Origin of the sequence: Micromonospora sp. NPDC047738, from assembly GCF_040642675.1 — a bacterium.
Classification (GTDB): domain Bacteria; phylum Actinomycetota; class Actinomycetes; order Mycobacteriales; family Micromonosporaceae; genus Micromonospora.
This window is the reverse complement of the sequence record NZ_JBEYSO010000039.1, coordinates 1-53500: the sequence shown is the minus strand read 5'-3', so window position 1 is coordinate 53500 and position 53500 is coordinate 1. Positions and strand designations below refer to the sequence as shown.

The following is a 53500-nucleotide window of genomic DNA, read 5'->3' as shown; positions in this document are numbered from 1 at the left end:
TCGCCGTCGTACTTCGCCGGGTCGTGCGGCGGTGCACCGCTGGCGGTGGTCAAGGAGTACATCGAAAACCAGAAACGTCCCGGCCCGTGACAGCGCTCCTCCCGGCCGTGAACGGCCGGGGTTCCCGCCTTACATACGGCTGAACCGGGCCGGACCTGCTGCGGCGTGATCCGGGACGCACAGCATGCGGGAACCAATCGGGCTGCGGCGGCGACTACCGATACATGGGGTGTGAGCAGTGGCGTGAGGTCCTGTCGGCACAGCTGGACGGTGAGGCGACCACCGCCGAGCAGGCCGGGGCTGAGGCGCACCTTGACGAGTGCGCCGGCTGCCGCGCCTGGCTGGACCAGGCCGCGGCGGTGACGCGGCGGTCCCGGCTGACTGTCACCGTCCCTGGGCCGGACCTGGTCGACACGATCCTCGCCGCGCTGCCCGCGCCCTCCCACCGCGGTCTCCGGAAGCGGGTCGTGCTCACCCTGCGTGGCCTGTTGGGCCTCCTCGGCGCACTGCAACTGGTGCTCGGGCTAGCACAGGTCGGGCGGGGACCGGCCGGCGGTCACGACCACACGGGTGTGCTCGGGTCGGGGCATCTGTGGCACGAGTCGGCGGCGTGGAATGTGGCGGTCGGGGCCGGGTTCCTGTTCGTGGCGGCGCGGCGTACGCGGCCGACCGGGCTGGTGCCGATGTTGAGCGCGTTCGTGGGGACGCTGGTGCTTCTGTCGGTCAACGACCTGCTGGCCGGGCGGGTCGACACCACCCGCCTGGTCAGCCACGGCTTCCTCCTCGCCGGGTACGCGATCGTGGTGGCGTTGTCTCGGCCGCGCCTGCAGCCCGAAGGGCCGAAGGCGCGGGGGCGGGGCGACCGCCCGGGCTGGCGCCTGAACGTCGACGAGGCGCCCCCACCCGCCCCAGCGCAACTCCGGCTGGTCCCGCCATACCCCGGTTCCGCGCGGGCCCAGGGCCGCCGGGCGGCCTGAACCGGCCCCGCCGCACATGGCTGGTGACATCAATCACTTTTGTCCTGGAACTTTCTATTTGTCGCGGTCGACCAACCAGCCGACAGATCAAACAGCGAAGGGACCATCCATGCCCCGCACCACTGTCGCCGGCCCGCGCCGACGCCCAGCCATCCTGCTCGCCGCCGCCGCGGCCTCCCTCGCGGTCGGCGTCGCCGGCTGCGGCTCGTCGGATTCGTCTTCGTCGGCGCAGCCGGGCCCGTCGGCGTCGGTGTCGGCGAGCTCCACGCCTGGGGTGCTCGGCATCCAGGACCCGTGGGTGAAGGCCGCCGACAAGGGCATGACCGCCGCGTTCGGCACGCTCGTCAATGACGGCGACACCGACGTGACCATCACCGCTGCGGCGACCGACGTGTCGCCCATGGAGCTGCACGAGATGACCATGAAGGACGGAAAGATGGTCATGCAGCCCAAGCAGGGCGGCATTGTGGTGAAGGCACACAGCAGAACCGTGCTGCAGCCCGGTGGCGAGCACCTGATGCTGATGGACCTGAAGCAGCCGGTGAAGGCCGGCGACGAGCTGACCTTCACGCTCACGTTCGCCGATGGGAAGACCCAGACGTTCACGGCGGTGGCCAAGCCGTTCACCGGCGCCCAGGAGAGCTACGCCCCCGACCACGGCCAGCCAGCGGCATGACCGAGCGCCCCGCTGTCCGCCCGGTGAGCAGGCGTGGCCTGCTCACCGGCGGCGCCCTGACCGCAGGTGCGCTCGCCAGCGCCGCCGCCGTAACCCTCGTCCGCGCCGACAAGCCGGAAGGTCGGCCCGCCGACGCGGTGCCGGTCGCCGCCGTCGGCACCGCGGTCGAGCCGTTCCACGGCGCGCGGCAGGCCGGCGTCGCCACCGACCCGCAGTCGTACGCGGCGTTCGTCGCATTCACCCTCAAGCCCGGCACCGACCGGGCCGTGCTGGGTCGGATGCTGCGCCTGCTGTCCGACGACGCCGCCCGGCTCACCCAGGGCCGCCCGGCGCTGGCCGACACCGAACCCGAACTCGGCCTGCTGCCGGCGCGGCTGACCGTCACGTTCGGCTTCGGCCCCGGCCTCTACACCGCCGCCCGGCTCGACGACCGGCGACCGCCGTCGGTGGCAGAACTGCCGCCGTTCCGGATCGATCGCCTGCAGGCCCGCTGGTCCGGTGGGGACCTGCTGCTGCAGATCTGCGCCGACGATCCGGTCACCGTCGCCCACGCCCAGCGGGTGCTGGTCAAGGACAGCCGCCCGTTCGCCACCGTCCGTTGGGTGCAGCAGGGCTTCCGCCGCGCCGCCGGCACCGAACCCGGCCGTACCCAACGGAACCTGTTCGGCCAACTGGACGGCACCGCCAACCCCAAGCCGGGCGGGCCGCTGGAGGCCGCCGTGTGGGTGCCCGACGGGCCGGCCTGGGCGCGGGACAGTACCACCCTGGTCGTCCGCCGGATCAGCATGAACCTGGAGACCTGGGACCTGCTCGGCCGCGCCGACCGGGAACTCGCCGTCGGCCGGCGCCTGGGCACCGGTGCCCCGCTCACTGGCACCGCCGAGCACGACGAGCCCGACTTCGCCGCCACCGGCCCCGACGGGCTCACCGTCATCCCCGACTTCTCGCACCTCACCCGCGCGCACGTCACCGACGACCGGCTGAAGATCCTGCGCCGCCCCTACAACTACGACGGCGTCCCCACTCCTGACGGCCATGCCGACAGCGGGCTGATCTTCGCCTCGTACCAGGCGGACATCACCCGCCAGTTCCTGCCGATTCAGCAACGCTTGGCCGAACGGGACCTGCTCAACGAGTGGACCACCCCGACCGGCTCCGCTGTCTTCGCCATCCCACCCGGCTGCCCCGAGGGCGGCTGGATCGGCCAGCAACTACTCGGCTGACCACCATCAACCAAGGGAAAGAAACACCAGTCATGCCCACTCGAATCGGCCGCCTAAGCTCCGGCGGCCTCGTCGCCGCCGTGCTGGCCGCCCTTGCGGTGCTGCTGGCGCCAGCCTCACCCGCCGCCGCCCACAACTCGCTACAAGCGGCCAGTCCCGCCCAGGACGCTCGTCTCTCCGCCCCGCCGACGGAGATCACCCTGAAGTTCCTGCAGAAGCTGGACCCGGCCTTCACCACCATCGTGCTCAGCGATGCCAGCCAGCGGAAGGTCCCCACCAGCGAACCTGCCGTTACCGGAGCCACGGGCAGGGTGACGATCAGCCAGCCGTTGGCCAACAGCACCTACACCGTCGCCTACCGCGTCGTCTCCGCTGACGGGCACCCCGTGCAGGGCTCGTACTCCTTCACGGTGGCCGTCCCCGCCGCCAGCACCGCCGCCCCGACCGCCAGCGCCGCCCCGGGCGTGGCCGCCTCCGCTGCCGCCGCCTCCCCCGCATCGGCCAGCCCGGCGGCCTCGTCCCGCCGCTCCGACGGCTCCGGCCCGATCCTGCTGGTGGCCGGCGGAATCGCCGTCGCGGTCGTCGTCGCCGGGGTCGTGGTGCTGCGGCGTCGACGCCGCGCCACCTTCTGACCAAGACCGCGCGGGCAGGGTGTACGCCTCCCGCCCGCCCTCAACCTGCCAGGGGCATTGACATGCCAGAAACCCGTTCGCGCCAGGCTCACCCACACCATGTCCCGGACGGCTCTCGCGCCATTCGGACGCCGGCCGGACAGGGCCCCGAGACGCCAGGAACAGGGATCCCCTCCACCGGCCGGAAGAGCTCGGTCGTGGTTCCGATCGCGGCCGCGGTCTCGGCGGGAGCGGCACTCCTGATTGCCCTGCGAGCTGGCGGCGCGCTCGCGGTCGCGATCCCCGGCCTGCCGGACCCCGGACCGCTCACGACCTGGGCGTTGCCCCTGGTCCGGCTGCTCAGTGACGCGCTCGCCACGCTGACCGTCGGGATGCTGGTCACAGCGGCGTTCCTGCTGCCCGGGAACGGGCCGAGCGTGTCCCCGCACGGCTGGCTGCTGCTACGTCGCGCCGGCGCCCTGTCCCTCGGGTGGGCGGCCGCCGCCCTGACGCTGATCGTACTGACGGTCTCGGACCTGCTCGGCCTCCCACCGCAGCGGCTCAGTACCGCCGTGGTGGTCAGCTTCGCGTCCTCGATCTCGCAGGGGCGGGCTCTGCTGCTGCAGGCCGGGCTGGCCCTGACCGTAGCGATACTCGCCCGGGTGGGCGTGTCGCGTGGGCTCGCCGCCGCGGCGGCGGTGCTCGCACTGATCGCGGTGACACCACCAGCATTCACCGGGCACGCCGCCGGAGCGGGCAATCACCAGATCGCTGTCAGCAGTCTCGTCCTGCACGTCCTGGCCGCCGCGCTATGGATCGGCGGCCTCGCCGCGCTGCTGGCCGTCCGCCGCAGCCGGCACCTCGCCGACACCGCCGGCCGATACAGCCGCCTCGCCCTGGGCTGCTTCACCGCCGTCGCAATCAGCGGACTCGCCAACGCCGCCGTACGCCTCGGCACGGTCGACCAGCTGTGGCAGTCGAGGTACGGATGGCTGGTGGCCGGCAAGCTCGTCGCGCTGGTGATCCTCGGTGTCGCCGGCGCGGCGCACCGGTCCCGGACCCTGCCGGCCCTGCACGCAGGCAAGCCGGGCGCGTTCCGGCGGCTGGCCGCCGGGGAACTGATCGTGTTCGCCGCCACCCTGGGGCTGGCTGTGGCGCTGTCGCGCAGCCCCACCCCGGTGGCGACCAACCCCGCCGACGCCGAGCCGCTGACCGAACTGCTCGGTTTCTCGATGCCCGCGGCCCCCACCCCGGGCAACCTGCTCGGCCAGCCCCTGCCGGACCTGTTCTTCCTCACCGTCACCGCCGGTGCGGCCGCCGCCTACCTCGCCGGGGTACGGCGGTTGCGCCGGGCCGGACACCGCTGGCCAATCGCTCGCACGGCTAGCTGGCTCGCCGGCCTGCTGGTCCTCGCCGCGTTCACCGGCCTCGGTGTGGCGCGCTACGCGTACGTGCTGTTCAGCGCCCACATGGCGCAACACATGGTGCTGTCCATGCTGGTGCCGATCCTGCTCGTCGGCGGCGCCCCGGTCACCCTCGCGCTGCGCGCCCTGCGCCGCCCGGCCGACCCGCAGGTCCGCGGCGCCCGGGAGTGGCTAATGCTCGCCCTGCACAGCCGGCCCACCAAACTGCTCACCCACCCGCTGGTCGCGCTCGGCATCTACACCGGCAGCCTCTTCGGGCTCTATTTCAACGACCTGCTCGGCGCGCTGATGCGCTCCCACCTCGGCCACCTCGCCATGCTGGTCCACTTCGTGGCCTCCGGCTACCTGCTGTTCTGGGTGCTCATCGGCGTCGACCCCGGCCGGCGACGGATCCCCCACCCCATCCTCGTGCTCATCCACCTGGCCGCGATGATGGCGCACGGCTTCTTCGGCCTGGTGCTCATGCAGACCACCACCGTCATCGCCCCGGACTGGTACATCTCCGTCCACCCCGCCTGGGCCTCTTCCCTACTGGTGGACCAGAAGCTGGGCGCGGGCATCGCCTGGGCGTTCGGCGAGATCCCCGCCGCCGCCGTCATGATCCTCCTCGTGCGCCAGTGGATCCGCGCCGACCAGCGGGAACAGGCCCGCCTCGACCGCGCCGCCGACCGCGCCGAGGCCACCGGCGAAGAGGACGAGCTGACCCACTACAACGCCTTTCTCGCCGCCGCCCGGCAGGCCGGCCAGGACCAGGACCGAGGACAGCGGCCGTAACCGGGCGGAGCCATGTGCGACGTCCAGTCGCGGACGTCCCACGCGGGTTGTTCGGCTACGCGTGGCGGCGCCGATGCTGGCCTTGCACCGCGAGATCGGTTCTCCGCCTGCCGGCGGGTCACCTGGCCCGGATGGCACGCCGCAAGTAGGCGGCCAGGACGAGGTCGACGAGCAGGAATGCCAGCAGGCTGATTCCCAGCAGGGGCAGGAAGACCCCGAAGATGACGGCAACCAAGGCCACGGCCACCAGCCCGGGCCACGGCAGCGCCCGCAGGCCACCACGCCGAATGGCCGGGCCGGGACGCCACCGTGCGGCGGTGGTGGGGCGCCGCTGCCACCACATCCGGTAGCCGAGCACCACCATTACGACCTGCCCCATGGCGAGGCCGGCGAGGGCAATCTGGTTCGCCAGTCCGAACAGGACACCCATGTGGATGTCGACGCCCCAGCGTGCGAGCTTGGCCATGAACGGGTAGTCGGCAAAGCGCACGCTGTCGGTGACGGCCAGGGTGGCGGGGTCGACGGCTGCGGCGTCCACAGCGGTCGGGAAGGCGCGGTGGACCTCTGTGACAGTCCAGGTGGTCCCCGCCCCGGCGGGTAACCCGATCTCGACCTGGTCGGAGGTGATGTCGGCCGCCCGCGCGGCGGCGAGCACCTTGTCGATGTCGCCGGCGTCCACCCCATGCGTCCCGCCGGTTGAGGCACCGTGGTCGGCGTGGCCGCCCGTGGCGCCGGCAGCCGGGGCCGAAGCCGTCGTGGTGACCAGGGCCGGGGTGGACCAGCCCAGGCGAGACCGCAGTTCGGTGACGTTCTCCCCGGCAAGGCGCGACCAGGTCAGGCCGGTGGCCGACAAGGCCAGCAAGCCGAGCACCAGCCACACCCCCAGCGCGCCGTGCCAGGAACGGGTCCGGACCCGGCCCCGTGCGCCCGACTCTGGAACCAGAAGGGCGCGTGCCGACCGGCGAGCACGGGCCCGGGCCACCCACAGCGTGAGCCCGCCCAGCGCCACCACCCACAGCCAGGACGCGGCGAGCTCGCTGTAGAGCCGGCCCACCTCTCCCAGGTGCAACGACCGGTGCAACTGGTCGATCCAGGAGCGCACCGGCAGGGAGCCGCTGGTGCCGTACACCTTTTCCTGACCCAACACGGCGCCGGTCGTGGGGTCGACGAAGACCGCATGCCGGTAGGACTCCGCCATGGTGCCGTCGTCGAACAGCACCCGTGTGGTGCCGCCCTCGGGGGCCGGCCGGACCGCGACCAGGCCCCGCACCGTGCTCACCTTCGTCGCGGCGGCGACCTGCTCGGCCAGCGGCACCCGCGCCGACGAGGCAACCGACGGCGCTTCGAGCAGGTCGGCGTAGACCACCCGCTCCACCTGCGGGCTCAGCGCGTAGAGCCCACCGCTGACCGCTGCTACCAGCAGGAAGGGGGCAACGAGGACACCCGCGTAGAAGTGAAGACGCAGGACCAGGGGGCGCAGCAGCGACCACACCCCCCGCCGCGCAGGCCGCGCCGCAGTATCGGAAGTCTGGTCGATCGTGGTGTCGCTGTCCACGGTCACGGCAGAACTCCTCGTTCAGGGTGCGAGGGCACCGGCCTTACCGGCGCTGCCGAGGGGGGTCACGCACCGGTTGGATCAGTCATAGAGTCGTCCGCCGGTCCTCGCTGGTTCCCGGAACGCCGAAATATATTGACGTCGGTTGAGGATTCCTCGCGCAACGCGCACTGCTGACCGACGCCGGGTGACAACCGGCACCGGCTGCTCGCAGGTCAGTGGCACCGGCCCACCGCATGCCGCCGCAGGCATCAGTCCGCTCAGGCCAGGTTGATCGTGTACTGCGCGGTGTGCACCTTCCCGTCGACCTGGAAGTCGAAGAACGCCCGATACCGGCCCATGCTCGGTGCCGTCAGCCAAACCTTGACCGCCCCGTCGACCAGTTCCTGCTCGGGGTGGACATGCAGGTAGCCCAGATCGCCCTCGCGGACCACCACCAGGTGCCCGTACGCGCCCAGATTGCGCTGCAGCTGGACCGGCCCAGGGGTGCCGGTGCGGCTGACCCGGAAGACCATCGGCGCTGCCACCCCCACTGTGGGGGTGCCGTCCATCGACACCGTGAACGGCCCGGCCGTGGCCTGCGGCTGCGCCGGCGGCAACGCGGCCGGGGTGTACGCGCCCGGCACGTCGTGGTCGACGCCCAGGACCAGCGGCAAGGGGCTGCCGTCGGTCCCGGTCAGGGAGAAGTCGGCGTAGATGCGGTAGCCGCCGGTCCGGGCCAGCTTCAACGGGACGCTCCAGGTGCCGTCGGGCGCCATGGTGGGGTGCAGGTGCTGGTATCCGCTCAGGTCGCGACCCACCACGATCAAGTGCAACGGCTTGTCGTGTACGACCGTGAAGCGCGTCGCCGCCTGCCGGTCAGCTCCGACGATCCGGAACCGGTAGTCCACGCTCACCCCGGCCGGCTGGGACCGCCGCATCGGCTGCAGCGTGTATCCACCGGCGCTGACCGTCGTCCCGGTCGCCGGCGTCTGGCCCGCGCTGCCGTCACCCGGATGCGAGTGCGCCCCGGTACCCGGCGCATGCTGATGCCCGTCCCCCGCCACCAGTGCCGGCTGCACGGCAGGCGGCCCGCCTGCGGTTGTTCTGAGCGTCGGCGCGCCGGTGGGGGTCCGCGCGTCGCCCGTACCGATCCGCCCGATCCCGAACCCGGCCAGCAACGCCACCACCAACCCGGCGACGAGCAATGCGGAACGCGTGTTACTGAACCAAGGCCCGAGCGTCAGGGCTGGGTCGGCCATGTCGGAAGCCCCCACCCGGCCTGCGGTCACGGGCCGCGCCGTGGCGACGGCACTCGCCGATGTCGCCTCCTGTCCGGCCGCCGGCGGCGCGGTCACGGCGAAGCGAACCGCCCCGTTCTTCCGCGTCGCCGGGGCGGCGGCCCGTCGTCCCTTGCCGCCGGAGCCCGACGCGGCGGCCGTGCCGTTGGCGCCGGCGCGACCGACCGCGCCCGAGCTGCCCTTGGAGCGGGGGCCGGCGCTCCGCCGGCGAGCGGCCGCGCCCGAGCTGCGGTCCCGGCCGGAGGCCCTGCCTACGGGAGCCGGGCGGCGGCGCCAGCTCACGAATCCGGCCACGGCCGCCGCAACTGCCACCGCCCAGCCGGTCCACGCCACCCAACCGAGGCCGCCCTCGTCATCCTGGGCCGTCGAAGGAGCGGCCACCGCGGGCGGGGACGCCGACAGCGATGGCGCGGCCGGCGGGGCCGACGGCACGGGCAGCGCGGCCGGCGCAGCCGACGAAGACCCCGACCCGTGCCCGGACGAGGCGTGCTGGTCGGCAGCCGCCACCAGCGACGGATCCGGCTGATTGGTCGGCGGGCGCCATCCCGGCGCCGCTGCCGTCACCCGCCCCGTGTAGCGGAAGCTCATCGTGCCCCGCACCGGCTCACCGTCCGAGGCCACCGACAGATAGCTCACCGAGTACTGCCCCACCGCCGGCAGATGCGCCAGCGTCACCACCGCCGGGAACCCCGTCGAGTACTCGCGCGGCTCGAACTTCCCCGCGACCAGGAAGTACTCCCGTACCGGCTTGTCCAGGGGCTCGGGCGATCCATGGTTCCAGCCGTTGTCGACCCGACCGCCACCCGGCGCGGTGATCGCGAAGTACGCGTTGTCGGCGACCCTCTCCGTGAAATAGAGCTTCACCGCCGCCAACGGCTCGTTCACCGTGGCACCCTCCGCTGGGGTGGACATCGCCAAGGTGCCGTGAGCTGCCGCGGGCGAGGCGAACCCGAGGACGGCGACCGCAAAAACGAGGACAAACGCGAGCAGGCCCGAGGCCGCACGTCCAAGAGCCCGAGGGAGACGACGCATCAGAGCATCCTCGCGACGGGGAGGCTTTAATCAAGGCATCGGCAACTTTTTATGCAGATAGCAAAAGTTCTGCCCGCTCCGACTCAACATACAAGCAGAGGCAACGAAACTTCCTCCGCCAGGACACCGAGCTACCCCCACTGCGGGGCGGCAGCCCCGAAACATCCGCAGCGTGGAGGACCGGACGTGGACGACAACACACGGACGACCCGCTTGGCCCTTGCCGCCGGCGAAGGCGACCAGGCCGCGGCGGCTGCGTTCATCCGCGCCACCCAGCAGCAGGTATGGCGGCTCATCGCCCACCTCGCCGGGCCTGACGAGGCCGACGACCTGACCCAGGAGACCTACCTGCGGGCGCTGCGCAGCCTACCGAGGTTCACCGCCGCCTCGTCCGCCCGCACCTGGCTGTTCGTGATCGCCCGGCGGGTCGTCGTCGACCACCACCGCGCCGCAGCCGCTCGACCTCAGCCGGCCCAACTGGAGGACTCGCACGCCGCCACGCACTCGCGAGCCGCCCGTGGCTTCCCGGTCGAGGACAAGGTCATTCTGCGACAGCTCCTGCGCCACCTCGCACCCGAGCGGCGGGAGGCATTCGTCGCCACGCAGGTGCTCGGCCTCTCGTACGCCGAAGCCGCACAGGTCTGCGACTGCCCGGTCGGCACGATCCGGTCCCGGGTCGCCCGCGCCCGTGACGACCTCATCACCGCCACGGCCGACGCCGACATCACCGACAGCCGGGAACGTCGCTCCAGCTGACCTGGCGGGGTCGTAGTTGGATGGCGCCGGAGCCGGGTCTAGTGGTTGACGGGCAGGTCGACGGTCCGGGTGGCCCAGCGGGCCAGCAGGGCCGGGTCGTGGGTGATGAGCAGGACCCCTGCGGCGTGCTGGCGTTGGTAGTCGGTGATGACGGCGGCGAGGTGGGCCTGGGTGGAGGCGTCGAGCATGGCGGTGGCCTCGTCGCAGATGAGGTAGGCGGGCTGGTGGACGAGGGCGCGGGCCAGGCAGGCGCGTTGCAGTTGGCCGTCGCTGACGGCGTGCGGACGCCGGGTGAGCAGGTCCGGGGTGAGGCCGACGAGGTCGGCCAGCTTCGCCGCGCGCGTGGACGCCTCGTGCTTGGGGGTGCCGGTGGCGCGCAGTGGTTCGGCGATGAGGTCGGCGAGGTTGAGCCGGGGGTCGGTGGCGGCGCGGGGGCTCTGGAACAGGATCGCGACCCGGGTCCGCAGGGCGGCGGGCAGCCGGTGCCGGACACCGACGACGGGCTGACCGTCGAGGGTGACGTGCCCGGTGTCGGAGGCGTGCAGGAGGGCGAGGACCCGGGCGAGGGTGGACTTGCCGCTGCCGGACGGGCCACGGAGTCCGACTGTCTCCCCGGGAGCGATGTGCAGGTCGACGCGGTCGAGGACGCGCTGCCGGCCGTAGCTGACGGTGATCTGGTGCGCGGCGAGGCCGGTCATGCCCGCACTCCGGCGGCCAGGGGGTGGTGGCAGGCGACCCGGCCGGTGCCGTCTCCGGTTGAACCGGGCGGATCGTGGCACACGTCGCTGGCGCGGTCGCAGCGTGGGGCGAAGGCGCAGCCAGCCGGGAGGTGGGTAAGCATCGGCGGGTGGCCGGGCACGGGTCGGAAGGCCCGCTCGGGCAGGGCGTCGAGCAGGCCGGCGGTGTAGGGGTGGGCCGGTGCGGTGAACAGGGCGTCGGTGCGGCGGTGTTCGACGATGCGGCTGGCGTACATGACAGCGATGGTGTCGGCGACTCGGCGGGCGGCGGTGAGGTCGTGGGTGATGAGCACGACAGCCGCGCCGGTGTCGCAGCGGCGGCGTAACAGGTCAAGGGTGTGGTCGACCAGCGGCCGGTCCAGGCCGGTGGTGGGTTCGTCGGCCAGCAGCAGCGGCGGGTCCGGGGCGAGGGCGAGCGCGGTGGCCAGGCGTTGTGCCATTCCGCCGGACAGTTCGTGCGGGTAGCGGTCGAGGTCGACCGGATCGAGGCCCACGTCGGCGGCGAGGCGGTCGGCGGCTGGTGCGGCGTCGCGTCGGGGGTGGCCGTGGGCGCGCAGGGTTTCCGCCAGCAGCCGCCGCCCGGTGCGGACCGGAGTGAGGGCGGTGGCAGGACTCTGCGGCACCAGCCCGATCTGGCGTCCCCGCACCGACCGGGATAGCTGCCGTTCACCGCAGCCGATCAGGTCGATCGGCTCGCCGGTGGGTGGGTGCAGGAGGGCGTGGCCGGTGACGGTGGCGTTGCCGGGAAGCAGTCCGAGCAAGGCGTGGGCGAGCACGGACTTGCCGCACCCGGACTCGCCGACGACCGCGAGGAGTTCCCCAGGGTGCACCTGCAGGCGCAGCTCGGTGACGGCGTGGACCACGGCGTCACGGAGCCGGAAACGGACGGTCAGCCCGTCGACCTCCAGCAGAGCCGACCGCTGGCCGGTGTCGGTGATGTCGGGGATGGCCGGGGCGCTGGTGGTCACAGGTTCAGCTCCGCTCGGACGCGAGGGTCGAGGCGGTCGCGCCATCGGCCGGTGAGGGTGGCCAGCGCGAGGGTGACGGCCACGAGGACGAGGCCGGGGACAATGCTGGCCCACCAGGCGCCGGTGAGCAGGGACCGCTGCCCGTCGTTGATCATGTTGCCGATCGACGCGAGGTGCGGGGGCAGGCCGAGGCCGAGGAAGGACAGGGCGGTCTCGTGCCAGACGGCGTGCGGCACCATCAGCGTGGTCGCCAGGGCCAGCCGGGGTAGGACGTGCGGCAGCAGGTGCCGGGTGAGTACCCGGGCGCGGCTGGCCCCGCCGGAGACGGCGGCGTCGATGAACGGGCGGGTGCGCAGGCTGAGCAGCTCGGATCGGACGATGCGGGCGGTGGACAGCCAGTGGGTCAGCCCGATGGACAGGATCACCGCGCTGAGGCTGGGGCGCAGCATCGCCACGATGAAGATGCCGAGCAGCAGGTGCGGCAGCGCGGCGATGGTGTCGACCACCCGCATCAGCACCCGGTCGACCAGCCCGCCGACGGTGCCGGCGACGGCGCCGACGAGGCCGCCGATGACGGTGGCCACGAGCGCGGCGACCGCGCCGACGAGCAGGGAGACGCGCAGCCCGTAGAGGCTGCGCAGCGCCACGTCGCGGCCCAGGTCGTCGGTGCCGGCCAGGTGCTGCCAGGAGGGCGCGAGTCGGGTACGGGCCAGGTCCACGGCGCTCTCGTCGAGCGGCCACAGGACCGGGGCGAGCAGGCAGGCGGCGACCGCGCCGACGAGCAGAGCCGTGGCGACGGTGACGCCGGCCCGTCCGGCACGCGGTTTCAGCCCCCGAAGGCGGGCGGGCAGGGCAAGATCAGTCATCGAGGCGTACCCGTGGGTCGGCTGCGGTGTAGGCGAGGTCGGTGGCGAGGTTCGCGGCCAGCACCACGACGGTGGTGACCAGCGTGGTCGCGGCGAGCAGCGGGAAGTCGGCGCCCAGCGCGGCCTGCACGGTGACCGCGCCGAGGCCGGGCAGGGAGAACACGGTCTCCACCAGCACCGCGCCGCCGACGAGTTCGGGCAGGTGGGTGCCGACCAGGGTGAGGAACGGCAGCAGCGCGGTACGCAGCGCGTGCCCGAACAGGACGGTACGGCCGGGCAGGCCCCGGGCGCGGGCGGCGAGGACGTGATCGTCGCGGAGGCTGTCGGCGACCGCGTCGCGGATGAACAGTACGAACCATGGCGCCTGGGAGATCGCCAGGACGGCCACCGGCAGGATCAGGTGCCGCGCAACGTCGGCGGGGTCCGTGCCGGTAGCGGTAACGTCGGTGAGTCCACCGGCGGGCAGCCAGCCCAGGCTGAGGGCGAACACGGCGATCGCGGCCAGACCGATCCAGAACACGGGCATCGATTGCACCGCGTACGCGGTGGCGCGCAGACCCCGGTCGAACCAGCCACCACGCCGGTATGCGGCGAGGGTGCCCAACAGCAGGCTCGTCACCAGCACCAACGCGAGGGCGGCGCCGACGAGCAGCAGGGTCCAGCCGGCGCGGGCGGCCAGCACCGAGGTGACCGGCTCGTGCCGGCTGGTCGACCAGCCCAGGTCACCGCGGAGCAGGTTGCCGACCCACCGGGCGTATTGCACCGGCAGCGGGTCGTCGACTCCCCAGTTCGCGCGGATCTGCGCCAGGTTCTCCTCGCTGGTCGTGAACGCCGCCGCGCCCGCGTACTGCTGGGCGGGGTCGATCGGGGAGGCCGCGCCGAGGGCGAACATCCCCACGCTGGTGGCCGCGAGCACGGGTACGGCGATCAGCAGCCGGCGGCCGACCACCGCGCCGGCACCCGCCAACCTACGCTGGCGGGCTGGAGCTTTCGACTGGGCCGCCGGCCCGCCGGCCCGGGTAGCCGCGGTCACGGCTTCTTCGTCCACGTGTGGACGTTCCACCAGAGGCTGTTGGCGACGTCGTGCTCGTGCGGTTCGACGCGTGGTGTCACCCCGGCCACAGTGTCCTTCACGACGTAGGTGTGCTGCAGATAGGTGAGGAACACCCACGGCACGTCGGCTGCGAGCTGCTTCTGGAACGTGGCGTAGGCGGCCTTGCGGGCGGCGGGGTCGGCGTCGTCACGGCCGGCCTGCAGCGCCGCGTCCGTGATGGGGGACTTGTAGGAGCCGGGGTTGAAGAAGCCCTGGCCGGCGAACTCGGACCGGAACAGCTTGTAGGAGACGAAGTCCGGGTCGTACGGGGTGCCGTATCCCATGACCAGGGCATCGGTCTTCATCCGCGGGGTCATTGCGTCCCAGGTCAGCCCTTCGGGCGTCACCTTGATGCCGACCTTCTTCGCGTCGGCGGTGACCGCGAGCGCCAACTCCTTGCGCAGGCTGTCGGTGGCGGGATACATGAGAGTGAACGCGGCCTGCCGGTTGCCCTTGACCCGGACGCCGTCCGGGCCTGGCTTCCAGCCAGCGGCGTCGAGGGCGGCGGTCGCTGCGGCCAGGTCGGCGGAGGCTTTGCCGGCAATGGACGGTTCGGCGAACTCCGACGACGGCGGGACCGGCCCGAACGCCGGCTCCCCCGCCCCGCCGAGCACGCCGGTCACCATCGCCTGGCGATCCACCGCCGCGTTGAGCGCCCGCCGCACTGCCACGTCGCCGGTGACCGGGTTCCCCATCGGCAGCATCACGCCCCGGTAGTCGGCTGTGGGCAGCCGCTGCACCCGGTACCCGCCCTGCTTGTCGAACCCGGCGGCCAGTTTCGGCGCCAGCTCCGCCGCGTCGAACTCCCCCGCCCGCATCCGCTGCGCACGCACGTTGTCGTCGGCGACGAACGCCACCACGACCCCGGAGTTGGCCGGCTCGCCGCCCCAATACTTTTCGTTGGCCGCGAGCACGAGCCGGTCTCCCGGCGTCCACGACGTCACCCGGTACGGGCCGGTCCCGACCGGTTTGCGGTTGAACTCGGCGGTGTTGACGTCCTGACCGGCGAAGGCCTTTGCTGGCACGATGCCCAGCGCCAACCGCTGCAGGAACGGCGCGTAGGCGTACTTGAGTGTGAACACCACGGTCGACGGGTCCGGCGCGGCGACCGAGGCGAGCATGTCCAGATCCGAGCGCAGCGTGGAGTCGACCTTCGGGTCCAGCACCGCCTGGTAGGTGAAGACGACATCCTGGGCGGTCAGCGGGCTGCCGTCGTGGAACAGCACAGGGTCGCGCAGCTTCGCCGTGACCGTCTTCCCGTCGGCGGAGACGGTAGGTAGCTCCCGGGCCAGCGCCGGCACCAGTTGGTTGCGGGCGTCGCGGGCCACCAGACCGTCGAAGATCAACGAACCGCCGTCGACGCCGTAGTTCAGCACGGGGTTCAGGGTGTCCGGCTCACCCGAGGTCGCCACGACCAGCGTTCCGGCACCGCGCGCGGCGTCCGTCGGCGTCGCCGGCGACGAGCAGCCGGCTGCGACCAGGACGGCGGCGGCCAGCGCCGTCACTCGGGTGGACAGAGGCTTACCCATGATTGCTCCTGTGGATGCGGAGGCCACGGCCGCTCGTGCCGAGCCGATGGAACAGAGTGACCGGGACAGGCCCGGCACGCCGGTCACGGCTTCGGCGAAGCCGCGCGGGCAGCGTCGAAGCGGGCGGTGACGTCAGCCCAGTTCACCAGGTCCCACAGCCGATCCACGTAGTCCGGTCGCACGTTGCGGTACTGCAGGTAGTAGGCGTGTTCCCAGGCGTCGAAGACCAGCAGCGGGGTGGCGGCCTGCCCGACGTTGCCGTGGTGGTCGTACACCTGCTCCACGATCAGCCGCCGGCCGAGCGGCTCCCAGGCCAGCACGCCCCAGCCGGAGCCCTGCACGCCCTTCGTCGCGGCGGACAGGTGCCCGGCGAAGCCCTCGAACGAGCCGAAGTGCTCGTCGATCGCGGCGGCCAGTTCCCCGTCCGGGCGGTCGCCGCCGTCCGGGGACAGGTTGTTCCAGAAGATCGAGTGCAGCACGTGCCCGGACAGGTTGAACGCGAAGGTCTTCTCCAACCCGACCAGCGCCGCGAAGTCACCCTTCTCTCGCGCCTCGGCCAGCCGGTCGAGGGCGTCGTTGCTGCCCTTCACGTACGCGGCGTGGTGCTTGCTGTGGTGCAGCTCCAGGATCTCGCCGGACATCGCCGGCTCCAGCGCACCGTAGTCGTACGGCATGTCGGGCAGCGTGTAGACGCCCACCAGCAGGCTCCTTCCCATCGGGCGACAGCGCAGGGGCGGGCGCCCCGGCGAGGTGCGGATCATCGCGAGCCGGGACACCCGCCCACTGCTGCCAGCATTACGTAGTTGCCAAACTTTTGCAATAACGATCCAAGGCTGAGGGGCCCTGCCTGACCCAGGCAGACCTCGCAGGGGAAGTTCCGGCTCCAGAAGCCGGGCCCGCCGTCGACCAGCGTGGTCAGTGCCAGGGTTGTCGTCATCCGAGGCCACACCCTCGCTCCGATGACGGCCGCCGCCGGTCCGCCCGGCACAGTGCATGTCCAACACACAAACCGGCGGTGACAAGGCCGGTTGTCCGGGAACCGGACCGCGTGCTGGCTCGACTACCCATGGACGGCCATCTAGAGAGGAGCCGAGGGGCATGAGGGTGGATGATGGACGACGCGCGATCCTGCGAGCAGCCGTTGCTGGCGGAGTAGGCACGGGGCTGGCCGCGACAGGCCTGGCGGCGTCGGCCGGTGCAGCACCCGGCGGAGCCACGACGGGCGGCCGAGGCCCGCGCATCGCGATCCTGCTCTACGACGGCTTTACGGCACTGGACGCCGTCGGCCCGTACGAGGTGTTGTGCCGGGCACCGGAGGCATCGGTGGTGACGGTGGCGAAACGAGTCGGTCCCGTGCGTACGGACACCGGCGTACTGGGGCTGGTCGCCGACCGGGCGCTGCACCAGGTGCGGCACGCGGATGTGCTGGTGGTTCCCGGCGCGGGCAACCGGGGCGTCATCGCGGCGATGCAGGACACCGAGACGGTGGACTGGGTGCGACGCCTGCACGAGCAAACGACCTGGACGACATCGGTGTGCACGGGCGCCTTGATCCTCGGCGCGGCCGGCTTGCTGCAGGGGGTGCCAGCAACGACGTACTGGGCATCACGCTCCTACCTGGAGTCCACCTTCGGTGCGATCTACACCCCAGGCCGGTTCGTGGAGTCCGGAAAAATCATCACCGCGGCCGGGGTGTCCGCAGGCATCGACATGGCCCTGCACCTGGCGGCGAAGCTGGCCGGCGACCGGGTCGCGCAGGCGTTGCAACTCGCGGTGGAGTACGACCCAGACCCGCCGTTCGACACCGGCAGCCCGGAGAAGGCCGGGCCGCAGTTGCAGCAGTTGGCGCTTGAGCTGCTGGAGGCCGCAGCCCGATAGGCTCCCGCGACGCCGAGCCGTCAGGCAGGCCCTTCCGCCACCTCGAACGGCCATCCAGCCGGCGTTTTGGGTCTGCGGAGCCTCCTCGTGACTACCATCGTTAGTTTCCGCGCAGCTGGGAGGGCTGCGGGCAGCTGCGGCATCGGAGCAGGTGGCGGACGAGGAAGCGGGGCGGGGATGACCGTGCCGATGAGCTGCTCACGAGGTGTCGGCGGGGCGGTTGCGAGGCGGCCGTCATGGTGACCGCCGAACACACAGACCAATCTATGATCACTGATCATCGATATCAAATCGGTAAGCCTTACGGTGCCTGCTCCGGCGCCGCGGCATCACCTTCCAGCGCACCAAGACCTGGAAGGAGTCACCCGACCCTGATCGCGACGCCAAGCTCGACCGGATTGAGCAGGTGCTGGACCGGTTCCCGGACCGGGTCTTCGCCTTCGACGAGTTCGGGCCTCTGGGGATCCGGCCCACCGGAGGCTCCTGCTGGGCGAAGCAGGGCAAGCCAAACCGGCTGCCGGCGACCTACCGCCGCACCCATGGCGTCACCTACTTCCACGGCTGCTACTCCGTGGGCGACGACCGCCTGTGGGGCGTCAACCGACGTCGCAAGGGCACCGCCAACCCTGGCCGCGCTCAAGTCGATCCGCGCCGCCCGACCCGACGGTCCCCCGATCTACATCATCCTGGACAACCTCTCCGCCCACACCGGCGCGGGCATCCGCCGCTGGGCGAAGAAGAACAAGGTCGAGCTGTGCTTCACCCCGACCTACGCTTCCTGGGCCAATCCGATCGAGGCCCACTTCGGCCCGCTGCGGCAGTTCACTCTGGCCAACTCCCACCACCGCAGCCACCCCGCGCAAACCCACGCACTGCACCGCTACGTGCGCTGGCGCACTACCAACGTCCGCCACCCCGACGTACTCGCCGCCCAACGCAAGGAACGCGCCCGCACCCGCAGCGAAAAGGGCATTCGCTGGGGCGGACGCCCCCTCAACACCGCAGCCTGACCAACCGCGAACCGCGGCCCCCGAGCGCCGAAGGGGGCAAGTTCCGGAGAAGGACAGCGACAGAGGGATGACTCAGGAGGCGGACGGTTCGATCTCCCCCGCGAAGACGATGAACTGGTCGATGAGGCTCCGCCGCAGATGGACGACGTCCGTTCCCGCCAGGCGGGGGCCTCCATCCGGCGTAGTGAAGACCCACTGGTACCGGGCCCATTCGTCAGGCATGTCCACCGCTGAGCAGCGCACCATCGTGCCGGTCCCCGCCGGGTGGCGTCGGATGTCCAGCACGAACCGCTCGACCGCCGCGATTCCTTCGCTGCGGCCCAACGGCCCCCAGAAGACCACGTCTGAGGTCAGGGCCTGGGAGAGCAGGGCAGTCACATAGCTGTCGTCCGAGGCGTTGAACGCGGAGATGAACGTGTCGATCGCGGAGCGTGCGGTCTCTTCCTGCATGCCCCAGTAATACCAGCCGTTTCGCTGGCCTGGGCCCGCCAGCACACCGACAAGCTCGGCTCAGACCGTCGGGCCTGGGCCCTCGACAGTGCCCGCTCACAAGGGGTCGGACAAGCTACGTGCACTGCGAACACCGTAGCGGAGTGTAGTGACCACGCCCTCAGGTTGCTCGAGCCGATTCGGCCAACTCAACAGATCCAGGCATCGGGAGTGCTCACCCACGGCAGTGACACAACGCCCCCACGCGTCCTGTCACAAATTCCGCGGCTGCGCGCGACAGCTCGACCCGGGTCCGCTACATCAAGTTAGCGGGCGAGCTCCGGTGGCCGGAGAGCAGGCCGCGTGCCGCGCGCAGTTGGCTGACCGAGCGGCTTAGCGCTGCGACGATCCGTTCCTCGAGTCCGGCGTCGAGCCGCGCGATCGGTACGGACAGGCTCACGGCGTCGACGGCCGGGCTGTGCAGGGGCGCCGTCACCGCGAAGCACGTCAGTCCTTCGGTGTTCTCCTGGTTGTCGATCGCGTAGCCACGCTCACGGGTGACCGCCAGGTCGGCGTGCAGGGCGTCGGGGTCGGTGATCGTGTGCGGGGTCAGGGCCGCCAGCGGCCAGCTCAGCAACCCGCGGACGGCCTCGTCGGTGCGCTCGGCGAGCAGCGCCTTGCCCAGCGCGGTGGCGTGCGCCGGCAACCGTCGGCCGATCGCGCTGTAGAGCCGCAACGGATGCACTGATTCCCGTTTGGCCATGTAGACGACATGCGGGCCGTCGAGGCGGCCGAGGTGGACGGTCTCGCCGAACTGCTGGGACAGGTCGTCGAGCACGCCGGCCAGCAGGCTGACCGTGTCGTCGGTCTCCAGGTAGGCGGCACCGACCTGGAGCGCGCGCACACCCAGTCCGAACCGGGTTCCGGTTTCGTCGGCCTCGACCCAGCCGCGCTGCATCATCGTGCGCAGGATGCCGTGCAGGCTGCTCTTGGGGATGTCCAGCGACCGCGCGAGGTCGACCAGCGACCGCCGCTGCGCCGAAGCCGCCAGGGCTTCCAGCACCTCTAGCGTGCGGTCGGCCGACTTGACCGGCTGAAACCTCTCCCCTGACATCACGCCGTCACTGTAGCGGGGTTGACATGGCGCGAGGCACCGCTAGGGTCATGTATGTGACCGACGTTCACAAGTATGAACAGCATGCGGGGTCCGCCATCGTGGGGACCATCGCCACCGGCCGGATCCTTCCGGTCGTCGTCCTCCACGACGCCCAGGCCGCCGCCCCCCTGGGGGCCGCGCTGATCGCCGGAGGAGCCCGGAGTGTCGAGGTGACGTTCCGCACCGACGCGGCCGCCGACGCCATCGGCGCCATGTCCGGCAACCCCGACCTCCTGGTCGGCGCCGGCACCGTGCTGACCAGGGCCCAGGTGGACCGGGCCGTCGAAGCCGGGGCCCGGTTCGTCGTCAGCCCCGGATTCAGTCCTGCCGTCGTCCACCACTGCCAGGCGCTGGGCATCCCCGTCTTCCCGGGCGTCGCGTCGGCGACCGAGATACAGATGGCGCTCGACGCGGGCCTCGACACGGTGAAGTTCTTCCCGGCGGAACAGCTCGGCGGAGTCGCGATGATCAAAGCCCTGGCCGCCCCCTTCCACTCGGTGCGCTTCATTCCGACCGGCGGCGTGAATCCCGCAAACCTGCGCGACTACCTCACCCAGCCCGCCGTCCTCGCGGTCGGCGGCACCTGGATGGTCGCCCCCGACCTGATCTCCGCCGGCAGGTGGGACGAGGTCACCAACCTGACCGCCGCGGCCGTGTCCGCCGCCGGGGAATGCTGACGAGGGGCCATGCCGCCGTTCGATCTACGCCCCGCTGAGCAGTGCCGCTACGACCTGGTCTCCCTCGGTGAGGTCATGCTCCGTCTCGACCCGGGCGAGGCGCGGGTCCGCACCGCCCGCACCTTCCGCGCCTGGGAAGGTGGCGGCGAGTACAACGTCGCCCGCGGGCTGCGCCGCTGCTTCGGGCTGCGTACCGCCATCGTCACCGCGCTCGCCGACAACGAGGTGGGCCGGCTGATCGAGGACCTGATCCTGCAGGGCGGAGTGGACACCTCGTTCATCAGCTGGATGCCCTACGACGGCGTCGGGCGTTCCGTGCGTAACGGGCTCAACTTCACCGAGCGCGGCTTCGGCCTACGCGGGGCCGTCGGCACGTCCGACCGCGGTCACACCGCCGCCGGCCAACTGCGACCGGACGACGTCGACTGGGACCACCTGTTCGGCGAGATCGGGGTGCGGTGGCTGCACACCGGCGGCATCTACGCCGCGCTGTCGGAGTCCACCCCGGACACCATCGAGGCGGCGATGATCGCCGCGCGCCGGCACGGGACGATCATTTCGTACGACCTGAACTACCGGCCCAGCCTCTGGAAGGCGATCGGCGGGCAGACCCGCGCCCAGGAAGTCAATCGGCGGCTCGCTCGGCACGTCGACGTGATGATCGGCAACGAGGAGGACTTCACCGCCAGCCTGGGCTTTGCGGTGCCCGACACCGACGAGAGCCTGTCCGAGCTGAAGGTGGCCAACTTCCAGCGGATGATCGAAGACGTCACCAAGGAGTACGACAAATTCCGGGTCGTCGCCACCACCCTGCGAACCGTGCGCACCGCGACCGTCAACGACTGGGGGGCCATCGCCTGGTCCGCCGACACCGGCTTCGTCGAGGCGACCCACCGCCCCGGGCTGGAAATCATGGACCGGGTGGGCGGCGGCGACAGCTTCGCCTCCGGTCTGATCTACGGCCTGCTGGAGCTCGGTGACCTGACCTCTGCCATGGAGTACGGCGCGGCCCACGGCGCACTGGCCATGACCACACCGGGCGACACCTCGATGGCCAGCCGCAGGGAGGTGGAGGCGCTCATCCGAGGGACCGGCACCCGCGTCCAGCGTTAGCCCACCTGACCGGACCCGCCCCAGGGTCGCTACCGGGTTCGGTTCCAGATCAGCTCAGGCAGGAAACGGCGCACCGGTGCCGGACCGTCGTGCACGTGCACGTGGGAGAAGGACAGCTCCTCACCGGGGAGCTGCACGCCGTGGGCGAAACTCCGACGTGGCCGCCGGGACGGGTGGAGCGGATGGACTGCATCATTGATTCCTGGGTGCCGACCGCCTCGATGACCGAGTGCGCCGCGAGACCGTCGGTGAGCTCCTTGATGCGCGCGACGCCCTCATCGCCCCGCTCGGTGACGATGTGGATCGCGCCGTACTGGGCCGCCAGTTTCTGACGGGGCTCGTGGCAGCTCAAGGCGATGATGCGTTCCGCGCCGAGCTGGTCGGCGGCCAGCACGGCGAGCAACCCGACCGCGCCGTCACCGACCACGGCGACGGGTCTTGCCCGGACCGGCCTCAGCCGCGAGGGCGCCGAACCAGCCGGTGCCCAGCAGGTCGGAGGCGGCGAGGAAGCTCGAGATCAGGTCGTCGGAGGGAGTATCGGGCGTGGCGACCAGGATGCCGTGGGCCAATGGAACGCCAGGTACTCGGCCCTGGGCGCCGAGCCCGCCCACCGGTTCCTCGGTATGGCTGCACGAGCACCGGTAGCCAGCGTCAGCACCGTCTTCGACCGGCTGCCGTTGCGGATGTTACCCGAACCGGCACCGGCCGGATCGTGCTTCTCATAGCCGAGGTGCTCGGTCATCTCCTCGTTCAACGCGGTCTCCAGGACCGTCTTGGTCAGCTGCTTGAGCAGCCCGTCCGGCCCGGTCAGCGACAAGCCCTGCTCCTTGGCCGCCCGGACCAGCTCCGCGGCGGCCTTCGCCTCCGCCGACGGCTCAGGCCGCTTCTTCCGTCCGGTCACATCGTTCAGTGTCGCAGTCATCACGGCACCCTCCTCACCAGGCACAACGCCCGATGGGTCAGGCCGGAAACACCGTTAGATATCCACACTCCCCCCAGCTGAGACAACCCTTCTGAGGCATTCGTTGATCGCGGTGATGAGCACGGTGGTCCGGTAACGCACGGCGAGCTTGTCATGCGGTTGTTGGGTCTATGACAGGGCGCGTTCTATCTGCTCACGGATCAGCGGGCTGTCCAGGCCCCGGACGGTGAGTGTCGTACGTCGGCGTACGACGTCGTCGACGGTGACGGCCCACTCGCGGTCGCGGGCGTAGGCCACCTGCGCCCAGATGTCGGGACCGTCGGGGTGGACACGTTCGGCGAGTGTCGGGTCGTCGCGGATCAGTTGAGTGAGGTCGAACGCGATTGATCCATAGTGCGAGGCGAGATGTCTGGCGATATCAGGGGCGAGGGTGGCGCTCTGTTCACGCTCGACCTGGAGGCGGTGAGCGACGGCATCGGCGTTGGCGACACCGGGCAGCGGGACTGTCCGTGGTCCTCGGGCGATGGTGTTCCCGAGCGGGTGGCCGGGTAGCTTGGTGAGCGTATCGAAGACGGCCTTGCCGATGTGGCGGTACGTGGTCCATTTGCCGCCGGCGACCGACAGCATGCCACCGCGACCGCGGGTCAGTACGGTTTCCCGTTTGGCTTCGGCGACGGCGCCCGGCCCCCCGGGCAATACTCGCAGACCGGCGAAGGCATAGGTGATGTCGTCGCGCCGGAGTTGGTAGTCGGCGACCGCGTGGCCCGCTTCGTCGAGGATCTGGCTGATGTCCGCGTCGGTGACCGCGACGGTAGCCGGGTCGTTGTCGTATGGCTCGTCGGTGGTGCCCAGCAGGAGGTGGTCTTCCCATGGGATCGCGAACGAGACGCGATATTTGTCGATTGGTACCGTAAGCGCCGCCTGCCACGGGTCGACCCGGCGAAGGACCAGGTGCGCGCCCTTGGACAGCCGGACGCTTGGGGCGACAGATGGGTTCTCCATCCGGCGCAGGTGGTCGACCCATGGGCCAGTCGCGTTGAGTACGAGCCGGGCGTTGATCCCGAATTCGACGCCGTCGACGCGGTCGCGCACGTCGGCACCGGTGACGCGGCCCGAGGTGGTGCGTAGACCGACGACCTCGGCGTGGTTGAGGACGTCGGCGCCGGAAGCGACCGCTGCTCGCACGGTCATGATGGCAACCCGGCTGTCGTTCATCTGGTGGTCGCCGTAGACAGCCGCTGCTTTGAGGCCGGTGGTGCGCAATGCCGGCACCCGGTCGGCGGCCTGCCGAGGTGTGATGACACGACCGAGGCCGTCGCCGAACGCCGACAAGGCCGAGTACAGGAATACGCCGGCGCCGAGCTTCGCCGCACCGTGTGGGCCGCCACGGTAGATGGGCACCACGAAGCTCAGCGGTTTGACGAGGTGGGGGGCGATGTCCGAGGCGAGGACGCGGCGTTCGCGGTGGTTCTCGGCGACCAGTTTGAGGTTGCCGGTCTGCAGGTAGCGCAGGCCGCCGTGGACCAGCTTGCTCGAGGCGCTCGAGGTTGCACCGGCGAAGTCACCTGCGTCGACCATCGCTACCCGTATCCCGGACTGCGCCGCCATCCAGGTGACGGCTGTGCCGAGAATGCCCCCTCCGATGACGAGCAGGTCGTAGGTGCTCTGGGATAGTTCGGCGCGAGTCTGTATCCGTCCGGCGGTCGTGGCGATGGGCATCGTAATTCTCCTGCGGAGCTGTTGGCCGACGGCGCGGCGGGTCGGTGTTCGGGCTCAGGCGGGGGCTAGGCTTCGATCCATTCAAGGGTCCGCCGCACGGCCTTGCGCCAGTTGTGCAGTTCGCGGCGGCGTACCCCTTCGTCAATGGCCGGCAGCCACTGGCCGGCTTTGTGCCAGTTGGCACGCAGGCTGTCGATGTCGGGCCAGTAGTCCACCGCAAGGCCGGCGGCGTATGCGGCACCCAGGCACGTCGTTTCGGCGACCACCGGACGTACGACGGGCACCGATAGGATGTCGGCGAGGTTCTGCATGAGCAGGTTGTTGGTGGTCATCCCGCCGTCGGCCCGTAGGGTCGTGATCGCGACGCCGGAGTCGGCGTTCATCGCTTCGACGACGTCGTAGGTCTGGAACGCTGTCGCCTCCAGCACCGCCCGGGCGAGGTGTCCTTTCGTGACGAATGCGGTCAGCCCGGCGATGACTCCGCGCGCGTCGCTGCGCCAATGGGGGGCGAACAGTCCTGAGAACGCGGGAACGAAATAGCAGCCACCGTTGTCACTGACAGTGCGGGCCAGGGTTTCGACCTCGGAAGCTGTGGAGATCAAGCCGAAGTTGTCTCGTAGCCATTGCACCAGCGACCCGGTCACCGCGATTGCACCCTCAAGGGCATATGTCGCGGGCTGATCGCCGATCTGGTAGCCGACAGTGGTGAGCAGGCCGTGCTTCGACCACACTGGTTCGTTTCCGGTGTTCATCAGCAGGAAGCTGCCCGAGCCATAGGTGCTCTTGGCTTCGCCCGGCTCGAAGCAGGTCTGACCGAACAGCGCCGCCTGCTGATCCCCGAGTGCGGAGGCCACCGGCACGCCGTCGGCGGTGTGCCCGTAGACCTCGGCCGACGGGCGGATCTCCGGCAGCATCGCGCGCGGGACTCCGGTCACTCGCAGCAGTTCGTCGTCCCATTGCAGGCTGTGCAGGTTCATCAGCATGGTGCGGCTGGCGTTGGTGACATCGGTGACGTGCCGTCCCGTGAGGTTCCAGATCAGCCAGCTGTCCATGGTGCCGAACAGCACGTCGCCGCGCTCGGCCCGCTCACGCAGGCCGGGTATCTCGTCGAGCAGCCAACGGATCTTCGGACCGGAGAAGTACGTGGCCAGCGGGAGGCCGGCGCGCTCCCGGAATAGTTCGGCATGGTCAACCAGCTCGCGCAACAACGTGTCGGTGCGGGTGTCCTGCCAGACGATTGCCGGTGCCACCGGGCGCCCTGTCCGGCGGTCCCACAGCACGGTCGTTTCCCGCTGATTGGTGATGCCTAGCGCGACGATCTCGCCTGGCCGCAGGCCGGCCCCGCTGATGGCGTCGGCCATCACGCTGCGGACCGCCTGCCAGATTTCCTCCGCGTTGTGCTCGACCCAGCCTGGCCGGGGATAGATCTGCCGGTGTTCGCGCTGCGCGACGGAGATGATGTTTCCCCGGTGGTCGAACACGATGCACCGGCTCGAGGTCGTTCCCTGATCGATCGCCGCGATGAACTTCTCAGCTGACACGCGCGTCCTCACCGTCATCGGTGTTCGGCATTGCCGAACAGCTTCCGGATAGTAAGCCGTTGTCGCCTGACGCCACAAGGTGCAGGAGCGCGATCCGTCAGCGGGCGAAGTCGCGCGAGATCGCCCGCGCGGCGTCCCGCACGTAGGACAACGAGGTCATCCGGAGCTCACCACCGCTGGTCAGCCGCTCGATCGCACCGCGGATGCCGATGGCACCGACGACCACGCCGCGTTGGTCCTTGATCGGAGCCGCGATGCCGACCTCCCCCTCCTCGAACTCCTCGAACTCCGCGGCCCAACCACGGCTGCGGATCTGTTCGAGCTCGGCGTCCAGGACGCCGGCGTCGACGATCGTCGCCTTGGTGAAGACGGACAGCGGCGTGGCGATCTCCCGGTACGGGTCGAAGGCGAGAAGTACCTTGCCGACCGCCGTGGCATGGATGGGCAGCAGCGTCCCGATCTGCAGCGTTTGCAGGGAATCGTCCGGCCTGAACACGTGATGGATGACCAGCACCTCGCCCTCATGCATCGTGCCGATCCAGACGCTTTCGCCGCTTCGGCCCGCCAAGGCGTCCGCCCAGTTCGTCGAGCGGGAACGAAGCTCGTTGACGTCCAAGTAGCTGGTGCCAAGGTGCAGGAGCGTGCCACCGAGCCGGTATTTGCCGGTGGCATCGTCCTGTTCGACGAAGCCCACGTGCACGAGGGTGCGCAAGATGCCGTGCAGCGTGCCCTTCGGTAGATCCATCGCGCGGGCCAACTCCACGACGCCCAGCTGGCGCCCGCCCGACGCGAGCAGCCGCAGGATCGCTGCGGCACGCTCCACTGACTGAATCGTCTCGCCCACAGCGGTAGCGTACCGGTAGTTCGACATTGCCGAACTATTGACAGCTCGTTACGCCCGTAGCTACGGTCCTCCCACCCATCGGTACATTGTCTCGCTCATCGGGCCTAGAGGCGGCGTACGTGACATCAAACAATCAACCATCGGGAGTCGACCCGGACCTGGACAGGCGCGCCGGCACGTTGGAGCGCGGCTTGGCCATCCTGGAGATGCTCTCCGCCGGCGGCCCGGTGGCCGCCAACGAGATCATCGAGGAACTGGGACTGTCGCGCAGCGCCACGTACCGGATTCTCGGGCTGCTTCGCCAGCGCGGTTACCTGGACTGGGATGGGTCAGCCGACCGGATCCAGCTGGGTGAGCAGGTGGTGAAGCTCGGCATGGCCGCACTGGCGAGTTTCGATCCGTTCGTCGCCGCTCAGGCGTACCTGCGCGACCTGTCGTCGGAGCTGTCCGAGGCCGCCCTCATGGCCGTGCGCGACGGCCCACAGATGGTGTACATCGCGCACGAGGACGTCACCGACAACCTGATCGCCGTGCGCCGCCTGCTCGGTGTGCGCCGGCCACTACACGCCACGTCACTGGGAAAGGCGTATCTGGCCGCTCTGCCGATCGACGAGGCCGACGCGGTCGTCGACCAACTCTCGCTCGTTTCACTGACCCCCACCACCATCACCGACCGGGCCCGCCTGCGTGCCGAACTCGACGAGGCGCGTGTGCGCGGCTACGCGGTGGACAACGGAGAGAACGAACCAGACGTCATGTGTTTCGGTGCCGCGATCCGCGACGATCACGGACGGCCGGTCTGCGCGATCAGCGTCGCTGGGCCGCGCGACCGGATTGCCGAGAAACGCGACGTCATCCCGGTGCGAGTGACGGAAGTGGCGCTGTCGGTCTCCCGGCGGCTCGGGTTCCACGCAGCACCAGACACCGTCCCATTCAGGAGGTAGACCCCAGATGCAACGTCACGCTGCGATCTTCGCGGCGGCCGCCATGATCGTTGCCGCATCGCTCACCGCTTGCGCACCTGGCAGTGACTCCGGCAATGGCACCGCCAACCAGGCCGAAGACAAGAAACTCACCTACGTGTACTTCACCGACGGTCCCGACGAGCAGGCCACGAGGAACCTGATCAGCGAGTTCGAGAAGCAGACCGGTGCGCAGGTCAACTTGCAGATCGTGCCGTTTGCCAACCTCGAACAGCAACTGCAGGCCAGACTCTCCGGCGACAACGTGCCCGATGTGGCGCGGCTCAACGACATCGAACCGTTCCGATCGGACCTGCTCGACCTCAACAAGTTTCAGAAGGATGCCCTCGACGGCAAGTTCATCGACGGGGCGAAGTCCTACGTGTCCGGCACGAACGGCGAGTTGCTCGCGGTGCCGAGCGACCTGACGATGAACGGTCCGCTCATCAACGTCGACCTGTTCAAGGCGGCCGGTGTCGCGCTACCGGACCCGAAGAAGCCGTGGACCTGGACCGAGATGATCGCCGCCGCCAAGCAGGTGCAGGCGGCCAAGAAGACCGAGTACGCCATCGCGATGGACGTCTCCGGTCACCGGTTCTCCACCATGCTCAGCCAGTTCGGCACAACGTTCTTCACCCAGGACAACAAGGTTGCGTTGGACAAGGCCAGCGCGACTGCGGCGATCAAGCAGTTCGCCGACCTCAACGCGTCCGGTGCGATGCCGAAGGACCTATGGCTGCAGGCCGGCTCGAAGTACAAGGCCGCCAACGAGATCTTCCTGGCCCAGCAGGTGCCGGTGTACATCAGCGGCAACTGGCAGGTGAGCGCGTTCGACAAGTCCGCGAAGTTCACCTGGCAGGCCGCACCCAACCCGTGCCAGGCCCGGTGCGGCGGCTTCCCGGGCGGCAAGTTCATGGTGTCGTTCAACAAGAGCAAGCACCAGCAGTTGGCGGCGCAGTTCATCGCCTGGATGAATTCGGCCGAGTCGCAGCGCAAGATGTGCCAGCAGGCGGCGTTCCTGCCCACCCGCAAGGACCTCATCGAATCGGGCATCGATTACCCGACCCGCAGCGCCGACATGAACGTGTTCCTCGCCGACGTCAAGCAGACCCCGCCGGACACCTACGCGAGCACGTACAACCCGGCGTTCAGCGCGACGGCCAAGGCCACCGTCACCGAGCTGGCGAAGGTGCTCGCCGGCCAGGAGACACCGGACGCGGCGGCCGACGCGATCCACGCCGCGGCCGACAAGGCCCTGCAGGCGGCCCAGAAGTGACCGGAACTGACGTCCCGAACGGCACCGCGACCGGCAGCGGTCGCGGTGCCCCGGACCCCGGAAAGCGAGGCGCGACATGAGCAGGCGCCCGGTCAAGCCGTGGAACCAGCGGTGGGCACCGTACCTCTTTGTGCTGCCCAACATGGCGATCTTCACCGTCTTCATCATCTACCCAGCGCTCAACAACTTCAATATCAGCCTGTACGACAGCACGAACGGCCGCACGTTCCGGTACGTCGGCACCCAGAACTACGCCGAACTGGTTAACGACGCCGAATTCTGGGCCGCCGCACGTGCTACGGCCACCTTCGCGGTGTTTTTCGTGCTGCTGTGCACCATCGCGTCCATCGCCCTGGCCATGCTGCTGGACAAGCCCCTGCGCGGGCGGGGCGTGTTCCGGGCGGTGTTCTTCCTGCCGGTGCTGCTGTCCCCGGTGGTCGTCGGACTGGTCTGGGGCTGGATCTTCGAACGGGGCAACGGGCTGGCCAACACCGTCCTGCGCGGGCTGGGACTCAGCGAGGTCGGCTGGCTGGTGAACGGCAACCTCGCGATGGGCGTGGTCATCTTCGTCGGGCTGTGGACCCACGTCGGCTTCTACACCATGATCATGTTGGCCGGGCTGCAAGGCATCGACCCCGCATATCACGAGGCCGCGATGATCGACGGCGCGTCCTCATGGCAGCGGCTGCGCCGGGTGACGCTGCCCCTCCTGCGACCCACCACCATGGTCGTCGTCGTGCTCAGCACGATCGCCGGCTTCCAGGCGTTCGACTTCCTCTGGACACTCACCGGCGGCGGGCCGGTCGGCGCCACGACGCTCATGGTCCAGTACGTCTACCAGAACGCGTTCCAGTCACCCATCCGCTACGGTCTGGCCGCCGCGGGATCGGTGGTGCTGTTCTGCACCATCTTCGGCGTCACCCTGCTCAACTTCCTCTACAACCAGCGGAAGGCAGCCTCATGACCGCCACCGATTCCGCGACCGATACCGCCACCCGTGCAGCGGCTCGGGACAAGGCCCAATGGACCTCCATCGACGGCCGCCGGCCGCCGGCAACCCGCCAGGTGCTGATGTACGCGCTGCTCGTGGCGCTGTCGATCCTCGTGCTCGCCCCGGTCGTGTGGGCGATGCTCTCGTCGTTCAAGACGCAGACCGAGCTGGCGCAGCACCCACCGACGCTGCTGCCGGACTCGTTCGCGCCGACCAATTACACCGAGGCCCTCGCCACCTTCAACTTCACGACGTATCTGAAAAACAGCGTACTGGTCACTGTCAGCGCGACCGTGCTGACGTTGGTCATCAACACCATGGCCGCCTACGGGCTGGCGAAGTACAACTTCCGCGGCCGCAACATCCTGTTCCTGGTGACGCTCGGCACCATCATGATCCCGCTGCAGATCATCCTCATCCCGGTCTACCAGGTGGCGGCCGACCTGCACCTCGTCAACTCGCTGTGGGGCCTGATCATCCCGCCGGCGGCCACACCGACTGGGGTCTTCCTGCTGCGGCAGTACATGCTCAGCATCCCCGACGAACTCATCGAGGCGGCCCGGATCGACGGCGCCGGCGAGTTCTGGATCTTCCTGCGAGTCGTCGTGCCGCTCTGCGGCGCTCCGATCGCCGTGCTCGCGATCTTCTCAGTGATCTGGCGGTGGAACGACTTCCTCTGGCCGCTCATCATCAGCCAGGACCAGGACAAGTACACGCTGCCGGTGGCCCTCGCGCAGTTCGACAGCCAACTGGTCGTGCCGTTCAACTACATCCTCGCGATGTCAGTAGTCAGCATGCTGCCGGTCATCATCATCTTCCTCGTACTGCAGCGCCACATCACGCGCGGCATCGCCAGCACCGGCCTCAAGTAAGGACACCATGACAACCAACCGCAGCGTGCACCGCCTGGACGAGCGCGGCACGATTCGCGACTGGCTGGTCGGACCGGCGTGGCGCGAGCCCGCCGACGACCTGGACCGCCACCTCGACGCCGCCGGCTCACCGTGGGGAAAGGATGGCCGTTGGGTGCTCACCAACGGACCGGACGTCACCACCCTGAAGCAGCAGCTGTACCGTGCGCGCCCGCTGCGCCGGGACGCGCCGCTGGAACCGGTCACCGAGGGCGGCCAGGTCAGCTACGTCGGACCGACTGGAATCGCCCACCAGGGAACGTGGCAACGGATACACACCGCCCCGGACGGCATGGTCGACTGGAGCGCCTTCTGCTTCACCCCGGAATACCGGCTCGCACTGGCAGCCACCGTTGTCGAGGTGGACCAGGCCGAGTGGCGCACGCTACGACTGGCCAGCACCGGGCCCACGATGCTGTTCCACGACGGCCTGCTGATCGACGAATCCGGCACCGTCTCCTACATGGAACCGGTCGAACGTGACATCCGGATCTGGCTGCCGTCGGGCACATCGACCCTTGTCGTCGCCTCCTGGCAGGTAGCCTTCCGGGAGTGCCGGCAGGTGCTTCGGTTGCGCGTCGGTGGACTTCCGGTCCGGGTGGTGATCCCGAGCGCCGATGCCGACGAATACGTGAGCGCGGCTGCCGAGCAGATCCTCGACGCCGTCGGCGTGACCCGCTGGGGCAGCACCGAACGGTCCGTGCCGCTGACCGGCCCCGACGGCGCTCAGCTGCGCATCTCGTGGAGCACCGCGCCGGAGAAGTCGACCAGGGTCCGGCTCGACGGCGGCCGAGCGGTGGTGCCGCTGCCTGAACCGGCGCCCGGCGACGAGGTCGGCTCCGCCTCCATGCTCGCCGCGGCCGCGATGTCGCTGCGAATCGGCATCGACGACGAACGGGCACCCGTGCAGCGGACGTTCCCGGTCGCAGTGCTGCCGTCGCGGTACCGTGGTGAGCCGGTCGGCGATCCGGCCGACTGGCGCCGAGAGGTCCTCCAGCACGCCGCCGATGCCGGCAACCCCCTGGCCGCGTTCACGGTGACCGGTGCCCAGGTGTCCGACAAGGCGCTCGAGGTCGCGCTCGGCATGCTCACCAACCGGGCCGACTGCGCCGACTTTGAAGCCGTCGGACTGATGCACCTGTGGCATCGGGTACCGAGCGAGGGATGGGCGGCGGGTCTGCGAGATCGGGTCCGCCAGGCGCTGCTCGGCTTCAAGTACTGGATCGACCAGCCCGGTCTGGACGCGATGTGCTACTTCACGGAGAACCACCAACTGGTGTGGCACACCGCGGAAACCCTGGCCGGTGAAGCGTTTCCCGACGACACGTTCACCAACACCGGCTGGAGCGGGGCAAAGCACGCCGAGCACGGGCGCACGCTGGCCCGGGAGTGGATCGAACGCCGCCTCGCCGGTGGCTTCAGCGAGTTCGACTCGAACGCCTATCTGGCAATCGACACGCTCGCGCTCGTCTCACTCGCGGAGTTCAGCGCCGACCGCGAGCTCGCCGAGCTGGCGGCCGGCCTCGCCGACCGCGTGCTGTTCAGCCTTGCCGCCAACACCTGGCGCGGCATCCACGGTGCCGCGCACGGCCGGTCGTACGTGCAGACGCTGCGCTCATCGCGTCTTGAAGAGACCGCACCGATCACGTGGCTGTGCTTCGGTGTCGGCGCGCTCAACGACGCCGTCCTTCCCGTCACGGTCCTGGCCACCGCGCGGCGGTACGCGTTGCCGGACGCGATCCGGGCGGTTGCCCGGCACCGCGCCGACGACTGGCTGGGACGGCAGTCGTACCGCGGCACGTACCGGTTCGCCCATGACCTGCTCGAACGGCCGTACGGCTCCGATGCCCTCATCTACCGCACACCCGACGTGATGCTCGCCAGCGTCCAGGACTACCGGGTCGGGCTGCCGGGCCTGCAGGAACACATCTGGGGCGCCACGCTCGGCCCGGAGACGCAGATCTTCGTCACGCACCCACCTAATGCCTCGTCCTCACCGTCGTCCCGGCCCAACGCCTGGGCCGGCAACCGGATCCTGCCCCGGGTCCGGCAGTTCCGCGACACGGTCCTCGCGCTGTACTCCTTCCCGGACGGTGACCCGACAAGCCGTACACACGCCTGGTTCCCGATCGCCCATCTCGACGAATGGGCGCGCCACGGCGTGTGGATCGCCGGGCGGCTCGGCGACGGCTACGTCGCGCTCGCCACCGACGGCGGCGCCGCACCGGTGGAGTCGGGTCCGGACGCCTGGCAAGAGCTGCTGCCGGCCGGTGACGGCACCGCCTGGGTCTGCGTCGTCGGGCGCCGGGCGACCGACGGCAGTTTCCAGCAGTTTCTGGCATCCCTTGCCACGCCCCAATTCGACACCGGCCGGGTGCGGTTCACCCCACCCCGGGGACCGGCACTCGACCTTGCCTGGACCGGCCCGTTCACCGTGGCCGGCCGGCCAGCCGACCTTGACGCCGACGACCAGCCCGAGGCGTGGCCGCAGATCGACAACCCTGCCTGCCTACTGCATCACGGCGAGGAGGAGATGGTCATCGCCATCGACGGCACCGAGCACCGCATCGACCTGCGCCGCGGGAGGCCACTGCCATGAGCGGTATTGATTCGAGCCAGGCGGCACTCGCGGAGCCACCTCGCCCGCCCGCCGAGGTCGCCGAGCTGACGCCGCCGGCACTCGCCGCGACCGGCCGCCGGATCGCCGAACGGACCGCTGCGATGGGGCTGTCCCGCTGGTCCTGGGGCGAGGGCGTGGTCCTGCACGGCGCCCTGCGATTCGCCGCAGCCTGCGGGGAGCCGCCACCCCCGTCCGTCGTCTCTTTTGTGGACGAGCACTTGGCCCGTGGTGTCAACATCGGACACGTCAACGACGTGGCGCCCGGCGCGGCGTGCGCGGACCTGTGGGCGGCCACCGGCGATCCCCGTTATCGTGCCGGTTGCGAGCAGCTCCTCGCATGGGTGCGGGACGGAGCAGGGCTGACCCGGGCCGGCAACGGCGCCATCGAACACTGGCCCGGCGGAGTGTGGGCGGACACCGTGTTCATGGCCGGGATGTTCCTCATCCGCTACGGGCTGGCCGCCGGCCGACCGGAGCTCGTCGCGGAGGCCGGCGAGCAGCTGCTCGCCCACGCCGCAGTCCTGCGGCATCCGGACACCGGCCTGTACGCCCACGGCTCGCACCACGGCGAGACGATCTGGTGCTTCTGGGGTCGCGCCAACGCGTGGACCGCGCTGGCCACCGTGGAGTTCCTCGAGGCGGCCAGGCAGCTGGACCAGCCCCGGATCGCCGACCTCGCCGACGAACTCACTCCGGTGCTGGCCGGCCAGCTGCTCGCACTCGCCGACCTGCAGCCGGCACACGGGGTCTGGGACGTCCTCGTCGACGGTCAGGAAGAGAACCGCGGCATCCTGGAGACCTCGGCCGCGGCCGGGATCGCCGCCGCGATGTTCCGCGCCGCCGCACTCGGCATCGCACCGGACACGACGAGACGGGCGGCGTGGCAGGCCCTCGCCGGCGTCCACACGTACGTCGAGCCAGACGGCACCCTCGCTCGCACCAGTGCCGGCACCGTGCTGCAGCTCATCCCGTTCGGCTACTCGGTGATCCGCACCGACCGAATCCAGCCGTGGGGGCAAGGACTCGCGCTGCGGGCCTACGCCGACGCGCTCACCGACCAACCCACCTGAGAGGAAACATGCGTACCCGACACGCCACCAGCCCGGAGCAGGTGCCGGGGTTCGACACCGAGGCGCTGCGCGCCCACTACCTGGTGGAGGACCTGTTCCCGGCCGACCGAGTGGAGACCGTGTACAGCCACCACGACCGCCTCGTGATCGGCGGCGTATCCCCCGGCCCCGGCTCACCCGTCCGGCTCGACGCTCCGGAGACGTTGAAGGCCGACTACTTCCTGCAACGACGCGAGGCCGGTGTGGTCAACGTCGGCACAGCTCCGGGCGTCGTCAACGTGGACGGCACCGAGTTCGAACTCGTGCCGAAGGCCGTGCTCTACGTCGGCCGCGGTGCCCGTGAGGTCACCTTCGCCGGCAACGGCGACGCGGCCTTCTATCTGGTTTCCACTCCGGCGCACGCGAGCCACCCGACCACCCTGGCCAACCTCGCCGACGCAACCCCGGTTTCCCTGGGCGAGCAGCGGACGTCCAACGAGCGCACCATCTACAAGTTCATCCACGATGAGGGCATCCGCAGTTGCCAGCTCGTCCTGGGCGTCACCGAGCTCGCTGACGGCAGCATGTGGAACACGATGCCCGCGCACACGCATGAGCGGCGAACCGAGGTGTACCTGTACTTCGGCCTCGACCCCGAGCACCGCGTCGTACACCTGATGGGGGAACCGACACAGACCCGCAACCTCGTCGTCGCTGACCGGCAGGCCGTCATCTCGCCACCCTGGTCCATCCACTGTGGGTTCGGTACTGCCAGCTACGCATTCGTGTGGGCGATGGGTGGCGAGAACACCGCCTACACCGATGTCGTGCCGGCACCGATCGACACGCTGCGATGACGGCCGGAACCCTGTTCGATCTGTCCGGTCGCACCGCACTGGTGACCGGAGCACGCACCGGCATCGGCCGGGCGATCGCGGTCGGGCTCGCCGAAGCCGGCGCCGACGTGATCCTGCACGGGCACCGTGGCGACCTTGAGGATGTCGAAGCGGCGGTACGTGCCGCCGGCCGCCGGACACGCCGGTGGGTCCGGGACCTGTCTGATCTGGATGGCCTCGCCGAAGAGGCGCACGCTCTTGCCGACGCGGCACCCATCGACATCCTGGTCAACAACGCCGGCATCATCCGGCGCGGCCCGGCGGTGGAGGCTCAGGAAGCTGACTGGAGGGCGGTGCTCACCGTCAACCTCGACGCGGCGTTCATCGTCACGCGCGCCGTCGGGGCGCGGATGCTGGCCCGCCGCTCCGGCAAGATCATCACGATCGCCTCGATGCTGTCGTTCCAGGGTGGCCTGAACGTCGCCGGCTACACCGCGAGCAAGCATGCCGTGGTCGGTATGACCAAGGCCCTCGCCAACGAGTGGGCGCCGTACGGCGTGCAGGTCAACGCGCTCGCGCCCGGCTACATCGCCACCGACAACACGGCCGCGCTGCGCGCCGACGCCGACCGGGAACCGCAGATCCGGGCCCGCATCCCGGCCAGCCGCTGGGGCACACCCGAGGACCTGGTCGGCGCGGCCGTGTTCCTCGCCGCGCCGGCCTCCGACTATGTCTGCGGGCACGTACTCGCCGTCGACGGCGGCTGGCTAACTTGCTAGCCCGGGTGATTCATGGTGATCGCCGGGATGTGGTGTTCGTCGGCCTGTAGATCAGCGGAAGTGCCTGCCCTGCAAGGGAAACCTGTGATTGCGACATCTACAGGTTCTCTTCGGGGGAGGCACTTCCGAGGTGCAGCTTACGGAGTGGTCGAGGGATCTGCGGGTCACCCGCAGGTGGTTCGGGTGTGGTGTCGCACGCCGGTGCGACGCTGTTGCGGTTGCTGGCTGATCGGGCCGGGTTGACCGGGGCGTTGTCGGCGGGGCTGGCCCGGGCCGGCTGGTGGCCGGTGCATGATCGGGGTCGCGTGCTGGTGGACCTCGCCGTGATGATCGCTGACGGCGGGGACGTGATCGCGGATATCGACGTGCTGCGCCATCAGCAGGAGGTGTTCGGATCGGTGGCCTCGGACACCACGGCGTGGCGGGCCTGGACGAGATCGGCGTGGTGCAGCTGCGGCGAATCGCCAAGGCCAGGTACTCGCTACACGCTTGCCGGCATGGTCCAAGGGACCCGACCTCGAAGACCTCGACTTCGCCTCCCCGACCTCATGCGTCTGGCTCCGCAGGCAGTGAGCTGACCATGGCCTTCGATCGCCAGACACTGTTCGCTTATCATTAACGACTCTCCGTGTCATCAACAGGCATCCTCGTGGTCACGGAGGTCTTGGCGCGCCGACCTCTGCGGCTCGAATATTCGATTCGGCCGTCTGAAGTGCAGTCCTGTGTGCAAGCTCGAGCCCGGCAGCCGGCATGTTCGTCGGCATGAGCGCGTCGTTGCTGTACCTGCTGCTTCGCCTGATCCTGCAGATGTTGTCCCAGATCGCCTCCGATGGCGGGTTGAAGGATGTGAAGATCCTCGTGCTCCGCCATCAGGTGGCGGTCCTGCGCCGACAGGTAACCCGCCCCGATCTGCAACCGGCCGACCGGGTGATCCTGGCGGCGCTGTCGCGGCTGCCCCGCCCGCGCTGGTCGGCCTCCTCGTCACCCCGGCCCCCCTGCTGCGGTGGCACCGTGAACTCGTCACCCGGCCGTCGACGGCGGAGCGGGATGGGACTGATGACGCCCGCCCGGCGAAAGGGCAGTGGCACGGTTCGAGCCGGGTCAGCGTGTGGGGGCGAGCCGCCCCGCCAGGGTCGGCACCACGATCGCGGCGGCGACGATGTGCAGCGTGATCAGGGTTGCTGCGGAGCCGGCGTCGAATCCGAACGTGAGGTCCGGGACGATGGACAGCGCGGTCAGGGTGACCGTTGTCCGCACGAACGTGCGCCGCGGCCGGCGTGCCTTGCGTGCCATGACGGCGGCGATGCCGACGCCGGCGAGCGAGAAGAGCAGCGTCAGCTGCGTGAACCCGGCGATCGGGATGCTCGCGCCGGTGCTGTCGGCGAACGAGATCCCGGCGGCCGACGCGACTGCCGCGAGGACGGTCGTGGTGACCGAGGCGATGACGGCTGCGGCGACGCCGTGCTTCCATACCGGCTGTCGCTCGGCAGTCGGGGCCGGCGTGCTGGGGGTCATGCGGGTGGGGACCTGGGTGGTGGTGGACATGTCGGGCTCCGTTTCCTCGGCAGGTCGCCCGGTGCGACCCGCTCACACCCCCTCCACGAACGGGCGGGCCCGGATTCGACAGGTCGCGAGAAAAAAGTTCTACGGATGGCTGCGCGGTGACGCAGCGTCGGGACGGGTCGAGCGCAGGTTCGGGCCCTGGCGCCGGCGCAGCCAGTCCCGCCGGGTACGCCCTGGATGAAGACGCGGCTGAGCACACGAACGTCCTGTGCTTGGCGCAGGACGTTCGGTTGGCCGACGAAGAACACGATCGCGAGGTTTCCGGGGCGGGTTGTCGTATCGGCAGGACGCCGTTCGTGGTGAGGTGGAAGGCGGTCATCGGGACCGCCGGAACTGAGGAGAAGTGGGATGACGCACTACCTGCTGGCCGTGCACGGCCCCGCCGAGATGGACGAGTTCGGCAACTACGGCTCCAAGGAGGAGATGGAGGAGGCGTTCGCCGCGACCGGCGCTTTCAATGACAAGCTGCACGCCGAAGGCTACTGGGTCTTCGCCGGTGGGCTTGCGCCGGCGTTGACGGCGACCGTCGTGGACGGCCAGGGCGACACGCCGGTGATCACCGACGGCCCCTACCTCGAAACCAAGGAGGCCCTCGGGGGCTTCTGGGTCATTGACGCACCCGACCTCGACGTGGCGCTCAAGCTCGCGGCCGAGGGGTCCAAGGCGTGCCGGGCCAAGATCGAGGTCCGTCCGTTCGACGGCCTCGCCTGAGCCAGCGCGACCGGCGACTATCGATGCAGCCCGCAACGGCGGCCGTCGAGCGGGTCTTCCGCGAGGAGTACGGCCGCCTGATCGCCTCGCTCGTCCGCCGCTTCGGTGACATCGACATCGCGGAGGAAGCGGCGGGCGAGGCGCTCGTAGCCGCGCTGGAGAATTGGCCGGAATCCGGCGTACCTCCCAACCCCGGCGGCTGGCTCACCACCGTCGCGGGCAACCGCGCGATCGACCGGATCCGCCGGGAGAAACAACGCGACGCCAAGCATCAGGCGGCCACCATGTACCACGACGACACACCCCACGAGCCCACCGGCCCAGTCGAGGACGACCGGTTGCGGCTGCTCTTCACCTGCTGCCACCCAGCGCTGGCACCGGAAGCGCGGATCGCGCTGACGCTCCGACTGCTCGGTGGACTGACCGTGGCCGAGATCGCGCAGGCGTTTCTCGTGCCCGAAACCACGATGGCGCAGCGGATCACCCGGGCGAAGAAGAAGATCTCGTCGGCGAAGGTGCCCTACCGGGTGCCCGAGGCCGCCGACCTCCCCGAGCGGCTCGGCGGCGTACTGGCAGTGCTGTTCCTCGTCTTCAACGAGGGCTACCTCGCCACCAGCGATGGCGACCCGATTCGCGCCGAACTCACCAGCGAGGCCATCCGACTGACACGGATCCTCCGCCAACTGCTCCCCGACGAGCCGGAGGTGGCCGGTCTACTCGCGCTGCTGGTGCTCACCGAGGCCCGACGTGAGGCCCGCGTGCGCAATGGGCAGCTGGTCCCGCTCGATGAGCAGGACCGCACCGGCTGGAACCGCGCCCTGATCAACGAGGGCCACGACCTGGTCCGCGAGTGCCTCACGATCAACCGACCCGGCCGCTACCAGATACTCGCCGCGATCAACGCCGTCCACACCGACGCCCCCACGGCACCGGACACTGACTGGTCACAGGTCCTCGCGCTGTACGACCAGCTGACCCAGCTCGACCCCTCACCGATCGTCGCACTCAACCGCGCAGTCGCGGTCGCCGAGCTGGACGGCCCGAACGTCGCCCTCGCCCTGGTCGACCGGCTACCCCTCACCGGCTACCACGCATGGCACGCCACCCGCGCCGACCTGCTCCGCAGACTCGGCCGCAGCGCCGAGGCAAAACAGGCGTACGACGCCGCGATCGCCGCCACCCAAAACAGCGCCGAGCGCGCCTACCTGAGCAGGAAACGCGGCGAGTTGGTCTGAGCAGTCCTACCACTCGGCACAAGGCCGACGGCGCCAACCGTTGTCGGGCTGGTGACGCTCCTGGCCGTCGCAGGCTAACCGATTTGATTATCGATGATCAGTGATCATAGATTGGCCTGTGTGGAACGTTCTCGGCTTTCCAGGGCCGGGAAGCGTGTCGGTGTTCACCCCGTGGCGTATCACGTTTGGGTTGGCTCGGGGAGGGTTCTGGTGGTGTGGGTCGGCGGTGAGAGCCGGTTTTTGTGGATCGGTGTTGAGGCGTTGAGTCGGTGAGCGGGAAGCTGCGGCTGGCCGAGGGTGAGGCGGCCCGCACCGCGTGTGCCCGCGCTGTGCTGCGCACCGGCGTGGACGAGGCAACCGGTGAGGTCCTGTCTCGGGCGGTGTTGGCGCGGCGGGTCGGTTGGTGTGCCGATCTGGTGGCGGGCATGGTGGCCGCGCTGATCGGCGAGCACTGGAACAGCGTGGATGTGCAGGTGCTGGCATCCGGGGTGGATGCGGGTGGGCGGCGATTGCCGTCGCACGCGTGGACCGCACTGCGGCGCCTCGGGTGGACGGTCGCCCCGCCTGGGGGTGTGACGGTCAATGATCGGGTCGTGCGGATGGCGCAGGAGCAGGCGGGGCGTGCTCTTCGTTCGGTGAAGTGGCGCGCCGAGGTCACCGGCGGGGTCCTGGCGACGTGGCCGGCCGATCCGCGCAAGCGCACCCCAGCCGAGTGGGATCAGGTGCGGGCCTCGATCCCCGGCGGGCAGCATCTGCCATCCAATGTGATCAAGGGCCGCACCCGGCAGGCCGCCACGTTCGCCGAGGCCAACGGCCAGCTGCCGGTAGACGTGTTCGAACTCGAAGGCGCCCCGAGGATCCCGCTCGTGCCGGCTTTGCCTGGCCGTTGGGGTCAAATGGATTGGTTGGCGACTCCTTGATGGAATGACCCCAGGCGACAACGTCGGTCCATGACCTGCGGCCGGACCGTCGTTGAGCTTCCCGAGTTCGGCGCCGGTCGGCCCCGCTGACGCTCGTTACCGCCTGGCTTGCGGCTCACGGTCACGGTGACGCTTTTGAGAGTCGCGTTTATTGGACACGCAGAGCGACAGCTCAGGTTTTCGGTTGGCGTTTGACCAGAACAAATGCGGTGAGGCCTGCGGTCATGAAAACCGCCAAGGTCAGGAAATCAGCGAACCACGAGGGGTCTGCGTCCGCACGTCGCACGTTGTCACAAGGCAAGATCTTCGAATACCAGACCTCGAAGGTGTCTGAAGGCTTGACGGGTTCGGGACGAGGGTCCCATTTATGCGGCGTCAGGCAATGCATGCCATCTTCGGTTACGTACTTGACGGTATAGGCAGTTTGCGAATAGACGGTAGCCACCGTTGCAGTCGCTTTCCCGCCGTTGAGATCGCCCCACATTGAGTAGCCCATTCCGATCGACATCACTGCGCCGAGTGTTGTATAGATCGCCCAGAACCACAGCTTCGCCTTTCGCGGAAGCCTCGACCGAGCGGGCATTGGTCGAGAGTACGACAAGCCCGACTCTCGCGGAATCCTCGACCAAGCGGGCATCGGTCGAGGCTACGACCAGGACGACGACAACGCCAGACCGGATTGACCGCGCGGCCACAGGCAATTCGTAGGCCAGGGCCCCGAGATGGCCCAGCATGGCGGAACACCTGCCGATGTCGACACCTCGACCACGGCGAGCCCCGCCATCCCGGCTGCACGATCTGCCTGCCGTCGTACTCTGCCTGCATGAGGGGCCTCCTTCGTCGTGAGACGTGAGCACCCCGAGCATCCCGCTCGAGAGCCACGAGGAGCGAGGCCCCGCTCCTTCATGCCATCACGGATGTCCTGAGACCCGACATCGCCGGCAGCCGACAGCCGGCCGACAGCCGGCCGGGCCTCGTCCTAAAAAGATGACGGCATGGACCGCTTCGAGGGCCGCTGCTGGCTGGACTGGTGGACGAACTCATCCACCCTGCTCGGCAGCGTCGAGGTGGCCGTCGTGATTGCCGCCGCTGGCGCCGGCTGGGAGGCCTACGGTCGCCCCGTCAGCGACAGCGACGAGGACCGCGATGCCTTTGCATTCCTGTGTGACCTCGATCCCGCCTTCGCGCTGCGATTCGAAGACGAGAGCACTATCGCCGTCACCGTGCATCCCACCGATGGGCATCGCCGCTTCAGCCTCAGCGAGTACACCAGTCCGGTTCAGCGATCGGTCGACAATCGAATCGCTCTGTAGCCAGCCCGAACCAAGCCTGCGACCGGGTGGGTCGACAGCGCCTCGGCGACTCCCGGCATCTGACCTGGACGGGCAAAGACAGGGACTGGTTCAGTTCTCGCGGTTCGGGTCGGCGAGAGCGTCCCACTCCTCGGCAGTAGTGGGAAAAGGCTGCCAGTACGGGAGGTAGAACGGCCGCCACGCCGGCGTGACCATCGAGAATGACTCCAACTCCGGGTCCGCGAGCATCCGGTAGACGAACTCCGTCGTCGACATGTCGAACCGGTGCCACGGGTTTGGAGGGTCGTGCCGGGCCAGCACAGGCCACCGCTCAGGCTCCACGGAGCGGTCCGCAAGCCAGTAGTACCCGCCTCCGGCCGAGTCGTGACCCCACTCGATCAGCCCAGACCCCGTGTCGGGCTCGTACAGCTCGTACGGGGCGTACAGGCCCGCTGCGGAGTCGTCATGCTCACTCACCGAACGCCGCATGGAGTCCCACCACCCGAGCAGCGACGTCGAGTCGTGGTCGGTTGTCGGTCGCAGTAAGTCAAGGTGCACCATAAATAGGCCCGGCACGAACCGCCGGCACAACTCCTTGAAGTCGCCTGGCAGCGCGACGCCGAGCTCCGCCTCCACCTGCCCCCAGCCGGCACCGACCTCAGGCTCGTGGCGCCATCCGGTCACGTCGATGATCCGGTCGATCCACGTCAACTGATCATTCACGGCCGGCAAAGTAACAGCACAGGCAGACACCCCCTCGCCTGGTCGTCACCCGCCCACTAACCGCTGCTGTACTTCGCTGCCGTACGCAAGCAGAAAGGCCACCTCCCGAACCCGGGAAGTGGCCTTGACCTGCGTGGACCATGCTTGGCAAAGTCCGGACCACATTCCCGCAGCTCAGGGACCGACCGTGACGGTCCCAGCGGTACGTAGACGCACGGTCTGACACGCAGATCGGGGAGGCGCTGTTGCGCATCGCCAGCGCCCGCGGCCTGCAGTCCGCCAGCATGCGTGAGGTGGCCGCCGAAGCCGGCGTCTCCCTCCGCCTGGTGCAGTACTACTTCCACACCAAGGAAGAGCTGCTACTCACCGCCTTGGCCTATCTCGGCGAACGGTTGGCCACCCGGGTAGAGCGCCACATCCGCGCCCTGGGACCAGTGACCCCCGCAACGTCGTCTACGGCACGCTCACCGCGATCCTGCCCACCGACGCCGAGAGCCTCGACCTGACGAGGGCCTACACCGGCTACTACACCTTGGTCTTCACCGACCCCGACCTCGCCACCCGGCACGGCGCCGCCTACCCGGACAAGGTCGAACGACTGCTCGCCGGGCAACTGACCGCCGCGCAGCAGGCCGACCAGATCGACACCATCCTGGACCCGGAGACGACCGCCGCCGGACTCCTCGCCCTCACCAACGGCCTCGGCTCAAGCGTGCTCGGCGGGCAACGAGACGGTGCAGCCGCACTGCGTATCCTCATCGATCACATCGATCGGCTGTTCAAGCCCGGACCAAACCGGCCGTAGCACAAAATCTAAGCGCGACCCAGCAGCCCACGGACGATCGGTTGCTCACCAACGACATCCCGCTCATGGCCGATCGGGCGTCGGTAGGGCTACCATCCCAGCAGCCAACGCACTTGGGGCCAAAGCGCTGCAGTCGCATGGGCTCGCAGCGTCCTCGTTACTCACCTGGTTGATGCGGTATTGAGCAACGCTTCCGTCTCGGCATGGCCGCTTCGAACGGCCCATTCGAGGGGCGACAGCCCGCTGCCGTGGTCTTCGCGGAGGTCCGGATCTGCGCCCCAGGTAAGAGTTCGCGGACGACATCGGACTGCCCCCACCCTGCGGGGCAAGCCGTTCAACCAAGGTCGGGGATGGTTTCGCCACCCGTCACAGGGCTCGGGTTGGTGATAAGGCTGGCCACGCGACGTGGTCAATCGCGAGCCACGGCGCGACGGCCACGGCTGTGGGCGTGAGCCCGGCGAACGCCTTGACCTCGCGGTGGAGGTGGGACTGGTCGACGTAGCCGCTCTCGGTGGCAACGCAGGCGGGGGGGTGACCCGCCGCGAGAAGGCGGGCGGCATGGTCGAACCGCACCAGTCGGGCGGCGCGTTTGGGTGTGATGCCGAGCTGGGACCGGAAACGGGACCACAGGCGCTTGCGGCTCCAGCCGACCTCGTCCGCGAGGCCGTCGACCCGCACCCGCCCCCGGCTGGTGAGCGTCTGCCGCCAGATGTAGGCGACCTCCGGATCGACCGATGGGCGGGCGCCCAGCCGTCGTCCGAGGAACTCCGCCACGATCGCGAACCGGTCGTCCCACGACGCGGCAGCGCGCAGCCTGTCCTCGGCTCGTCCGGCGTCCCGGCCCCAGACATCCTCGAGGGATACCACCGTCCCGCTGAGCTCGGCCGATGAGCCGAGCACCACAGCCGCCGTGACCGGCTCCAGCCGGATCTGGAGGCACTCGCCGCCCCCTCGACCAGATGCCCGAAGGTCGCCGGGGAGGAGCCCGACGACGACACTGCCGCGCACGCGCTGGCCATGAGTGTCGACGAGCAGCCCTTCTCCCTCGCTCAGGTCGACAAGCAGGGTGACGGATGGGTGCGCGACCATCGCGATGTCCGCGGATGCGGGGGCACGTGCGCAGAACCCGGCCATGTTGATCCCCGGCAGCCGACGTGACGGGCGTGGAACCGCGATGTCCACGCTCGCCCAGTCCGGTGGTGTCCCGGCCGACAGCACATGGCCAGTGTAGATGCTGACCACAAAGCGGAACATTTGTCCAAGACACCCTCGCCTCGAGCTTGTGATGCTCGACATCGTCTCCGGCAAGGCCCAATTGCGGAGGCCGCGGAGCTCCAAGCGACAGGAGAAGTCATGACGCGACCACTGTCACATTCGAAGGTCCGGGCACTGGCCCGGATCCTGCCTGCCACTGGTGGACCGATCGGACTGACCAGGAGTGACCAGGAATGACACCGATGCAGCGTCGTACCTTCCTGCTCTCGTCGTTGGCAGCCGGATTCGGCACCGTCGCCGGCGGTGGCCTGCTGGCCCCCACGCCGGCCGCGTCCGCTGCCGGGCTGGTCGATTCGGTGACCGTGGACAGCGCGCTGAAGGTTCGGGTGGCGAGTGGTTGGCTGCGGGGTCGCACGGACCGGAACGTGGCAGCGTTCCTCGGGATCCCGTACGCCGCCCCGCCCTCCGGGGCGTACCGCATGCGGCCTCCAAGGCCGCCCGTGCCATGGAACGGCCTGCGCAACGCAACCAAGTACGGGCCGACCTGCCCGAAATACTACCCCCGTCCGAAGAGCCCACCGCTGTTCCCGGAAGTAGTGATCCCCGGCAAGGAATGCCTCAACCTCAACGTGTGGACCCCAGATCCCCGCGGATCCGGCTTGCCAGTACTGGTCTGGATTCACGGCGGCACGTTCACGAAGGGGTCCGGATCCGCCACCCCGTACCGCGGGACCTCCTTCGCCGACAGTGGGGTCGTGTGCGTCACCATCAACTACCGGCTCGGCGCGGAGGGCTTTCTCTACCTCGATGACGGCACCGCCAACCTGGGGCTGCTGGACCAGATCGCCGCACTCGAGTGGGTCCAGGACAACATCGCCGCCTTCGGCGGCGACCCGCGGAAGGTGACCGTCGCCGGCCAGTCCGCCGGCGCCATGAGCATCACCACCCTCATGGCCATGCCCCGCGCCCAAGGCCTGTTCCGCCACGCAATCATCCAAAGCGGGGCGGCCGCCCAGACACTTACGGCCCAGGCCGCCGCAGGCGTCACCTCGAGGCTGGCTAAGTCGCTCAGAGTTGCCCCGACCCGCGAAGCCTTCAGCAAGGTACCCGCCGGACGGCTCGCGCGGGCGGCGTCCGCCCTCGTCGAGGAAGACCCGACCGCCTCGGATCCGGCCGAGTGGGGAAGCCTCCCCTTCGCCCCAGTCGTTGACGGCCACACCCTCTCCGACCACCCGCTCGACGCGTTGAGAAACGGTGCCAGCAGCGGCGTGCGGCTCCTGGCCGGGTGGAACCGGGACGACACCCGGATCGGCCTCGTCCCCAACGGCTTCATCGACAGGATCGACAAGGCCGACGAGGCCACCCTCTCCGCACTCGTGGGCGCCCTCGGCGCACCCGAGGGGACGGTCGAGCTCTACCGGGCAGCCCGTCCGAAAGCGAAAAACGGGGACCTGCTCGCCGCGGTGACCACCGACTGTTTCATTCGCATTCCGGCGATCCGGGTCGCCGAGGCACGCCTCGAGTTCGGCACGTCCGACACCTGGATGTACCGCTTCGACCACGGGTCGCCGAGCTTCTCCGGCCGCCTCGGCGCCGCCCACGGGGTGGAGATCCCGTACGTGTTCGACCTCCTCGACGATGAATCCATCCACGCCCTCATCGGCCCCCAACCACCACAGATCGTCGCCGACACTGCCCACAGCACCTGGGTCAGCTTCGTTGCCGACGGCAACCCGTGCTGGCCCCGATACAACCTGCCCAACCGGTCCACCGCGCTGATCGACGAGGCGATCACCATCGTCAACGACCCCGACCATGCCGAGCGTGAGGTGTGGACCGGTCGACGCTGATCGGGAGTTGTCTTCGGCGTCGACTGCGTGGCTCAACGAACGCCGCGAGGCGCCCACAGGGCCCCGTAGAGGGCATCGGCTGTGCCGGCTGTTTGTCGGCGGCACGTTCAGGAAACGCGCCTGCGGGCACCGGATGACGACGGGGGTATGCATGGAAACGAGGGATGATCCGGACGTACACGTCGTCGTGGCGGGCCTGGGGCCGGTCGGTGGTGTCCTGGCGGCGATGCTCGGTGCACGGGGAGTGCCGACGGTGGTGGTCGAGCCCAACGAGCGGCCGTATCCGAAGCCACGGGCCGCCGTGCTCGACGTCGAGGCGATCCGGCTCCTGACCGCACTGCCTGGCATGCCGCCGCTGGAGAAATGGGCGACGCCGCTGGCTCGCAACGGTGCCGTCGGCCCGGATCGTCAGCCACTGATCATGATCGATCAGACGGCTCGGGCTTTCGGCCAGCCGCAGGTCGCCCGCATCGACCAGCCCGTGCTGGAGGAGGATCTGCGTACGGTCATTGCCGGCACGGGCTGCGTCGAGGTAGTGGCGGGGCGCAGCGTGCGTACCGTGGAACCGGACGGCGAGCGCGTCACCGCGGTGCTCGATGATGGTCGGCGTCTGACAGCGCGGTGGCTGGTCGGCTGCGACGGTGCCGCCAGCGCTGTCCGCGTCGCTGCCGGCATCGGTTTTCCTGGTAAAACGTTCGCGCAGCCCTGGCTGGTCGTCGATGCCGCGACGCGTCCGGACGCCAGCGGCAATCGCGGCGTGGGCGGTGCGACGGACGGTGCCGCGACCTTTGCCTTCGTGCTTGACCCCGCGCGACCCGCCGTGGCGATGTCTCAGCGTGGCCGGTGGCGGTGGGAGTGGATGGTGCTGCCTGGCGAGGACCCGGACACCATGACCATGCCTGAGGTGGTGCGGTCCCTGGTCGCTGCCTGGGTGGATCCCGCAGCACTGGAGATCCAACGGGCGGCCGTGTTCACCTTCCATGCCAGGATGGCCGACCGGTGGCGCGCCGGACGGATCCTGCTCGCCGGTGACGCCGCCCACGCCATCCCACCATTCGCCGGCCTCGGTCTCAGCATGGGAATCCGTGACGTTGGTGCCCTGGCCTGGCGCCTCGCCGATGTCGTCGGCGGTGCCAGCGGTGCCGACCTGCTCGACGGCTACGAGCGCGAACGCCGGGCAGACGTCAGGCGTACCACCGCGATGGCATTAGGCATCGGCCGCCTGGTGCAGACCCGCAACCGCGCGGCGTCACGACTGATCCGTGGGCTGGTCCGCACGGCGGCGGCCGTGCCCGGGCTGCGCGCGCGCCTGGGTAGCCGGCCCGTGCCACCGCGACGGCTGCCGCGCAGCCTCGCCGGACCGCTGCCACAGGCTGGTCACGTCCTGCCCAACCCGCGCGTCAGCGTCGCGGGCGGCGCACCCGTCCGGCTCGATGAGCTCATCGGCTACCGGTGGGCGTACATCGGACACCGATGCGACCCCCGCACCGTAACCGACACCATTCCCCACGACGCGGTCGTCCTCGCCCTGCAACACCCGGACCCGGCACCCGGCTGCCTGCCGATCAGCGACCTCGACGGGCTTCTCAACGACACCCCCGGCACCGTCACCGCGGTGCGCCCGGACCGCTTCGTTCATGGAATCCTGGAATGAGTAACCGTGGGAAGCGTCCAGAGCCGGAGACGTCGACCGGCATCAGATCGAAGGAGGCGGCCAGCGGCTGACGGATCGGTTCCCGACGTCGGTACGGTGCACCTGAGGAATTCACCTATCGCCTCCGCAAGAACCGCGACGTGGAACTGCAACATCACGGCCGCCCTGCCACTGTGCTTCGCGGCGCCGCCGCGGCCCGGTTCCTGGTCGACGTCAACAGCGAAGATCCTCAGGCGTTGATGGCGCGCATCACCGGCAACTACAAACACGGCAACGCGGCCGCCGCGCTGAGGGGTGGGAGGTAGGCCAGAACTGCCACCGCGAAGGCGGTTGCCCGGACGATCAGAAAGCCCAGCACGGATGCCGCCTGCTCCGTCGTCATTGCGGTCAGCAACGATGCGGCTGGATCAAGAGGCATCATGGTCACAATGCTCTGCTGACGCTCGAGGGGTAGCTTGGCGGCGAGCGGCGCCGCCCACTGCGGTGGCATCTCGACCAGGAGCCGCAGCACTTCGTGATCTGGCATGGACGTCATCGCCTCTGCGGACACATCGGCCGGCATCCAGGCCAGTACAGGCGAGTGACGCTGCGACCAAACCACCTGCCTGAGTCACCGCGGCTTGTCCCTCACGCCCTCGTCCTCATTGCCGACAGACGTCCAGGCCGTGATGGGCCACGAAAGCCGTCGACCACGCTCAACCTCTACACCCACCGGTCGGACGGACGAGATCAACGCATCCGCGACGCGTTCGCTGACTCATAGCTGACTCATGACCATGTCCGTCGATGCCAGGGGCATCTTCCTTGTAAGCGAGGCGTCGAGGGGGCGGGGCCTGGTCTGGCCAGCTCGGGAACCCAACGGCTATGTCGCCTCGGTCAACTCCTCAGGAACGCGAGCAGATCACTGTTGACCTGGTCCTGGAGGGTGGACGTGATGCCGTGCGGCGCGCCCGGGTAGTAGATGTCCTTGGCGTTCGCGATGAGCTGGGCGGTCTTCCTCGCCGAGTCTTTGACCGGGACTATCTGGTCGTCCTCGCCGTGCAGCACCAGGGTGGGGATGTCGAACTTGGCGAGATCGTCGCGGAAGTCGGTCTCGGAGAAGGCCTTGATGCTCTCGTAAGCGTTCAACAGGCCGGCCTGCATGCTCCACAGCCAGAACTGGTCGAGGATCCCCTTCGAGACCTTCGCCCCCTGCCGGTTGGCGCCGTAGAACATCTGCGCCAGATCCTGGTAGAACTGCGATCGGTCCTTCATCAGGTTGGCGCGCATCTCGTCGAAGACGGCGATGGGTAGGCCCTCGGGGTTGTCCGGCGTCTGCACCATGATCGGCGGCACGGCGGAGATAAGGACGGCTTTGGCGACCCGTCTCGTCCCGTGGCGGCCGATGTAGCGCGCGACCTCACCACCGCCGGTCGAGTGCCCGATCAGTGTGACGTCGGTGAGGTCGAGCGCCTCGATGACCGCCGCGAGGTCGTCTGCGTAGCCGTTCATGTCGTTTCCGCCGGAGGCCTGGCTTGACCGGCCGTGACCACGGCGGTCGTGCGCGACGACCCGGAAACCGTTCTGCATGAGGAAGAGCATCTGGCCGTCCCACGCGTCCGCGTTCAGCGGCCAGCCATGGGAGAAAGTGACAACGGGGCCCGCACCCCAGTCCTTGTAATAGATCTCGGTGCCGTCCTTGGCGGTGATGTAGCTCATGCCGCTGTCCTTTCCGATTCGTCCCCGTCGGGCATGCCGGCCGGGCCGGCCGGTACCGCAGAACCGCCGAAGAGCTGCGAGAGAGGTACAGCAGCTCGCGCCCGTGATGTCGGCTTTACCCGATTTTAGGCGGCAGCGCGTAAACCATGGGCCCGGATCGGGCGAACACGGGAAGGACTCCACGAGCCGCGTCAACCGACGCGCAGCGATGCACCCTACCTCGGCCTCTCGACCGCCGGGATCAGCGCGGACGTGCTGCACAGAGCTTGTAAGCGGGCAGTCAGGCCGTGTCAAAAGATCCGGAACAGGTACGGAATGATCTAGGTCTCGCTCCCCGGTGACCAACCTGTTCTGCCTGGTAGATCCACCCGTCGGCAGCTTCCCGGCAGGGGCGTCTACACCTACCCGCGCGCTAACTCGCGTTCTCGTTGCGAGGGGGAAGCTTCCAGTTCGGCCGGACGTAGTGGCACGTGTAACCCCCGGGATTTCGCTCCAGGTAGTCCTGGTGTTCCGGCTCGGCCTCCCAGAAGGGGCCAGCGGGGGTGACCTCGGTGACCACCTTGCCCGGCCACAGGCCGGAGGCGTCGACGTCGGCGATCGTCTCTTCGGCGACCTTTCGCTGCTGCTCGTCGCAATAGAAGATGGCCGACCGGTAGCTGGTTCCCACGTCGTTGCCCTGGCGATTCTTCGTTGTCGGGTCGTGGGCCTGGAAGAAGAACTCGAGAAGCTCTCGGTAGGCCAGTTTCGCGGGGTCGAAGACGACCTCGACCGCCTCGGCGTGAGATCCATGGTTCCGATACGTCGCGTTCGGCACGTCTCCGCCGGTGTATCCGACCCTGGTGTCGACTACGCCCGGGTGTTTCCGGATGAGGTCTTCCATGCCCCAGAAGCAGCCGCCGGCCAGGAGCGCCTTCGCAGTCGTCTCGGTCATCGTCGCTCCCCGTCCGGGTGCTCGAAAATTCTGCGGTACTCGCCGTAGCCTTCACGCTCGAGGTCGTCGCGTGGGATGAACCGGAGCGCCGCCGAGTTCATGCAGTAACGAAGTCCGCCCGTTTCTGGGGGACCGTCGTCGAACACGTGGCCCACGTGGCTGTCCCCGTGCGCCGACCGGACCTCGGTGCCGAACATGGCGTGGCTCGACTCTCGGACCTCGACCACGTTCTCCGATTCGATCGGCCTGGTGAAGGTCGGCCAGCCGGTGCCGCTGTCGTACTTATTGACGGAAGCGAACAGCGGTTCACCCGACACGACATCGACGTAGATCCCCGGCTCCTCGTTGTCCCAGTAGGCGTTGTCGAAGGCTGGCTCCGTCCCCGCTTCCTGAGTGACTCGGTATTGCTCCGGCGACAGCCGAGAAACTGCCTCGGGGCTCTTGCGGTACTCGTGTGACACCGTTCTTCCCCTCCAGGGGTCGACAAGAACGCTCAGGGTCTACACACGCCTGCCCGAGTGCGTACCCCGCCTAGAATCGACTAACCACGGGGCTGGTAAGCGGACCACGGTCAGGCACATGCGAGGCCCTATTAGGTCGCTGGATCTATCGCACCTCAGGTGGCGGACGAGTGTCGCGGATCAGTTGTCGGATCACAATCACAGGAAGCGCTCTGTCCCGTCCCGGCTGATGCTTGACCCGCGGGTTCAAGGGGTGCGCAAGGAGCTCGGCGAGCTTCTCGGATGGTGTCATGAAGCCGAGGGTCTTGCGGGGGCGGCGTTGGGGCTCTGGGCGAAGCGGGCAAGGCCCAAGTCACGCACCGTGAGGCCACGAAGGAATCGCCGCCAAGCCTGAGCGTGAGGCACCGGCAATAGTTGGCATCCCCGCCCAGGTGCGGGTACGGCGCTTGCCGGACGGACCACAACTTGCCGCTGTCTGCGGTTGGTCAGCTCTGTCACGTTCGCGCGTGGCTCGTCGCCCACTCGAGCGCGTAGTCGGCCACCTGCTCCCAGCCAGGCTCGACGCCGGTGAAGTGTGAGCGGTCCGGAAACTCGTAGGTCTCAGTCGTCGCCTCGGAGTTGCGGTATTTCTTCGCGTTCGAGCGGATCACCGAGGGCGGCATCAGGTGGTCTTTGCCGCCAATGATGAACAACAGCGGAGCCCGGTCGTCCAGGTCGTAGTCGACCCAGGTCTCCTGGTGGCCCGGCCTCCAGTTGGCTGTCAGGCCATAGGTCCAGACCCAGCTGCCGGGCGCCGGGATGTGGAGGCGGTCGTACGCGGCGTCGGATTCCTCCCGGCTGACCGTGTTGGCGAAGGCATAGTGGAACTGCTCCTTGGTGAAGCCCACCGCGCGGTGCCGGTTGGCCGGATTCTTGAGGATTGGGAACAGGGACTTGGTCTGGGCAGGCGGGTTCACCCGCACGCCCTCGGGTGGCGCCGAGTCGATCACCACCGCGGCGGCGCCCAACCCGCGGTTCACTAAGAGTTGGGTGAAGGTCCCCCCGAAGGAGTGGCCCATGATGATCGGCGGACGGTCCAGGCTCTCGACCACCTCGCTGAGATGGTCGAGCGTTGCGGGAACGGAGGCCTCGGCGATGACCTCGGGTCTTTCCCGCAACGCCTCTACCTCGATCTCGAATCCCGGGTACGTCGGCACGAAGACCTCATGGCCCTTCGCCCGGTAGTGCTCCACCCAGCGGTCCCAGCTTCGGGCGGTCATCCACAGCCCGTGGATCAGCACGATCGGCAGCGCATTGGTCGTCGGCTCGCTCATGATGCTCCTTCCGATGGGCTGCAGCAATCGTCGGAACCCTCGGACAGCGGTAACCTCACGCCGCAGGGATGAAGTCGCGGCCCGCCGGCGCACGCTCTGCACCGCCTCCGGGTCGCCGGTCGCTCCCGTGAAATCCTAGCCGTCCGCACACCGCCCGGAAGCGGAAGCGACGTGAACGCCGGAAGCGTCGTCAGTTCGGCGCATCTGGTCACGGACGGCGCGCTGGCCCGGTCGGCTGCTGATCGTGTCGCCCATCAGGTGAAGCCGCCGTGCCCTCATCAGCCGGAGTCGGACAGCCGGCCGCCGGCGATGCCTGGTCTGGTGACCGAAGCCCTCACCGCCTAACTGACCGGCGTTGCGACTAGCCCCCTTGGGCGCAATGGGTCGAACAGGGCTGAGCCGGCACTCGTTCGGACGGGCGGCCACCGATACCGCAGGAAAGCTCATCGATAGCCTTTAGTGGCCTTGACGATCTGCGGGCTGACCACGATCGCGTACCCGACGAGAATCGCCGAGGTGAGCCCGAGCAGCAGGCCAGGTTCGGTGACCACCAGCGTCACCACGATGGCCAGCGCGATTCCCACCAGGCCGACGATGAACCGGCGCCGGGGCATGCGACCGAGAGCGAAGCGGTGCAGACCCAACCCGCACAGCATCCACGCGACGATCGACCCGCCCAGCACGAATCGCGCGTTCAGCGGCATCTGACGCGACTGACCGATCTCGTACACCACAACGCCCAGCGCCCATCCCAGGAAAAGCACGGCCGCGCCAGCGGGTGAGTGGAGATAGGCGTAGCCCTGACAAATGCGGCACGGCGAGCGTCTGACCGGAAAATGAGCCTGACCAGGGCGGGTCTTGTGCAGGGGGCATCGCCGGGCTGGTGGGGGCCGGTCCGGTGTGATGTTGGTGGTT

At 69.2% G+C, this 53500-nt stretch carries 51 protein-coding genes and 2 pseudogenes; 28 read left to right on the top strand and 25 right to left on the bottom strand.

Annotated elements, in window-relative coordinates:
* The 6 genes from ABZ783_RS33430 to ABZ783_RS33405 all read left to right on the top strand — a co-directional run.
* Nucleotides 1-90 (top strand): transposase (locus ABZ783_RS33430; RefSeq protein WP_357445778.1); only part of this gene is annotated, 90 nt, incomplete at its 5' end.
* A gap of 134 nt (nt 91-224) precedes the next feature.
* On the top strand, nt 225-977 hold the full coding sequence (locus ABZ783_RS33425) for a zf-HC2 domain-containing protein (protein WP_357445760.1): 753 nt from the start codon (nt 225-227) through the stop codon (nt 975-977).
* A gap of 109 nt (nt 978-1086) precedes the next feature.
* On the top strand, nt 1087-1653 hold the full coding sequence (locus tag ABZ783_RS33420) for a copper chaperone PCu(A)C (RefSeq protein WP_357445775.1): 567 nt from the start codon (nt 1087-1089) through the stop codon (nt 1651-1653).
* Complete coding sequence (locus ABZ783_RS33415; protein WP_357445757.1) at nt 1650-2876, top strand: Dyp-type peroxidase; 1227 nt, start codon at nt 1650-1652, stop codon at nt 2874-2876. The genes ABZ783_RS33420 and ABZ783_RS33415 overlap by 4 nt, the downstream gene beginning before the upstream one ends.
* A 32-nt stretch (nt 2877-2908) precedes the next feature.
* Entirely contained in the window at nt 2909-3508 is a 600-nt protein-coding gene (locus tag ABZ783_RS33410) for a copper resistance CopC family protein (RefSeq protein ID WP_357445754.1), read from the top strand.
* Between the two features lie 197 nt (nt 3509-3705).
* A complete protein-coding gene (locus ABZ783_RS33405; protein WP_357445751.1) occupies nt 3706-5685 on the top strand; it encodes a cytochrome c oxidase assembly protein in 1980 nt (659 codons plus the stop codon).
* A 118-nt stretch (nt 5686-5803) separates the two neighbouring features.
* On the opposite strand, the gene ABZ783_RS33400 is transcribed toward ABZ783_RS33405, so the two are convergent.
* A complete protein-coding gene (locus ABZ783_RS33400) occupies nt 5804-7246 on the bottom strand; it encodes a PepSY domain-containing protein (protein WP_357445748.1) in 1443 nt (480 codons plus the stop codon).
* A gap of 254 nt (nt 7247-7500) precedes the next feature.
* On the bottom strand, nt 7501-9552 hold the full coding sequence (locus ABZ783_RS33395; RefSeq protein WP_357445745.1) for a copper resistance protein CopC: 2052 nt from the start codon (nt 9550-9552) through the stop codon (nt 7501-7503).
* Nucleotides 9553-9738: 186 nt separating this feature from the next.
* Here ABZ783_RS33395 and ABZ783_RS33390 point away from each other — a divergent pair, with 186 nt between their 5' ends.
* Nucleotides 9739-10308, top strand: coding sequence for a sigma-70 family RNA polymerase sigma factor (locus ABZ783_RS33390; protein ID WP_357445742.1), 570 nt, complete (start codon nt 9739-9741; stop codon nt 10306-10308).
* A 38-nt stretch (nt 10309-10346) separates the two neighbouring features.
* Here ABZ783_RS33390 and ABZ783_RS33385 read toward each other — a convergent pair whose 3' ends face one another.
* The 6 genes from ABZ783_RS33385 to ABZ783_RS33360 all read right to left on the bottom strand — a co-directional run bounded on the left by ABZ783_RS33385 (nt 10347) and on the right by ABZ783_RS33360 (nt 16199).
* Nucleotides 10347-11006 carry a dipeptide/oligopeptide/nickel ABC transporter ATP-binding protein gene (locus ABZ783_RS33385; protein WP_357445739.1) on the bottom strand — a complete coding sequence of 220 codons (660 nt, stop codon included), beginning with the start codon at nt 11004-11006 and terminating at the stop codon, nt 10347-10349.
* A complete protein-coding gene (locus ABZ783_RS33380; protein ID WP_357445736.1) occupies nt 11003-12013 on the bottom strand; it encodes an ABC transporter ATP-binding protein in 1011 nt (336 codons plus the stop codon). Before ABZ783_RS33380 ends, ABZ783_RS33385 begins: the two co-directional genes overlap by 4 nt.
* Nucleotides 12010-12879, bottom strand: coding sequence for an ABC transporter permease (locus ABZ783_RS33375; RefSeq protein WP_357445733.1), 870 nt, complete (start codon nt 12877-12879; stop codon nt 12010-12012). The genes ABZ783_RS33380 and ABZ783_RS33375 overlap by 4 nt, the downstream gene beginning before the upstream one ends.
* On the bottom strand, nt 12872-13927 hold the full coding sequence (locus tag ABZ783_RS33370) for an ABC transporter permease (RefSeq protein ID WP_357445730.1): 1056 nt from the start codon (nt 13925-13927) through the stop codon (nt 12872-12874). Before ABZ783_RS33370 ends, ABZ783_RS33375 begins: the two co-directional genes overlap by 8 nt.
* Nucleotides 13909-15501, bottom strand: a complete 1593-nt coding sequence (locus ABZ783_RS33365) for an ABC transporter substrate-binding protein (protein WP_357445727.1) — start codon at nt 15499-15501, stop codon at nt 13909-13911. The genes ABZ783_RS33370 and ABZ783_RS33365 overlap by 19 nt, the downstream gene beginning before the upstream one ends.
* Before the next feature lie 83 nt (nt 15502-15584).
* Nucleotides 15585-16199: a superoxide dismutase gene (locus ABZ783_RS33360; RefSeq protein ID WP_357445724.1), complete on the bottom strand. Its 615-nt coding sequence runs from the start codon at nt 16197-16199 to the stop codon at nt 15585-15587.
* A gap of 481 nt (nt 16200-16680) precedes the next feature.
* Here ABZ783_RS33360 and ABZ783_RS33355 point away from each other — a divergent pair, with 481 nt between their 5' ends.
* On the top strand, nt 16681-17379 hold the full coding sequence (locus ABZ783_RS33355) for a DJ-1/PfpI family protein (protein WP_357445772.1): 699 nt from the start codon (nt 16681-16683) through the stop codon (nt 17377-17379).
* Nucleotides 17380-17680: 301 nt separating this feature from the next.
* Nucleotides 17681-18389, top strand: a pseudogene (locus ABZ783_RS33350) (IS630 family transposase); the annotation flags it as partial.
* A 72-nt stretch (nt 18390-18461) separates the two neighbouring features.
* Here the strand turns inward: ABZ783_RS33350 and ABZ783_RS33345 are convergent.
* A complete protein-coding gene (locus ABZ783_RS33345) occupies nt 18462-18839 on the bottom strand; it encodes a nuclear transport factor 2 family protein (protein WP_357445721.1) in 378 nt (125 codons plus the stop codon).
* Nucleotides 18840-19134: 295 nt separating this feature from the next.
* Nucleotides 19135-19932: an IclR family transcriptional regulator gene (locus ABZ783_RS33340; protein WP_357445769.1), complete on the bottom strand. Its 798-nt coding sequence runs from the start codon at nt 19930-19932 to the stop codon at nt 19135-19137.
* Nucleotides 19933-19988: 56 nt separating this feature from the next.
* Here ABZ783_RS33340 and eda point away from each other — a divergent pair, with 56 nt between their 5' ends.
* Both eda and ABZ783_RS33330 read left to right on the top strand, forming a co-directional pair.
* Nucleotides 19989-20651 carry a bifunctional 4-hydroxy-2-oxoglutarate aldolase/2-dehydro-3-deoxy-phosphogluconate aldolase gene (gene eda, locus ABZ783_RS33335; protein WP_357445718.1) on the top strand — a complete coding sequence of 221 codons (663 nt, stop codon included), beginning with the start codon at nt 19989-19991 and terminating at the stop codon, nt 20649-20651.
* Between the two features lie 9 nt (nt 20652-20660).
* A complete protein-coding gene (locus ABZ783_RS33330; protein WP_357445715.1) occupies nt 20661-21764 on the top strand; it encodes a sugar kinase in 1104 nt (367 codons plus the stop codon).
* A 49-nt stretch (nt 21765-21813) separates the two neighbouring features.
* On the opposite strand, the gene ABZ783_RS33325 is transcribed toward ABZ783_RS33330, so the two are convergent.
* From ABZ783_RS33325 to ABZ783_RS33305, 5 genes and pseudogenes are all read right to left on the bottom strand, one after another.
* The gene (locus ABZ783_RS33325; RefSeq protein ID WP_357445766.1) at nt 21814-22158 is read right to left on the bottom strand and encodes a zinc-binding dehydrogenase; all 345 of its coding nucleotides are present in this window, start codon (nt 22156-22158) and stop codon (nt 21814-21816) included.
* Between the two features lie 204 nt (nt 22159-22362).
* Nucleotides 22363-22686: pseudogene (locus ABZ783_RS33320) on the bottom strand (transposase); the annotation flags it as partial.
* A 168-nt stretch (nt 22687-22854) separates the two neighbouring features.
* Nucleotides 22855-24405, bottom strand: a complete 1551-nt coding sequence (locus ABZ783_RS33315) for a glycerol-3-phosphate dehydrogenase/oxidase (RefSeq protein ID WP_357445712.1) — start codon at nt 24403-24405, stop codon at nt 22855-22857.
* A gap of 65 nt (nt 24406-24470) precedes the next feature.
* On the bottom strand, nt 24471-25946 hold the full coding sequence (gene glpK, locus ABZ783_RS33310; RefSeq protein ID WP_357445709.1) for a glycerol kinase GlpK: 1476 nt from the start codon (nt 25944-25946) through the stop codon (nt 24471-24473).
* A gap of 97 nt (nt 25947-26043) precedes the next feature.
* Nucleotides 26044-26790, bottom strand: coding sequence for an IclR family transcriptional regulator (locus ABZ783_RS33305; protein ID WP_357445706.1), 747 nt, complete (start codon nt 26788-26790; stop codon nt 26044-26046).
* 119 nt (nt 26791-26909) lie between these two features.
* Between ABZ783_RS33305 and ABZ783_RS33300 the strand changes: the two genes are divergently transcribed.
* From ABZ783_RS33300 to ABZ783_RS33260, 9 genes are all read left to right on the top strand, one after another.
* On the top strand, nt 26910-27734 hold the full coding sequence (locus tag ABZ783_RS33300) for an IclR family transcriptional regulator (protein WP_357445703.1): 825 nt from the start codon (nt 26910-26912) through the stop codon (nt 27732-27734).
* 7 nt (nt 27735-27741) lie between these two features.
* A complete protein-coding gene (locus ABZ783_RS33295) occupies nt 27742-29028 on the top strand; it encodes an extracellular solute-binding protein (RefSeq protein WP_357445700.1) in 1287 nt (428 codons plus the stop codon).
* Nucleotides 29029-29104: 76 nt separating this feature from the next.
* Nucleotides 29105-29992, top strand: coding sequence for a sugar ABC transporter permease (locus ABZ783_RS33290; RefSeq protein WP_357445696.1), 888 nt, complete (start codon nt 29105-29107; stop codon nt 29990-29992).
* Nucleotides 29989-30891 (top strand): carbohydrate ABC transporter permease, encoded by a 903-nt coding sequence (locus tag ABZ783_RS33285; RefSeq protein ID WP_357445693.1) that lies wholly within the window; start codon nt 29989-29991, stop codon nt 30889-30891. Before ABZ783_RS33290 ends, ABZ783_RS33285 begins: the two co-directional genes overlap by 4 nt.
* A 7-nt stretch (nt 30892-30898) precedes the next feature.
* Nucleotides 30899-33529 (top strand): hypothetical protein, encoded by a 2631-nt coding sequence (locus tag ABZ783_RS33280; protein WP_357445690.1) that lies wholly within the window; start codon nt 30899-30901, stop codon nt 33527-33529.
* Nucleotides 33526-34620, top strand: a complete 1095-nt coding sequence (locus ABZ783_RS33275) for a glycoside hydrolase family 88 protein (protein WP_357445687.1) — start codon at nt 33526-33528, stop codon at nt 34618-34620. The genes ABZ783_RS33280 and ABZ783_RS33275 overlap by 4 nt, the downstream gene beginning before the upstream one ends.
* An 8-nt stretch (nt 34621-34628) precedes the next feature.
* Nucleotides 34629-35456: a 5-dehydro-4-deoxy-D-glucuronate isomerase gene (kduI, locus tag ABZ783_RS33270; protein WP_357445684.1), complete on the top strand. Its 828-nt coding sequence runs from the start codon at nt 34629-34631 to the stop codon at nt 35454-35456.
* Nucleotides 35453-36214, top strand: coding sequence for an SDR family oxidoreductase (locus ABZ783_RS33265; RefSeq protein ID WP_357445681.1), 762 nt, complete (start codon nt 35453-35455; stop codon nt 36212-36214). Before kduI ends, ABZ783_RS33265 begins: the two co-directional genes overlap by 4 nt.
* 185 nt (nt 36215-36399) lie before the next feature.
* Nucleotides 36400-36792 carry a hypothetical protein gene (locus ABZ783_RS33260; protein WP_357445679.1) on the top strand — a complete coding sequence of 131 codons (393 nt, stop codon included), beginning with the start codon at nt 36400-36402 and terminating at the stop codon, nt 36790-36792.
* Nucleotides 36793-37315: 523 nt separating this feature from the next.
* On the opposite strand, the gene ABZ783_RS33255 is transcribed toward ABZ783_RS33260, so the two are convergent.
* Nucleotides 37316-37759, bottom strand: a complete 444-nt coding sequence (locus tag ABZ783_RS33255; RefSeq protein ID WP_357445676.1) for a DUF6069 family protein — start codon at nt 37757-37759, stop codon at nt 37316-37318.
* A gap of 366 nt (nt 37760-38125) precedes the next feature.
* Here ABZ783_RS33255 and ABZ783_RS33250 point away from each other — a divergent pair, with 366 nt between their 5' ends.
* From ABZ783_RS33250 to ABZ783_RS33240, 3 genes are all read left to right on the top strand, one after another.
* A complete protein-coding gene (locus tag ABZ783_RS33250; RefSeq protein ID WP_357445673.1) occupies nt 38126-38488 on the top strand; it encodes a YciI family protein in 363 nt (120 codons plus the stop codon).
* A gap of 23 nt (nt 38489-38511) precedes the next feature.
* Complete coding sequence (locus tag ABZ783_RS33245; protein ID WP_357445670.1) at nt 38512-39723, top strand: RNA polymerase sigma factor; 1212 nt, start codon at nt 38512-38514, stop codon at nt 39721-39723.
* Nucleotides 39724-39992: 269 nt separating this feature from the next.
* Nucleotides 39993-40643 carry a hypothetical protein gene (locus ABZ783_RS33240; RefSeq protein WP_357445667.1) on the top strand — a complete coding sequence of 217 codons (651 nt, stop codon included), beginning with the start codon at nt 39993-39995 and terminating at the stop codon, nt 40641-40643.
* A gap of 172 nt (nt 40644-40815) precedes the next feature.
* Here ABZ783_RS33240 and ABZ783_RS33235 read toward each other — a convergent pair whose 3' ends face one another.
* Nucleotides 40816-41226 carry a DUF1541 domain-containing protein gene (locus ABZ783_RS33235; protein WP_357445664.1) on the bottom strand — a complete coding sequence of 137 codons (411 nt, stop codon included), beginning with the start codon at nt 41224-41226 and terminating at the stop codon, nt 40816-40818.
* Between the two features lie 412 nt (nt 41227-41638).
* Between ABZ783_RS33235 and ABZ783_RS33230 the strand changes: the two genes are divergently transcribed.
* Nucleotides 41639-41956 carry a hypothetical protein gene (locus ABZ783_RS33230; protein ID WP_357445661.1) on the top strand — a complete coding sequence of 106 codons (318 nt, stop codon included), beginning with the start codon at nt 41639-41641 and terminating at the stop codon, nt 41954-41956.
* 90 nt (nt 41957-42046) lie between these two features.
* Here the strand turns inward: ABZ783_RS33230 and ABZ783_RS33225 are convergent, their stop codons facing one another.
* Nucleotides 42047-42658 (bottom strand): hypothetical protein, encoded by a 612-nt coding sequence (locus tag ABZ783_RS33225; protein ID WP_357445658.1) that lies wholly within the window; start codon nt 42656-42658, stop codon nt 42047-42049.
* A gap of 245 nt (nt 42659-42903) precedes the next feature.
* Between ABZ783_RS33225 and ABZ783_RS33220 the strand changes: the two genes are divergently transcribed.
* The gene (locus ABZ783_RS33220; RefSeq protein WP_357445655.1) at nt 42904-43164 is read left to right on the top strand and encodes a TetR/AcrR family transcriptional regulator; all 261 of its coding nucleotides are present in this window, start codon (nt 42904-42906) and stop codon (nt 43162-43164) included.
* Nucleotides 43131-43463, top strand: coding sequence for a TetR family transcriptional regulator C-terminal domain-containing protein (locus ABZ783_RS33215; protein WP_357445763.1), 333 nt, complete (start codon nt 43131-43133; stop codon nt 43461-43463). The genes ABZ783_RS33220 and ABZ783_RS33215 overlap by 34 nt, the downstream gene beginning before the upstream one ends.
* Nucleotides 43464-43829: 366 nt before the next feature.
* Here ABZ783_RS33215 and ABZ783_RS33210 read toward each other — a convergent pair whose 3' ends face one another.
* Nucleotides 43830-44717: a helix-turn-helix domain-containing protein gene (locus ABZ783_RS33210; RefSeq protein ID WP_357445652.1), complete on the bottom strand. Its 888-nt coding sequence runs from the start codon at nt 44715-44717 to the stop codon at nt 43830-43832.
* Between the two features lie 203 nt (nt 44718-44920).
* On the opposite strand from ABZ783_RS33210, the gene ABZ783_RS33205 reads away from it, so the two are divergent.
* Together ABZ783_RS33205 and ABZ783_RS33200 are read left to right on the top strand one after the other, a co-directional pair.
* Nucleotides 44921-46528, top strand: coding sequence for a carboxylesterase family protein (locus tag ABZ783_RS33205; RefSeq protein ID WP_357445649.1), 1608 nt, complete (start codon nt 44921-44923; stop codon nt 46526-46528).
* Nucleotides 46494-48182: an FAD-dependent monooxygenase gene (locus ABZ783_RS33200; RefSeq protein WP_357445646.1), complete on the top strand. Its 1689-nt coding sequence runs from the start codon at nt 46494-46496 to the stop codon at nt 48180-48182. Before ABZ783_RS33205 ends, ABZ783_RS33200 begins: the two co-directional genes overlap by 35 nt.
* A gap of 259 nt (nt 48183-48441) precedes the next feature.
* On the opposite strand, the gene ABZ783_RS33195 is transcribed toward ABZ783_RS33200, so the two are convergent.
* The 6 genes from ABZ783_RS33195 to ABZ783_RS33170 form a co-directional block, all read right to left on the bottom strand.
* Nucleotides 48442-48744 (bottom strand): hypothetical protein, encoded by a 303-nt coding sequence (locus ABZ783_RS33195; RefSeq protein ID WP_357445643.1) that lies wholly within the window; start codon nt 48742-48744, stop codon nt 48442-48444.
* 314 nt (nt 48745-49058) lie between these two features.
* Nucleotides 49059-49880, bottom strand: a complete 822-nt coding sequence (locus ABZ783_RS33190; RefSeq protein WP_357445640.1) for an alpha/beta hydrolase — start codon at nt 49878-49880, stop codon at nt 49059-49061.
* Between the two features lie 412 nt (nt 49881-50292).
* A complete protein-coding gene (gene msrA / locus ABZ783_RS33185) occupies nt 50293-50811 on the bottom strand; it encodes a peptide-methionine (S)-S-oxide reductase MsrA (protein WP_357445637.1) in 519 nt (172 codons plus the stop codon).
* On the bottom strand, nt 50808-51272 hold the full coding sequence (gene msrB / locus ABZ783_RS33180; RefSeq protein WP_357445634.1) for a peptide-methionine (R)-S-oxide reductase MsrB: 465 nt from the start codon (nt 51270-51272) through the stop codon (nt 50808-50810). The genes msrA and msrB overlap by 4 nt, the downstream gene beginning before the upstream one ends.
* Before the next feature lie 494 nt (nt 51273-51766).
* A complete protein-coding gene (locus ABZ783_RS33175) occupies nt 51767-52585 on the bottom strand; it encodes an alpha/beta hydrolase (protein WP_357445631.1) in 819 nt (272 codons plus the stop codon).
* Between the two features lie 443 nt (nt 52586-53028).
* Nucleotides 53029-53500, bottom strand: a 472-nt coding sequence (locus tag ABZ783_RS33170; protein ID WP_357445628.1) for a hypothetical protein, incomplete at its 5' end; no start/stop codon positions are given.

What these genes read in the sequence shown, in the direction of transcription:
- ABZ783_RS33395 (WP_357445745.1), bottom strand. Translation starts at nt 9,552, where the DNA reads ATGCGTCGTCTCCCTCGGGCTCTTGGACGTGCGGCCTCGGGCCTGCTC.
- ABZ783_RS33280 (WP_357445690.1), top strand. Translation starts at nt 30,899, where the DNA reads ATGACAACCAACCGCAGCGTGCACCGCCTGGACGAGCGCGGCACGATT.
- ABZ783_RS33345 (WP_357445721.1), bottom strand. Translation starts at nt 18,839, where the DNA reads ATGCAGGAAGAGACCGCACGCTCCGCGATCGACACGTTCATCTCCGCG.
- ABZ783_RS33245 (WP_357445670.1), top strand. Translation starts at nt 38,512, where the DNA reads ATGCAGCCCGCAACGGCGGCCGTCGAGCGGGTCTTCCGCGAGGAGTAC.
- ABZ783_RS33290 (WP_357445696.1), top strand. Translation starts at nt 29,105, where the DNA reads ATGAGCAGGCGCCCGGTCAAGCCGTGGAACCAGCGGTGGGCACCGTAC.
- ABZ783_RS33365 (WP_357445727.1), bottom strand. Translation starts at nt 15,501, where the DNA reads ATGGGTAAGCCTCTGTCCACCCGAGTGACGGCGCTGGCCGCCGCCGTC.
- ABZ783_RS33415 (WP_357445757.1), top strand. Translation starts at nt 1,650, where the DNA reads ATGACCGAGCGCCCCGCTGTCCGCCCGGTGAGCAGGCGTGGCCTGCTC.
- msrA (WP_357445637.1), bottom strand. Translation starts at nt 50,811, where the DNA reads ATGACCGAGACGACTGCGAAGGCGCTCCTGGCCGGCGGCTGCTTCTGG.
- ABZ783_RS33230 (WP_357445661.1), top strand. Translation starts at nt 41,639, where the DNA reads ATGGACCGCTTCGAGGGCCGCTGCTGGCTGGACTGGTGGACGAACTCA.
- ABZ783_RS33210 (WP_357445652.1), bottom strand. Translation starts at nt 44,717, where the DNA reads ATGTTCCGCTTTGTGGTCAGCATCTACACTGGCCATGTGCTGTCGGCC.
- ABZ783_RS33385 (WP_357445739.1), bottom strand. Translation starts at nt 11,006, where the DNA reads ATGACCGGCCTCGCCGCGCACCAGATCACCGTCAGCTACGGCCGGCAG.
- ABZ783_RS33175 (WP_357445631.1), bottom strand. Translation starts at nt 52,585, where the DNA reads ATGAGCGAGCCGACGACCAATGCGCTGCCGATCGTGCTGATCCACGGG.
- ABZ783_RS33295 (WP_357445700.1), top strand. Translation starts at nt 27,742, where the DNA reads ATGCAACGTCACGCTGCGATCTTCGCGGCGGCCGCCATGATCGTTGCC.
- ABZ783_RS33275 (WP_357445687.1), top strand. Translation starts at nt 33,526, where the DNA reads ATGAGCGGTATTGATTCGAGCCAGGCGGCACTCGCGGAGCCACCTCGC.
- ABZ783_RS33265 (WP_357445681.1), top strand. Translation starts at nt 35,453, where the DNA reads ATGACGGCCGGAACCCTGTTCGATCTGTCCGGTCGCACCGCACTGGTG.
- ABZ783_RS33195 (WP_357445643.1), bottom strand. Translation starts at nt 48,744, where the DNA reads ATGCCGGCCGATGTGTCCGCAGAGGCGATGACGTCCATGCCAGATCAC.
- ABZ783_RS33315 (WP_357445712.1), bottom strand. Translation starts at nt 24,405, where the DNA reads ATGCCCATCGCCACGACCGCCGGACGGATACAGACTCGCGCCGAACTA.
- ABZ783_RS33190 (WP_357445640.1), bottom strand. Translation starts at nt 49,880, where the DNA reads ATGAGCTACATCACCGCCAAGGACGGCACCGAGATCTATTACAAGGAC.
- ABZ783_RS33330 (WP_357445715.1), top strand. Translation starts at nt 20,661, where the DNA reads ATGCCGCCGTTCGATCTACGCCCCGCTGAGCAGTGCCGCTACGACCTG.
- ABZ783_RS33235 (WP_357445664.1), bottom strand. Translation starts at nt 41,226, where the DNA reads ATGCCCGCTCGGTCGAGGCTTCCGCGAAAGGCGAAGCTGTGGTTCTGG.
- kduI (WP_357445684.1), top strand. Translation starts at nt 34,629, where the DNA reads ATGCGTACCCGACACGCCACCAGCCCGGAGCAGGTGCCGGGGTTCGAC.
- ABZ783_RS33200 (WP_357445646.1), top strand. Translation starts at nt 46,494, where the DNA reads ATGCCGAGCGTGAGGTGTGGACCGGTCGACGCTGATCGGGAGTTGTCT.
- ABZ783_RS33425 (WP_357445760.1), top strand. Translation starts at nt 225, where the DNA reads ATGGGGTGTGAGCAGTGGCGTGAGGTCCTGTCGGCACAGCTGGACGGT.
- ABZ783_RS33410 (WP_357445754.1), top strand. Translation starts at nt 2,909, where the DNA reads ATGCCCACTCGAATCGGCCGCCTAAGCTCCGGCGGCCTCGTCGCCGCC.
- ABZ783_RS33375 (WP_357445733.1), bottom strand. Translation starts at nt 12,879, where the DNA reads ATGACTGATCTTGCCCTGCCCGCCCGCCTTCGGGGGCTGAAACCGCGT.
- ABZ783_RS33205 (WP_357445649.1), top strand. Translation starts at nt 44,921, where the DNA reads ATGCAGCGTCGTACCTTCCTGCTCTCGTCGTTGGCAGCCGGATTCGGC.
- ABZ783_RS33255 (WP_357445676.1), bottom strand. Translation starts at nt 37,759, where the DNA reads ATGTCCACCACCACCCAGGTCCCCACCCGCATGACCCCCAGCACGCCG.
- ABZ783_RS33285 (WP_357445693.1), top strand. Translation starts at nt 29,989, where the DNA reads ATGACCGCCACCGATTCCGCGACCGATACCGCCACCCGTGCAGCGGCT.
- ABZ783_RS33420 (WP_357445775.1), top strand. Translation starts at nt 1,087, where the DNA reads ATGCCCCGCACCACTGTCGCCGGCCCGCGCCGACGCCCAGCCATCCTG.
- ABZ783_RS33340 (WP_357445769.1), bottom strand. Translation starts at nt 19,932, where the DNA reads ATGTCAGGGGAGAGGTTTCAGCCGGTCAAGTCGGCCGACCGCACGCTA.
- ABZ783_RS33250 (WP_357445673.1), top strand. Translation starts at nt 38,126, where the DNA reads ATGACGCACTACCTGCTGGCCGTGCACGGCCCCGCCGAGATGGACGAG.